Origin of the sequence: Erysipelothrix aquatica (genome assembly GCF_009828775.2) — a bacterium.
Taxonomy (GTDB): Bacteria; Bacillota_I; Bacilli_A; order Erysipelotrichales; family Erysipelotrichaceae; genus Erysipelothrix; species Erysipelothrix aquatica.
Map to the genome: position 1 here is coordinate 1 of NZ_WTSY02000011.1, position 57,671 is coordinate 57,671.

At 38.2% G+C, this 57,671-nt stretch carries 45 protein-coding genes, 1 tRNA gene, 2 other RNA genes and 2 pseudogenes (1 of these 50 running past the window's edge); 44 read left to right on the top strand and 6 right to left on the bottom strand.

Features of this window, described 5'->3' with window-relative positions; translation table 11 throughout:
• Positions 1-115 (top strand): annotated as a pseudogene (locus GVV20_RS04515) (IS30 family transposase); the annotation flags it as partial.
• Positions 116-180: 65 nt separating this feature from the next.
• Here GVV20_RS04515 and GVV20_RS04520 read toward each other — a convergent pair.
• Positions 181-1,533 carry a D-alanyl-D-alanine carboxypeptidase family protein gene (locus GVV20_RS04520; protein WP_159741703.1) on the bottom strand — a complete coding sequence of 451 codons (1,353 nt, stop codon included), beginning with the start codon at positions 1,531-1,533 and terminating at the stop codon, positions 181-183.
• A 134-nt stretch (positions 1,534-1,667) separates the two neighbouring features.
• Between GVV20_RS04520 and GVV20_RS04525 the strand changes: the two genes are divergently transcribed.
• The 12 genes and pseudogenes from GVV20_RS04525 to GVV20_RS04580 all read left to right on the top strand — a co-directional run bounded on the left by GVV20_RS04525 (position 1,668) and on the right by GVV20_RS04580 (position 20,276).
• The gene (locus tag GVV20_RS04525) at positions 1,668-2,054 is read left to right on the top strand and encodes a P-loop NTPase family protein (protein WP_159741702.1); all 387 of its coding nucleotides are present in this window, start codon (positions 1,668-1,670) and stop codon (positions 2,052-2,054) included.
• Between the two features lie 159 nt (positions 2,055-2,213).
• Positions 2,214-3,143, top strand: coding sequence for a 30S ribosomal protein S2 (gene rpsB / locus GVV20_RS04530; RefSeq protein ID WP_159648269.1), 930 nt, complete (start codon positions 2,214-2,216; stop codon positions 3,141-3,143).
• Positions 3,144-3,146: 3 nt separating this feature from the next.
• A complete protein-coding gene (gene tsf, locus GVV20_RS04535) occupies positions 3,147-4,034 on the top strand; it encodes a translation elongation factor Ts (RefSeq protein ID WP_159648270.1) in 888 nt (295 codons plus the stop codon).
• A gap of 46 nt (positions 4,035-4,080) precedes the next feature.
• A complete protein-coding gene (pyrH, locus tag GVV20_RS04540) occupies positions 4,081-4,791 on the top strand; it encodes a UMP kinase (protein WP_159812653.1) in 711 nt (236 codons plus the stop codon).
• A 2-nt stretch (positions 4,792-4,793) separates the two neighbouring features.
• Complete coding sequence (gene frr, locus GVV20_RS04545) at positions 4,794-5,339, top strand: ribosome recycling factor (RefSeq protein WP_159637823.1); 546 nt, start codon at positions 4,794-4,796, stop codon at positions 5,337-5,339.
• 2 nt (positions 5,340-5,341) lie between these two features.
• Positions 5,342-6,022, top strand: coding sequence for an undecaprenyl pyrophosphate synthase (gene uppS / locus GVV20_RS04550; protein ID WP_159740682.1), 681 nt, complete (start codon positions 5,342-5,344; stop codon positions 6,020-6,022).
• 1 nt (position 6,023) lies between these two features.
• Positions 6,024-6,791: a phosphatidate cytidylyltransferase gene (locus GVV20_RS04555; RefSeq protein ID WP_159648273.1), complete on the top strand. Its 768-nt coding sequence runs from the start codon at positions 6,024-6,026 to the stop codon at positions 6,789-6,791.
• A gap of 12 nt (positions 6,792-6,803) precedes the next feature.
• A complete protein-coding gene (locus GVV20_RS04560; protein WP_159740683.1) occupies positions 6,804-7,874 on the top strand; it encodes a M50 family metallopeptidase in 1,071 nt (356 codons plus the stop codon).
• A gap of 129 nt (positions 7,875-8,003) precedes the next feature.
• Positions 8,004-9,731: a BspA family leucine-rich repeat surface protein gene (locus GVV20_RS04565; RefSeq protein WP_159740684.1), complete on the top strand. Its 1,728-nt coding sequence runs from the start codon at positions 8,004-8,006 to the stop codon at positions 9,729-9,731.
• 103 nt (positions 9,732-9,834) lie between these two features.
• On the top strand, positions 9,835-10,284 hold the full coding sequence (locus GVV20_RS04570) for a hypothetical protein (protein ID WP_159637819.1): 450 nt from the start codon (positions 9,835-9,837) through the stop codon (positions 10,282-10,284).
• A gap of 152 nt (positions 10,285-10,436) precedes the next feature.
• A pseudogene (locus GVV20_RS04575) lies at positions 10,437-11,867 on the top strand (6-phospho-beta-glucosidase).
• Between the two features lie 504 nt (positions 11,868-12,371).
• Positions 12,372-20,276, top strand: a complete 7,905-nt coding sequence (locus GVV20_RS04580; RefSeq protein WP_159740685.1) for an LPXTG cell wall anchor domain-containing protein — start codon at positions 12,372-12,374, stop codon at positions 20,274-20,276.
• 84 nt (positions 20,277-20,360) lie between these two features.
• Here GVV20_RS04580 and trhA read toward each other — a convergent pair whose 3' ends face one another.
• The gene (gene trhA, locus GVV20_RS04585; protein ID WP_236261749.1) at positions 20,361-21,029 is read right to left on the bottom strand and encodes a PAQR family membrane homeostasis protein TrhA; all 669 of its coding nucleotides are present in this window, start codon (positions 21,027-21,029) and stop codon (positions 20,361-20,363) included.
• Positions 21,030-21,191: 162 nt separating this feature from the next.
• Between trhA and GVV20_RS04590 the strand changes: the two genes are divergently transcribed.
• The 8 genes from GVV20_RS04590 to alr all read left to right on the top strand — a co-directional run bounded on the left by GVV20_RS04590 (position 21,192) and on the right by alr (position 29,637).
• The gene (locus tag GVV20_RS04590) at positions 21,192-23,012 is read left to right on the top strand and encodes a dockerin type I domain-containing protein (protein WP_159740686.1); all 1,821 of its coding nucleotides are present in this window, start codon (positions 21,192-21,194) and stop codon (positions 23,010-23,012) included.
• Between the two features lie 11 nt (positions 23,013-23,023).
• Positions 23,024-24,493, top strand: a complete 1,470-nt coding sequence (locus tag GVV20_RS04595; protein ID WP_159740687.1) for a hypothetical protein — start codon at positions 23,024-23,026, stop codon at positions 24,491-24,493.
• 103 nt (positions 24,494-24,596) lie between these two features.
• On the top strand, positions 24,597-25,061 hold the full coding sequence (locus tag GVV20_RS04600; protein WP_159740688.1) for a transporter: 465 nt from the start codon (positions 24,597-24,599) through the stop codon (positions 25,059-25,061).
• 53 nt (positions 25,062-25,114) lie between these two features.
• The gene (locus tag GVV20_RS04605; protein ID WP_236261711.1) at positions 25,115-25,564 is read left to right on the top strand and encodes a DnaD domain-containing protein; all 450 of its coding nucleotides are present in this window, start codon (positions 25,115-25,117) and stop codon (positions 25,562-25,564) included.
• Positions 25,565-25,579: 15 nt separating this feature from the next.
• Entirely contained in the window at positions 25,580-26,188 is a 609-nt protein-coding gene (gene nth, locus GVV20_RS04610; protein WP_432276247.1) for an endonuclease III, read from the top strand.
• The gene (locus GVV20_RS04615) at positions 26,185-27,501 is read left to right on the top strand and encodes a UDP-N-acetylmuramoyl-tripeptide--D-alanyl-D-alanine ligase (protein WP_159740690.1); all 1,317 of its coding nucleotides are present in this window, start codon (positions 26,185-26,187) and stop codon (positions 27,499-27,501) included. Before nth ends, GVV20_RS04615 begins: the two co-directional genes overlap by 4 nt.
• Position 27,502: 1 nt before the next feature.
• Positions 27,503-28,516 (top strand): D-alanine--D-alanine ligase family protein, encoded by a 1,014-nt coding sequence (locus tag GVV20_RS04620; RefSeq protein ID WP_159740691.1) that lies wholly within the window; start codon positions 27,503-27,505, stop codon positions 28,514-28,516.
• Positions 28,513-29,637 (top strand): alanine racemase, encoded by a 1,125-nt coding sequence (gene alr / locus GVV20_RS04625; protein ID WP_159740692.1) that lies wholly within the window; start codon positions 28,513-28,515, stop codon positions 29,635-29,637. Before GVV20_RS04620 ends, alr begins: the two co-directional genes overlap by 4 nt.
• A 92-nt stretch (positions 29,638-29,729) precedes the next feature.
• On the opposite strand, the gene GVV20_RS04630 is transcribed toward alr, so the two are convergent.
• Both GVV20_RS04630 and recU read right to left on the bottom strand, forming a co-directional pair.
• The gene (locus tag GVV20_RS04630; RefSeq protein ID WP_159740693.1) at positions 29,730-32,804 is read right to left on the bottom strand and encodes a transglycosylase domain-containing protein; all 3,075 of its coding nucleotides are present in this window, start codon (positions 32,802-32,804) and stop codon (positions 29,730-29,732) included.
• Positions 32,797-33,384 (bottom strand): Holliday junction resolvase RecU, encoded by a 588-nt coding sequence (gene recU, locus GVV20_RS04635; protein WP_159740694.1) that lies wholly within the window; start codon positions 33,382-33,384, stop codon positions 32,797-32,799. Before recU ends, GVV20_RS04630 begins: the two co-directional genes overlap by 8 nt.
• 211 nt (positions 33,385-33,595) lie before the next feature.
• On the opposite strand from recU, the gene GVV20_RS04640 reads away from it, so the two are divergent.
• The 10 genes from GVV20_RS04640 to GVV20_RS04685 all read left to right on the top strand — a co-directional run bounded on the left by GVV20_RS04640 (position 33,596) and on the right by GVV20_RS04685 (position 44,788).
• Positions 33,596-33,916: a DivIVA domain-containing protein gene (locus tag GVV20_RS04640; protein WP_159740695.1), complete on the top strand. Its 321-nt coding sequence runs from the start codon at positions 33,596-33,598 to the stop codon at positions 33,914-33,916.
• A 17-nt stretch (positions 33,917-33,933) separates the two neighbouring features.
• Positions 33,934-34,271: RNase P RNA component class B (gene rnpB / locus GVV20_RS04645), an RNA gene on the top strand.
• A gap of 130 nt (positions 34,272-34,401) precedes the next feature.
• Positions 34,402-35,319 carry a helix-turn-helix domain-containing protein gene (locus GVV20_RS04650; protein WP_159740696.1) on the top strand — a complete coding sequence of 306 codons (918 nt, stop codon included), beginning with the start codon at positions 34,402-34,404 and terminating at the stop codon, positions 35,317-35,319.
• Positions 35,316-35,909 carry a CDP-diacylglycerol--glycerol-3-phosphate 3-phosphatidyltransferase gene (pgsA, locus tag GVV20_RS04655; protein ID WP_159639011.1) on the top strand — a complete coding sequence of 198 codons (594 nt, stop codon included), beginning with the start codon at positions 35,316-35,318 and terminating at the stop codon, positions 35,907-35,909. Before GVV20_RS04650 ends, pgsA begins: the two co-directional genes overlap by 4 nt.
• 43 nt (positions 35,910-35,952) lie before the next feature.
• Positions 35,953-36,972: a recombinase RecA gene (gene recA, locus GVV20_RS04660; protein WP_159812651.1), complete on the top strand. Its 1,020-nt coding sequence runs from the start codon at positions 35,953-35,955 to the stop codon at positions 36,970-36,972.
• 269 nt (positions 36,973-37,241) lie between these two features.
• On the top strand, positions 37,242-38,798 hold the full coding sequence (gene rny, locus GVV20_RS04665) for a ribonuclease Y (RefSeq protein ID WP_159639015.1): 1,557 nt from the start codon (positions 37,242-37,244) through the stop codon (positions 38,796-38,798).
• A complete protein-coding gene (locus GVV20_RS04670) occupies positions 38,798-39,562 on the top strand; it encodes a TIGR00282 family metallophosphoesterase (RefSeq protein WP_159741487.1) in 765 nt (254 codons plus the stop codon). Before rny ends, GVV20_RS04670 begins: the two co-directional genes overlap by 1 nt.
• 72 nt (positions 39,563-39,634) lie before the next feature.
• Positions 39,635-40,633 carry a S66 family peptidase gene (locus tag GVV20_RS04675; protein ID WP_159741486.1) on the top strand — a complete coding sequence of 333 codons (999 nt, stop codon included), beginning with the start codon at positions 39,635-39,637 and terminating at the stop codon, positions 40,631-40,633.
• 127 nt (positions 40,634-40,760) lie between these two features.
• Positions 40,761-42,419, top strand: a complete 1,659-nt coding sequence (locus GVV20_RS04680; protein WP_159741485.1) for a ribonuclease J — start codon at positions 40,761-40,763, stop codon at positions 42,417-42,419.
• Between the two features lie 14 nt (positions 42,420-42,433).
• On the top strand, positions 42,434-44,788 hold the full coding sequence (locus GVV20_RS04685; protein WP_159741484.1) for a DNA translocase FtsK: 2,355 nt from the start codon (positions 42,434-42,436) through the stop codon (positions 44,786-44,788).
• A 64-nt stretch (positions 44,789-44,852) separates the two neighbouring features.
• Here the strand turns inward: GVV20_RS04685 and GVV20_RS04690 are convergent, their stop codons facing one another.
• Positions 44,853-46,541, bottom strand: coding sequence for a proline--tRNA ligase (locus GVV20_RS04690; RefSeq protein WP_159741483.1), 1,689 nt, complete (start codon positions 46,539-46,541; stop codon positions 44,853-44,855).
• Positions 46,542-46,723: 182 nt separating this feature from the next.
• Between GVV20_RS04690 and ssrS the strand changes: the two genes are divergently transcribed.
• From ssrS to recD2, 8 genes are all read left to right on the top strand, one after another.
• Positions 46,724-46,885: non-coding RNA, 6S RNA (gene ssrS, locus GVV20_RS04695), on the top strand.
• 88 nt (positions 46,886-46,973) lie between these two features.
• Complete coding sequence (locus GVV20_RS04700; RefSeq protein ID WP_159646894.1) at positions 46,974-47,204, top strand: YneF family protein; 231 nt, start codon at positions 46,974-46,976, stop codon at positions 47,202-47,204.
• 31 nt (positions 47,205-47,235) lie between these two features.
• On the top strand, positions 47,236-47,949 hold the full coding sequence (locus GVV20_RS04705; protein ID WP_159741705.1) for a biosynthetic peptidoglycan transglycosylase: 714 nt from the start codon (positions 47,236-47,238) through the stop codon (positions 47,947-47,949).
• 1 nt (position 47,950) lies between these two features.
• The gene (gene trpS, locus GVV20_RS04710) at positions 47,951-48,940 is read left to right on the top strand and encodes a tryptophan--tRNA ligase (protein ID WP_159741704.1); all 990 of its coding nucleotides are present in this window, start codon (positions 47,951-47,953) and stop codon (positions 48,938-48,940) included.
• An 88-nt stretch (positions 48,941-49,028) separates the two neighbouring features.
• Positions 49,029-49,427 (top strand): transcriptional regulator Spx, encoded by a 399-nt coding sequence (gene spx / locus GVV20_RS04715; protein WP_159648300.1) that lies wholly within the window; start codon positions 49,029-49,031, stop codon positions 49,425-49,427.
• Between the two features lie 19 nt (positions 49,428-49,446).
• Complete coding sequence (gene mnmA / locus GVV20_RS04720; RefSeq protein WP_159812649.1) at positions 49,447-50,571, top strand: tRNA 2-thiouridine(34) synthase MnmA; 1,125 nt, start codon at positions 49,447-49,449, stop codon at positions 50,569-50,571.
• Positions 50,552-51,286: a CPBP family intramembrane glutamic endopeptidase gene (locus GVV20_RS04725; protein ID WP_159812647.1), complete on the top strand. Its 735-nt coding sequence runs from the start codon at positions 50,552-50,554 to the stop codon at positions 51,284-51,286. Before mnmA ends, GVV20_RS04725 begins: the two co-directional genes overlap by 20 nt.
• Before the next feature lie 8 nt (positions 51,287-51,294).
• A complete protein-coding gene (gene recD2 / locus GVV20_RS04730; RefSeq protein WP_159741132.1) occupies positions 51,295-53,421 on the top strand; it encodes an SF1B family DNA helicase RecD2 in 2,127 nt (708 codons plus the stop codon).
• A gap of 31 nt (positions 53,422-53,452) precedes the next feature.
• On the opposite strand, the gene mscL is transcribed toward recD2, so the two are convergent.
• Positions 53,453-53,860 (bottom strand): large-conductance mechanosensitive channel protein MscL, encoded by a 408-nt coding sequence (gene mscL / locus GVV20_RS04735; RefSeq protein WP_159741131.1) that lies wholly within the window; start codon positions 53,858-53,860, stop codon positions 53,453-53,455.
• A gap of 155 nt (positions 53,861-54,015) precedes the next feature.
• On the opposite strand from mscL, the gene pepD reads away from it, so the two are divergent.
• The 5 genes from pepD to GVV20_RS04760 form a co-directional block, all read left to right on the top strand.
• On the top strand, positions 54,016-55,440 hold the full coding sequence (gene pepD / locus GVV20_RS04740) for a beta-Ala-His dipeptidase (RefSeq protein ID WP_159741130.1): 1,425 nt from the start codon (positions 54,016-54,018) through the stop codon (positions 55,438-55,440).
• Between the two features lie 92 nt (positions 55,441-55,532).
• Positions 55,533-55,988, top strand: coding sequence for a PTS sugar transporter subunit IIA (locus GVV20_RS04745; RefSeq protein ID WP_159741129.1), 456 nt, complete (start codon positions 55,533-55,535; stop codon positions 55,986-55,988).
• A gap of 102 nt (positions 55,989-56,090) precedes the next feature.
• Positions 56,091-56,177: transfer RNA gene (locus GVV20_RS04750), tRNA-Leu, on the top strand.
• Positions 56,178-56,245: 68 nt separating this feature from the next.
• The gene (locus GVV20_RS04755; RefSeq protein WP_159741128.1) at positions 56,246-56,482 is read left to right on the top strand and encodes a helix-turn-helix domain-containing protein; all 237 of its coding nucleotides are present in this window, start codon (positions 56,246-56,248) and stop codon (positions 56,480-56,482) included.
• Positions 56,483-56,895: 413 nt separating this feature from the next.
• A protein-coding gene (locus tag GVV20_RS04760) for a hypothetical protein (RefSeq protein ID WP_159741127.1) crosses the window boundary here: on the top strand, positions 56,896-57,671 show its 5' portion. Its footprint extends 490 nt past the window's final position; only the first 776 of its 1,266 coding nucleotides appear in the window; it begins with the start codon at positions 56,896-56,898; its stop codon lies beyond the right edge, outside the window.

Genomic DNA, 57,671 nt, shown 5'->3' on the forward strand with positions numbered 1-57,671 from the left:
ATATCTTGATGACATTGCCTTTAAAATCAACTCAATGCCTCGCAAAATGTTTGACTTTAAAACTGCTTATGAGATAGAATTTTTAAAAATGAATAGTGGTGCGGTTGAGATTTGATAAAAGAAAAAACATGGGCTAGCCATGTTTTTTATTTTCTTTAGTTGGATCATAGCAATGCATGCTTAATGGTTTTGGTTTCGACGTTGCATTTCCATTTGTTGACGGCGGAGCATTCGGCGCTTGCACAGTCTCACTCGGTTGATTTCACGAATCGTGATAATGAGTGCACCGAGAATCAAGAAGACGATAAATACAACTTGACCTATGGATTTCATGAAATCCATAAAGACCTTGGTACCCTTTATATTGATGTCTAAAGGTGCTAACACTTGGGTTTCAAAAACGGTTTTGGTGTTATAGGATACTTTAATTTTTGCCATATCTGTATTTTGCGCAACAGGTGCGATAAAGTTTGGTTGAGTTGCTGTTACATTAATAGCAACATCCTGTGGAGAGATTCCGTTTGGTAAATAGGTCACAATGTCGTAGTCGAGCATTACCGGAAAGGGTGAACTCGCATGCAGTATAGGAATTTCTTGTAGGATGGTATTGCGAGTTACAAGTGTTGTTCGTTTAAAATCGTCAAAGACACGTGAGTAAACGTTGATGGCATCAATTACGTTCGTGAAGAGTAAGTCTTCATTAGGTGCATTGGTGCTAATAAAAATTAAGTGGGAGTCTCCGCGTTTTGCTACACTTGAAAGTGAGCGTTCAGCCATCTCAGTGTAACCAGACTTAGCGCCATACAAATCGGTAAATCCTTTTTCATGAGCTGCTTCTAAAGACCGATTCACAAGTTCTATGCCATTTGGTGCTGTAGGCGTTGGTGATGTTGTAAACGTAACTGTGCTGTATATCTTCGCAAATGTTTTGTTTTTCATTGCGTATTGGACTAGTAATGCTAGGTCGTAGGGTGTCGAGAGATGATCATCTTCATCGAGGCCACTGGTATTTAGAAAATTAGAATCTTTCATGCCGATTTTTGCTGCGGTTGCATTCATGTGTTGTGCAAGACCTTCAGGATCTTGCGTGAGGCGCATTGAAATTGCGCGTGTCGCATCAGCACCAGACGGTAATATAATTGCGTAGAGTATGTCTTCAATTGTAACGGTATCGCCGCCTTCGAATCCGGCAACAGATGCAATACTCGTTAAATCATCAACAACCTCTGCAGGAATTGTATAGGTTTCTTTGAGTGATAAATTTTGGGACTCAAGCATTTCGAGTGCCGTAATTAAAGTAAGTACTTTGGTAATGGAAGCAGGATGAATTTTTGAATACCCATTCTTTTGTGTTAGAACCTGGCCGCTTTCCATATCCATTAAAAGATAATTAGAGCTGTACATCATGATGTTTTGTACAGAGATAAGGTCTTCTTGTGTTTGATAGGCAGTTGTAGGTGATTGTGCATAAGCAGTCGTTGGTGTAGAAAAACATAAGACACCTACAAGTAGTAAAGTAAATATTCGTTTCATGGACAATTTCCTTTCTTAAATAATATACCATAAAAGCAGAAATGGTATTGTGTAAAAAAGGTGGAATTGCATCAAACTGCATCTGAATCCAAAGAATCATTGTATTATGATAGAATATAAAGGTGGAGGTTTTTATGAAACGACTAATTATTGGGGATGGCGAAGCCATCCAAAACGAAATGAAAAAACAAGGTTATGATGCGCCTTACATTGATCTCAGAGGAGGTCATCAAGAGGTGGAAAACTTAATGGATCTCTATGAGACGATGAAGCCAGAATTAATTACTAAAGTTCGAGAAACTATAATTGCGGAGAGTCCTGATGAAATAATTGTTGTTGGGAAACTTGATGGTTACCTATGGCTGGGAACAATTATTACACGTTTTTTTGGACAGTTTAATTCATGGAATAACCAACGCGAAAATGACTATGGCGTTACAACGATTATTATTGATCAGAAGCCTGTAAAACTGTATGCAGTATCGCAATTAGAAGACTATAAATCAATCGAAAAGGTGTAAAGGATAAAACCTTGAACTCCCTATATTAATATGTTAAAATAATAAACGGTGCAAAGACACCTATATTCACACATCATGGATTGACGGACTCCGTGCTCAAATATGAGTCGTCTCGTCTTGGAAGTGATGGAGGACTAACGGAAAGGTAGGAATTTAGTTATGTCAGTTGTGACAATGCGCAAATTATTAGAAAGTGGGGTTCATTACGGACATCAAACACGTCGTTGGAACCCAAAAATGAAGCCGTATATCTATGCAGCTAAAAACCGTATTTACATCATTGACTTGAACAAAACTCAAGACAAATTAGATGTAGCATACGCAGCAATGAAAGAAATTGCTGAAAAAAATGGAAAATTATTGATTGTTGGTACTAAAAAACAAGCACAAACAATCGTTGTAGAGGAAGCATTACGTAGTGGTTCATTCTTTATCAACCAACGTTGGTTAGGTGGAACATTAACAAACTTCCGTACAATCCAAAAAAGTATCCGTCGTCTTGTAGAAATCGAAGAGATGGAAGCAAGTGGATCAATCCAAGTTTATACTAAAAAAGAAATTGCTTTATTACTTAAAGAAAAAGACCGTTTAGAAAACTTCTTAGGCGGAATTAAAGAAATGAAGAAACTTCCAGATGCAGTATTCGTTGTTGACCCACTCGAAGATGCAAACGCAGTTGCTGAAGCACGTAAATTAGGAATCCCAGTATTCGGTATCGTTGATACAAACTGTGATCCAGATACAGTTGATTTCGCAATTCCTGGAAATGACGATGCAATTCGTTCAATCCGTACAATTGTTGGTGCTATGGCTGATGCTATGGTTGAACCAAAAGGTGGCGTATTACAAGTTGCATACCAAGACCAAGATCAAGAAGACATTACAATGGAAGATGTTATCGTTAACGTAGAACAACAAGCTGCAGAAAACGATCGTCGTCGTCGTCAACGTATGGACGAACGTCGTAAACGTGATGACCGTCGTCGTCAACAACGTTTTACACCACGTAATGACAACCGTGAAGGTGCTCCACAACAACAACGTGAAGCACGTACAGAAGAGAAAAAAACAGAAAAAAGTGAGGCGTAAACTATGATTACAGCAAGTTTAGTAAAAGAACTTCGTGAACGTACTGGTGCCGGAATGATGGATTGCAAGAAAGCTCTTGAAGCAACAGATGGAAACATCGAAGCTGCAATCGATTGGTTACGTGAAAAAGGTATGGCAAGCGCCGCTAAAAAATCAGGACGTATCGCTGCAGAAGGAACAAGTACAGTGTTATCATCAGGAAATACAGCAGTAATTCTTGAAGTTAACTCAGAAACAGACTTTGTTGCTAAGAACGAACAATTCGTAGAATTAGTTAAAGACTTGGCAGAAGTTTTCCTTGCAAACAAACCTGCGGATTTAGATGCTGCTTTAGCACTTGATCTTAAAGGACAAACTGTAAATGATGCAATCATTTCAGCTACAGCAACAATCGGAGAAAAAATTACACTTCGTCGCGTTGCAGTTGTAGAAAAAGAAGATAACCAAGTATTCGGTGAATACATCCATATGGGTGGTAAAATTTCAGCTGTTACTGTATTAAACGGTGACAATGCAGAATTAGCACGTGACATTGCAATGCAAGTTGCGTCAATGAGCCCACAATATGTTTCACAAAAAGAAATCCCAAGCGAAATCGTAGATCACGAAACAGCTATCCAAGTGGAAATCGTTAAAAATGATGCTGAATTAGCTTCAAAACCTGAACAAGTTGTTCAAGGAATTATTAAAGGACGCGTAAGCAAACAAATGCAAGATATCTCATTAGTAGACCAAATCTACTTCAAAGATGGAAAAGCTAAAGTTTCACAAATCCTTAAAGACGCTGGAACAGACGTTGTAACTTTTGTACGTTACGCAGTCGGTGAAGGTATCGAAAAACGTGAAGAAGATTTTGCAGCTGAAGTTGCAAAAGCATCACAAGTTAAATAAAAATAAGGACACTCTTTAGTGTCCTTTTTGAAAGGGCGTAAATCTCATGTACAAACGGGTATTATTAAAACTGAGTGGAGAGGCACTTGCATCCGATTCGGGTATTTTCAGTCGTGAAGTTCTCGAAGATGTAGCAGCTCAAATTAAAACAGTTGTTGAAGATGGTATCGAAGTTGCAATCGTCGTTGGCGGCGGTAACTTTGTACGCGGTCGTATGGCCGATGAGTTAGGGATTGATCGTACACAAGTAGACTCAATGGGGATGCTTGGTACGGTCATCAACGCACTTGCTATTCAAGGTGCACTTGAGGCGCAAGGAGTACCAACTCGTGTTCAAACAGCAATTGATATGATTAAAGTTGCAGAGCCATATATTCCACGTCGTGCAGTGCGTCATCTCGAAAAGGGACGCGTAGTAGTATTTGGGGCAGGTACAGGATCTGCATTCTTCTCTACTGATACAACAGCAGCATTACGAGCATCTGAAATTAAAGCAGATGTAATCCTAATGGCTAAAAACGGAGTTGATGGTGTTTACGATTCAGACCCACGTTTGAATCCGAATGCCAAGCGCTATGAGTCATTATCCTACAAAGACGTGTTACAGCAAGAACTTGCGGTAATGGATTCAACTGCAACATCAATGTGTATGAATAATGATATTGATCTTATAGTGTTTAATATGAATGAAAAAAATAATATAATTAAAGCTGCAAGAGGCGAAGCAACCGCAACACGTGTTGCTAGGGAGGTATAATCATGCAAGCAATTATCACAGATGGTCGCATGTTAATGCAAGATGCGATTGAGTCATACGAAGGTCGTTTAGGGACACTCCGTACAGGACGTGCAAACGTATCAATTCTTCACGGAATTATGGTTGATTACTATGGATCACCAACACCAATCGAACAAATCGCATCTTTATCAATCGTTGAAGGACGTCAAATCGTTGTGAAACCTTTTGACCCATCAAGTATGAAAGATATGGAGCGTGCAATTAATGAATCAACATTGAATTTACCAGTTCAAAACGATGGTTCTGTTCTACGTATTAACGTACCTCAATTAACAGAAGATGCGCGTCGTGAAGTTTCAAAATCAGTTGGAACCTTCGCAGAAGACGCAAAAGTTGTTGTTCGAAATGTACGTCGTGACTTGAACGATGAAGTGAAAAAAGCAGATGATCTTCCAGAAGATCAAGAACGTGCATTACTTGAAGATGTTCAAAAGCTTACCGACGAATTCATCAAGAAAATTGATGAAATTGCGAAAGCGAAATCAGCGGAGATTATGTCACTCTAATTATGGAGAGTCTAAGACATGTTGCCATCATCATGGATGGCAACGGCCGTTGGGCTCAAAAACAACGTAAGGAACGTACGGTTGGACACTACTTTGGTAGTGAAAATGTTCGTGAAATAGCCTTAAAAGCGTTGGATTTGGGCATTGAAGCCATAACACTTTATGCATTTTCTACAGAAAACTGGAAACGCCCACAAAAAGAAATTGACTACTTGATGAAGTTGCCGGCAGTCTTTTTTGAGCGCTTTCTTAAAGAACTTAACGAAAAGGGAATCCAAATTCGCACAATTGGCGATTTATCAATGATGCCTGAAAAGACTCGAAAAGTAATGGAAAACGCTGTCGAAAAAACAAAAGACAATAAGGCTTTAATCCTTAATTTTGCACTTAATTATGGATCACGTGATGAAATCGTTCGCGCAACACGAAAAATTATCCAAGACGGACGGACGGATATTACTGAAGAAGTCTTTGAGAGTTACCTTGATACAGCAGGAATGCCAGCTGTTGATTTATTAATTCGTACAGGTGGCGATGAACGCCTCTCGAACTATTTATTATGGCAATTGGCGTATGCTGAGTTGATTTTTGTTGATGATGAATGGCCACAATTTGGTCCTGACCAATTTGAATCATGTATTGAGGCATATCAAAAACGTCAAAGACGATTTGGAGGACTTTAGTATGAAAGAGCGTTTGATTACAGGAATTGCACTAATTGTTGTTTTCGGAACGGCAATTTTGATGGGTAATCAAGCTCTTTTTTTATTACTGCTTGCAGTAGTTACAATTGGAGCTTATGAAATCTATCGTCTAAAAAAAGACGAGATGAAACCCATAATCTTACCGTTATTGATTGTTTCGACAATTTTAGGTGGGTTATTAGGACCCGAATATCTCAGTGTGTTTATCATGGGATGGATCATGACCCTATTTGTGCTTACCGTAGTGTTTGACTGGTTTGATTTCAGTCATGTAAACTATATTTTTGTCATGGTAATGATGCTTGTGGCTGCAATCCAAGCTGTTAAAGTGGTGTTATCTTTTAACACGATTACTTTCTTATTCATCTTGTTAGCAACGTATGTCACAGATGCTGCAGCATATTTTGGTGGTCGTCATTTTGGGAAACATAAACTTATTGAACGTATTTCTCCAAAGAAAACAATTGAAGGGGCAGTGATCGGATATGTTGCTTCCGCGACAATTGCGTTAATCTTTGGCCATATCTTTGTAATTGAATATGTTCCCGCAATCGTAGTATATTTAAGTGCCGTTCTGATTCCTATCATGGGTCAATTTGGTGATTTAGCATTTAGTTTAATTAAGAGATATTTTAATGTGAAAGATTTCGGATATATTTTCCCAGGTCATGGTGGCATCTTAGACCGTGTGGATAGTGTAATCTTTGCACTCTTTACATTCAATATCCTCTTACAGATTTTTGTCTAGGAGGCTGTCAATATGAGTATCATAATGTCAATTATTTACTTCGCACTCGTTCTAAGTATCCTTGTGTTTGTGCATGAGTTAGGACATCTCATTGCCGCAAAAATGTTTGGTGTGTATTGCCAAGAATTTGCAATCGGAATGGGGCCAAAAGTGTTTTCAATTAAGAAACCACACTGGGAAACAACCTATAGTATTCGAGCATTGCCGCTTGGAGGATTTGTTTCGATGGCGGGTGAGCCAGGTGAAGGTGATATGGGTGTTCCAGTTGAGCGTTCGATGATCGGAATCGCCCGTTGGAAACGTCTGATTATTATGCTTGCTGGAATTTTTATGAATCTTGTGTTGGCGGTTGTTGTCTATGCTGGAATGTTTAGTATGAATGGTGTTGTTGAAGTACCTAAACCTATCGTAGCAGCAGTTGTTGAAGGCATGCCGGCTGATAAGGCGGGAATGCAGGCAAATGATGTTATGACTGAGATTACGTTTGCGGATGGAAGTGTTGTACATCCTAAAACATTTGCTGACTTACAAACAGGTATGGCAATGTACAAGGATAAGCCAATGACTATCAAATTAGACCGAAACGGCACAAGTGAAACTGTCACAGTGACACCAGAACCATCAAAAGAAAATAAAGATGTGTATGTAATAGGAATTCAAGCGCCTGCCGCAACGCTACGAAATGTGAATCTTTTTGAGGCTGTGCCGCTTGCATTTGCGGAAGTAGGCAGTGTTATTGCTCAAATGATTTTTATCCTAAACCGTGTTTTTAGAGGGATAGGGTTGGATAGCCTCGGTGGTCCAATTGCAATATTTGGTGCAACGTCTCAAGTAAATACCTATGGCGCCGTTTATTTCTTTAATCTAGTAGCACTATTATCTGTTAACCTGGCAGTTGTAAACTTGTTACCAATTCCAATTATGGACGGTGGTCGTGTTGTTATTACACTAATTGAAATGATAATTCGAAGACCGATTCCAGAAAAATTAGAAAATGCTTTGATGATTGCTGGTGTAGCACTCGTCCTTGTATTCTTCGTGTACATATCTTTTCAAGACGTGATGAGAATTATTCCAAATTAAAAAGGCGTTCGCCTTTTTTTTTTTTTGAAATATGCAATTAATTCGTAATTTATTTGAAAAACAAGTATAATCGTTTTATCTTTAGAAGTATGATTTGTCTAAAATATTAATATAAGGGGGGGATTTCAAATGCGTAAACATATACAAATTATTTCATTATTAATCGTACTTGGAGTTGTTGGAAGCAGTGTGACTTCAGGATTATTATCTGTTCAGTCGATGAACGAAACTTCGCAAGAAGATAGCGTACCCAGTACCCATCTCGAAATTGCAGATGTAGGACAGGAACTAAATCCGGACGGGTTGGATTTGGAATACACATTAAATGAGAGTGATCAGTTAGAAGAAAAAGATAGTGTCGATGCAAATGAAACCATAGAAGCGTCTGAAAAGTCAATCAATCAAGCAAACGTTGTTGAGTCTGTATGGGGTAGTAGTAAAGTTATCTATAATATCGACACTGCGACATTAGACGTGTATGATGGACTTTTGGAAAATAAAGCAGGTTATGAATTTCTTGATAATCAAAATCAAATAGTCAAAAGCCAGGTAAAAACGATAAACTTACATGGTGACGTTTTTACTCCGAAAAATGCGGATTTATTCTTTGCCTATCCGTGGTCGAGTTTAGAAGTGATTAATGGAAACCTTAATACCTCGCTTACAGAATCGATGATGGGCATGTTTGAACGACAAAGAACCCTTAAAACGATTGACGTAAGTCAGTGGGACACATCAAATGTGACTGATATGGCATTTCTTTTTTCTCAGTCCGGTGTTACTGCTTTAGATGTTTCAAAGTGGGATACACGTAATGTTGTAACCTTGAACCACGCGTTTAATGGTACAGGATTTTTGAAAGAACTTGATGTTAGTGAATGGGATACATCAAATGTATCCATAATGTCATTTGTATTTAGTTATACCGCTGTTGAATCGTTGGATGTTCATAAATGGAATACATCAAATGTCACAACAATGTCAAATATGTTTGCGATGACACAATCTCTAACTCATTTAGAAGGAAAACTGAATTGGGATACATCCAAAGTCACAAAGATGGATGGTATGTTTATCTTTAGCGGATTGTCGGAGTTAGATTTGAGTAACTTTGATACGTCAAATGTTACAGATATGGACGGAATGTTTGGCGGCATGGAAAATTTGGAAACCCTTGATATTGGTAGCTTTGATACGTCAAAGGTGACCAATGCCGAGAATATTTTTGGAATGGATGAAAAATTAAATCGCATTACGCTCGGTGCGAAAACGACGTTTCAGTCATTCTATACTGGATTACCGCTAATTTCTACAGAAAGTGGTGAGTATACAGGAGGTTGGATTCGAATTATACCTGAGAGTCCCTTTACAACTTATAGTTCAAGCGATATTTTTATGGAAAGTTTCAATGGGAATCTTGCTGGAACGTATGTTTGGGAAAGACCTATCAAAAATGGCCAATTAATCGTTGAGTTTGTTGATACAGAAGGTAATGTCTTGACAGAGCAATCAATTTCACATGGTCCGATAGGGAGTTCATATATTGCTAAAAGCAAGACGATTAATGGCTATACATTAATAGAAGTTATTGGATTGGAAACAGGCCAATTTTCAACTGAAGTTAAACATGTAAAATTTATCTATTCAAAGGATGAAGATCCTGAAGTTCCAGGTCCTGTTGATCCAACCAATCCGAAACCCGTCGATCCGAGTCCTAAAGAAGTTGAAACATTGCCCAATACGGGTCAGAATCCAGGGAATATGCTTTGGTTAGGTACTGCAATCTCATCCATGGGCGCCTTCTTACTGATTATGTTGAAAACAAAGACGCATGGTCGGAATGAAAGTAACTCGTGATTCTAATAGTGTCTTAGAATGCGACATAAGAATCGCAGAATGAAAAAAAGGCGTCAGCCTTTTTTTTCCTATCTATGATATAATGATACAAAAGGAGTAAGTTATGGCTTATACAGTAAATAAAATTGAATCAAAACCACAATGGTTTGCCGTCATGGATTTTACCATACCAGACTTTTCTCGCGATACAGATGTTCGTGCGATGTACTCAATGCGCTCAGAATTGGCGCGTCTGGGTATAGAACTTGCATCACCAGAATATAACTATATGATCGGGTATGACTCTGATGATCGTATTGAAGTTGTGGACGTAAAATTATTTGTAGCTATTGAAGCACCAACAGATAAAGAAACTACACTTACATTCATTGAAAAAAATGATACTCGTGAAGTAATTCGTATCGAGACCGATTCATTCGAGGATGTACATACTGGCCTTGCGGAATGGATGCATGATAATGATTATATCGGCGATGGCGACGTTCGTCGTGTGCTTGTTAAGGATGCAACACGTCTTGTCTTTGATAGTCCGGTTAAGAATTCTGACGAATAGTAAATTCACATTAATTAAAATTGTAATTTTGACATCAAACACTGTTTGATGTTTTTTTTATTTTTTGGAATCATAAAAATTTCAATGGGTCATCACAATGATGTATCATTCATTTGTTATATTGTTTGTAAACAACTACAGGAGGATGTCATATGGTATTTCCAAAAGGTTTTTTGTGGGGTGGTGCAACTGCTGCCAACCAATGTGAAGGGAGTTATAACAAAGGCGGACGTGGCCTTGCTAATGTTGATTTGATTCCTCACGGACCAGAGCGGTGGGATGTTGCGATGGGAACGCGGAAAATGCTGGAGTTCGAGGAAGGATATTACTATCCTGCAAAGCAAGGCATCAATATGTATGATCATTTTAAAGAAGATATTGCACTGTTTGCTGATATGGGGTTTAAAACTTATCGTCTATCTATTGCGTGGTCACGAATCTATCCAGAAGGTGATGAAATGACTCCTAACGAAGAAGGACTCAAATTCTATGAAGATGTGTTTAAAGAGTGTCATCGGTATGGTATTGAACCATTAGTTACAATTACACACTTCGATGTTCCCATTCATCTGACCAAGCGATACGGTTCATGGCGTAGTAGAGAGCTGATTACGTTCTATGAACGTCTTGTGCGTACCTTGTTTACAAGATATAAAGGCCTCGTAACATATTGGTTAACCTTCAATGAAGTCAATATGATTCTTCATGCCCCATTCATGGCTGCAGGACTTATCATTGAGTCGCATGAGAATGCAGATCAGATAAAGTATCAAGCAATTCATCATGAGCTCGTAGCGAGTGCACTTGCTACAAAAATTGCACATGAAATTGATCCAAATAACAAAGTGGGATGTATGTTAGCTGCGGGTGCGAATTATCCCAGTACACCTCATCCTGATGATGTTTTCGAAGCATTGTAGCGTGATCGTGAAGGTTATTTCTTCATTGATGTACAATCACGAGGCTATTATCCATCGTACGCGTTGAAAAAAATGGAACAGCTTGGCGTTTTCTTAGAGATGGAATCTGAGGATGCCAATTTGTTGCGTGAGCATACCGTTGATTTTATTTCATTTTCTTACTACTCGTCACGTGTTGCAGCTGCAACATCATCGAACCAAGAAACAGCAGATGCGAATGTCTTTGCATCATTGAGAAATCCATATCTTGAGGTATCGGAATGGGGTTGGCAAATAGATCCAAAAGGATTCCGAACAACGATGAACCAGTTGTACGATCGCTATCAAAAACCTTTATTTGTCGTGGAAAATGGTCTTGGTGCAATGGATACTGTAACGGAAACACAAGAAATCCACGATTCGTATCGTATTGATTACCTTCAAGCTCATATTCAAGCAATGCATGATGCGATAAAGCATGACGGAGTTGAACTATGGGGCTATACATCGTGGGGTTGTATTGATTTAGTGAGTGCGTCCACAGGTGAAATGTCAAAACGTTATGGTTACATTCATGTAGATTACGATGACACTGGAAAGGGAACGGGCAAACGAACTCCAAAGCAATCGTATTATTGGTATAAAGATGTTATTGCATCAAATGGTGCGATGTTTGACAAATAATGACGTTAACGCAGGAAAACTCCTGCGTTATTTTTATGTCTAAAATTTAAGTATAGTGCTATTTAAGAGTTTTACACATACTTTACAATGTAGTGTTGTGAAAAAAAGAAAAGAAATCACAGACGAAAGCAATAAAACATAATAGCATAATAAGTTAACAATACACTTATATAGCGGTGACAATTCAAACTTAAGGACTGTGAATGGAAATGTTAACGATAACGCCATTCTAAAGCCTTGAAATAACATGCATTTAATATATAAAAGCAATGGTAATTTAAACATTAGCAATCTTAAGATTGTTAGGATTATGTTTTGAAAAAGAAGTTCAAAAGAAAAATCTGAATTTTCGTAATGAAAGGTATAATTAATATATGTATGTACTATGTCTTTTATAAAGATACATCAGTGAAGTACTATGCACAAAAAACTATCTTCTACTCTATAGGGGGGTACCGAGGTAGTGTGTCACAGTTTACCTGTCGACATCAAAAAGGAGGAAATATGTTTAAGTCAAAGAAAAGACTTGGGCGCGTTTTTAGTGTCGTAGCATTAGCGTTTGTGCTCACACTGTCTAGCTTAACCGTTAGTGCAGCAACAGAGACGAAACCAAAGACAAATAACGAACTCGTTCAAGCAATTATCAATGACAAAGATACTAAAGTGTCATTGACAAATACTTCAGAAGGATATAAAGCTGAAGTAACCATGGATTTTCATATTAAAGATGCGGATTGGGTGACGATCCAAAACCTAACAGATTCTTTGGAAATGAAGTTTCCAGATTCAATGAAACTTGCGCCAAAGCAAGATATAAAGTTCGCAAATACAGATAAAAACTTTGAAAACAACGTTTATCAGTCTTTAGATGATACACGCATTAAGACTGAAAACAACACGATTGCGATAGACTTTAAAGATCTCACACAACGTCCAGAAGATTTCAGATTAGTATTTGAACTTGATGTTGCGGAAGATAGCAAACTGATTGAAGCGATTGATCTTAAAGACTTCCCAATCGTTGCGCCGTTGATTAAAGAAACGGTTGCATTTATTAAAAACGTTGAAGGGAACCAAACAAATACCCTTAACGCGATTTCAGATAATGAATCTGAAACAACTCCTACAGAAACCCCTGATGCGGGTAATCCGGAATCAACAAAGCCTGAGGGTGAAAATGGTGTTTCAGAGGAAAACAATGAAACTGTAAAAACGCAAGTGTCTGGAGATATCAACATTGAACTCGTTGGAAACCCACAGGCTCGCGTGAAACACGCAAACAGAGAAATAAATGATTCAAACCCTATTGTGATGAATAACTACTCTGAAACCGCAACTAACTATTCAATTGATCTATTTACGGACGAGAACCCTACACATTTAGGTGTTTCGTATGTCATTAAGTTGGATGATCAATCACTCGCTCTTATCACTGAAGAGAATAAAGCGAATGCGTTGGATTTCCAATACAAAAAAAATGGAGAACAAGTTCCATTCAAGTATGAGTATGCATTCCCAGAAGTTATTAAATTCTATGATCAAACTGGCGATAGTATTTTAGCGAGCACAAAGCTTTCAGATTATAGTACGTCGTCATTTAAACGTATAGCTCCGGGTACTAACGAAGGACCATTCAAATTAGATATCGAAGAAATCAAGATTGATTCTAATGTTGAAGGCGCAGCCGTTCAATATAAGTTCCAAGACTTTCTTTCAACACAAATTAGTAACTATATTAATGAAGAACTGCAAGCAGGGAAGTCATTAACTGATATCAAAGCAGCCTTGAAACAGGGAATTGTTGTGACAGAAGATCAATATAAAGTTGATGACTATCGTTACCAACAAAGTCCAAAAGCAAGCTTTGAAAAATTAAATATTTATCCGTTAGAGATTAAAAACATATTAAACTCGCAAAAGGATATTAAACAAAATCTACCAGTTACACCAATCGGTGGTATTGATAACAGTCTTGAAGCAAAATCATTTGAACAAGTTCCAAATGGTTTTGAATTAGTTTGGGAGGGCATTGCGAATACAAATCGTAAATCAACCCTAAATACTTTAGACTTGTCATTTGATGCACCAACAGTTGTTAAGACATCTGGTTTATCAAACTGGAATATTAAAACAGTTGTGAATGTATCTTATTTTGATGTGCTTAATGATGGGACACTCGTTCCTAATTCAACATTAACTCCAGAGCGTATTGAAAAAGTAAATGCTGCAACAGACAAGATTGAGCCAATTTCTATTGATACACACGGGCAAAATGTTGCTATTAAATACGATGTAACTCAAACTTACACAAATACGGATCTTAACCTTGAAATTGAAGGAAATCAAGTTGCTCGTTTGAGTGCAGCAATTAATAAGAATCAATTCAATAAATCCGTTGAAAACAAAAAAGAATTCCCACGTTCAATCGTTATTAACGGTGTAAAAGGTGCGGAAGGTGCACCGACAAGCTTGCACTGGGATGTTGTCTTCAACAACAATAAGTTGATTCGTCAACCCAATGATGGATTCAATTTCTATCTAGACGCAAGTAAAGTAAAAGCATACCGCTATAACGGTTCTGGTGATAGTTACAGCGAGATTAACGTCGCATACAACCAGATGAAGGTCAAAACAACAATATTTGTTGATGGAAAAGAAATTTCTAAAGATGGTCGATTCTCTGTTGAATGGAATGCAGATTTTACAGAAGCAAAAATTCGTTTGAAACCAGGACTTGCAGAACCTCTTAATAAAGAAGTTAAGTTCCAATTTAAATACGAAATTGATGTTGTCGAACCATATTCAGGTGAAAAAGCAATTCGTGATGAATTATTAACGTCGTCAAAATTGAAATTTGAAGGTAATGCAAACGTTAAATCATTCACCAACGGAGTTGAAATAGAACCTACAAAACCAACAGAAGAAGAACTAAGGGCACAACAAGCGCTTAACTACCTCGTGCTTTTAGATAAACGTCCTGTGATGATTGACTACCGTACCAAAGAAGTAATTTGGGGCGTTGCGATTAATACCGTAACAGCAAATCGCATTGGTTTGGAAGGCTTTACATATTCTGATACCTTTAAATCACCAGGTATGTTCTTTGAACCAATGGATGAAAATAATCCAATCTTAATGTTCCAAATTGATCCAACGAAGACCCCTCAAACATCTCATGGGGAGTATTCGAAATTTATCTCGGAAGTTAAGAAAATCATGGATAATGCCGATATTTATTCGGATGAAATTCCGAACGCAATTGTTGGCGCAGGTGGACTGTTAGAACAAAAACTTGATGCTGAAGCACCAGATTCTAAGACGTATGGCGATATTGTCAATTACGTGAATCCAAGTGATATTGCGTACTTAAAAGACGGTTCATCAACCCTTACAAATGAAAAATTTGCCCTCAGTCAACCGAAAGAATATCCTGGTTATGTCAACCAATTAAAAGGTAAAGTTGTAAATGGTGAACCCGGTGATCCATTTGTTTCAACACCGACAAAATCAGAACTTCTTAAAAATACAGACTTACGTATAGATTTTATTGAATCAAACAAGGCTATCGGACCAGCTGGTGGCGAAGATGAAAATGCTTACTATATTTTATATAAGACAAAATTATCAAGCGATACACCAATGGAGACCGTAAAAAATGCCGGTGCTTTAACCTTTGCAACGTGGGTCATTGGTGAAGGCAACACCATTACATGGACTGGCGGCGACATTGAAGCATCGAAAGAGCTTGGTGAAGTAGCTAAATACAACACGGTCCCGAAAAAAGAGGGAACCGTTAAAGTTATCAATGATCCAGCAACAGGACGTCAACGCCTTGCTGCAAATTGGAACATTACATTTAATTACGATGTTGATACGCGTCGCGTTGGTGAAGTGCCAATGGTTGTTGTTGATACTATCGATAAAACACGTGATTTAGGAGATTTCACTCTTGGGAACAAACACCTTGTTCCGCAAGAAATTGATGCGATAACACTCGCTAAATTTGAAGTTGATAAAGATGGAAATCTGAAGCCAACCAACGAAACTGTTGAGGTCACAAAAGCTTCAGGAGAACTCGTTGTTGAAAACACAAATGATACAATTACATATACGATTAAGAAACATCTTGATCCAAAATATGTCTACCGTTTTGAAATCAACACGCTCATTGAGAGTCATGAAGCAGTGATTCCAGATGCAACGGGCGAAGTATCCAATACTGTTGCGACAGGTGAATTTGAAAACAAAGTGACATATACACGTGGTCATAAACCAGATCAAGTCGATTTACCAGAACCCGGAGTTGCAATCGCTACTGCGGACTTAGGAAATCGGAACCGTGTCCAAAAAACAGGGTCCCTTGTTTCTGGAAGTTATCCAGGCTCACGTCAGCAAGTTCAATGGACACTTACGTTGAATGAAACGTATGAAAATATGTCTAATATTGTGATTAAGGATACACTCGAAAGTAAACATACTTTCAAATTCATTAAAGATCACAATGACTTGGAACAAAGTGGTACAGGAAATGCCGTCTTGGATCGATTCTCGATTCAAGAACTTGTTGGATCAAGTTGGCGAACCATTCCAAGTGATAAATATGTCCTCACAAATGCTGATGGAGATGCAAATAAACCATTAGATAACTGGACAACTGGAGAAAGTGGATTTATCCTTCGTTTCACCGAAGCAATGTCCAACCCAATTCGCATTCAATATGCAACATTTGGTCATGTTGTAGACAATAAAGAAATTCCATTGAAAAACCATGCGGATCTTTCTTACACCACTGATGCAGCACAACCAATTAATCACAAAGTAACTGCGGCCGTAACATTTAAAGTAAATGATGAAGCGGGTGGTTATGATGATGAACGCTTTGATATTGGATTAACAATGCGTTACAACAACAATCAACCGGCATTACCAACCGATTTGGATAAAGGTGAACGTATTACAGGGAATAATGTTGAGCAATCCATTATCGTGCTGTATCGTTACCAAAACAAATTTGTTGAAAACAACCACGTTTATCGTATCGGACAACCGGATGAAAATGGTTACCTTGAATTCAAGAATATTGAAAAAGGTAACTATATCGTTAAACAATTTAATGTAGCAGACGGCTATTCAGTTCCAAACTCATTAGGTTATGTTGAAGCCGGACGAAATACAAATAAAGATAAATCTGTTGAAATTAATGCAAGCCAACTTGCATCTGGAAATCTTGTAACACTTGATGTTAAAGATCCAAGTAAACGCATGTTTGATTTCTTTAGAGCAGATCCAGTTGTAACAAAAGTTGATTACGCAATTTACAACACAACACCAGTCTTTGAAGTAAAGACAGATGGCAAACTTGTAACAGCAACAGGTGCTGACGCAACGGAGAAACTCACCGATATTAATCTTGATATTACGAATGAAGCAAAACAAAAATCAGCATTTAGAAGTAATGATCAAGGAACTTTCAAAGTTGGAACAGTAAATCCTACTGATGAGCGTATCGACTTTGGAAAATTTGCAATTGCGCAACCAGCACAATCACTTGATGGTTACCTCCATAACACGGAGACGGTAAGCCATACCCTCGCAAGAAATCCTAATGGTACAGTTGATGCAACAACCATCAACGCTGCATTTAATAACTATAAAACAAGTGCAACAATGAAAGTTGTTCACCGTGGTACCGAAGACCTCATTGCGAACAGTGCGTATACGCTTGAACAATATGATGGAACTGCTTGGGTACCTTATGAAGCAACATCAACTGGAAAAGGTGATGCAAACGCATATACCCTTACAAATGGAAAACTAACGGTTCATAATCTTGATACAGGACGTTATCGTTTCAAACAAACTGCAGTTGGTGATGGATACCTCATTAATCCAGAGCCCCTAGAATTCTATGTCTATGGCCCAACACAAGCAACAGCAACTGATTCATATGAAGGAAAACCAGAAGTCATGCAACTTACATTCGACAACATTAAAGCGTCTGTAAACTTCTCAAATGTCATTGGTACAGAAACAATTTCTGGATCAACCTTTGAGATTAAAGATGCAAGTGATGTCGTTGTTGATACCTTCACAATTACGGATAAAGATGCTGGATACACACGCAATCTTGCTCCAGGAACGTATTCATTAGTTCAAACAGGAACAAGTGATAACCGTCCACTCAATGCTTCACCTATGACATTCGAAATCGAAAGTGACGAAGGCATCTTTGAAGGTGAAACCGAAGTAAGTACACGTACGATTGTGTTTGAAAACCATCTTGGAAGTTTCGAATTTGCGACACATACGCCATCGCTCGCAACCTTTGATATCGAGAGCTTTGCTTTAGATTACAATGAAACAGCAGTTGCCACACCAAGCCAAGTCAATCTTGGATATGGCAATTACGAAGTGAAAGATGTCCGCATTAACAATGCATGGATACACGTACCAACAGATTACACATTTGCTGTTCCACAAAGCTACACAGATCCAGCTACCTTGAAACAAACAGTTCATGTTTATGCTACACAAGCAAATATGGATTATGTGAACCGAGACGGGGATATCTTAACCGATACAACACCGCTAACTGGTGGTACATTCACACTAACTGAAGAAACTTCAAATACACTGGTTGCAAGTGTTGATGAAAGCAATCCAATCCGCAACATCGGACCTGGAACGTATGCTTTCGCACAAACAAATGCACCACAAGGATATGGACTCAACACCGCAATTCTTGCGAACATTGTAGTACCACAATCCTTAAGTCAAACTGATGTTGTGATTGATACAGTCAACCACACAATTGAGAACTATAATTTAGAACCAATTACTTATTACAACTACCGTGGAAAAGTTGTGTTAACGAAAACCTCAGCAGAAACACAAGCTCCGCTTGCGGGTGTCGTTTTCAATCTCTATCACGAAGGTGTAAAACTTGATGGTGAGTATGTAACGGATGCAAACGGTAAAATTACGATTGATCGTTTAGCACCAGGAAACTACTACTTTGAAGAGATTAAAGGGGATGGCAATCACATTGCGAACGCAAGTAAAACACCATTTACAATTGCAGCATCCAATGAGAATGCTTATGCACCACAAACCGTAGCAGTATCAAACTACTATGCAGATGTTGTGTTTAAGAATACAAACCCAAGCCATGATGTCATCTATATGGATGGGACATTCACACTATTCTCTAACGAAAATGGAACGTGGACACCTGTTAATGGCTTCATAGACTTTAAAGTTACACCACAAACAGACACCTTTAAAATCTTTGGTGTTAAAGCAGGTTCATACAAACTCGTACAAACAAAAGCACCGACACATACTGTCCGCAACACTTTTGAATACTTGTTTGAAATCCCAGACTATACGCCAGAAGAAATAGAAGGTCGCTTGACATTAGAACTTGATGATTACATTAACTATCAAGCAACATTAAAAGTTGATCTTATCGATCCAAATGGTGCGTTTACAAACAACGTTGATGCAACATTTAACGATGCGTCAGGCCGTAAAGATCCAATGCTTCAAGTAGGCTCAGTCCTAACACGCGCTGGATTGGGGTCAGGAAACTATACCATCACAACAAACAAAGCCGATCAAGCAATTGTTGTTGATGAAACATTAGATGTTGTAGTTCCGGAATCAGCATTGAATGACGAAGGCTTAGCACTCACTAAAACACTTCGCGTAACGTATGCTCGAAATACACTGAAACTCGTTGATGGCCGTACCTCAAATGCCTTAAACTCAGGTATCTTCATGATCAACGATGTTGCATACACAGTAGGTTCCGATGGATTAATTAAACTTGATGGACTTACACCAGGAACGTACGCTTATGTTCAAACTCAAGCAGCGAATGGTTATGTATTAAATACATTAAATCAAGGCAGCTTTGAGGTATTTGGTAAATTGAGTGATTTTGAACCACAATTTGTAAACCGTGATGGTTTCCCATATGTTGATCTTCAAACAACGACATTCAATAATTACCGTGTCAATGTTATTATTAACAAAGTTGATGATAAAGACCGTCCATTACAAGGCGTAGAATTTACATTAACACAGGACACAAAAAATACCGTAGTCACAACGAATGCTCGAGGTCAGGCGTTTATTAATGACCAAGCACCGGGAGCCTATGTTCTTAAAGAAACGAAAGCTCTACCAGGCTACGAAAGTATCACTGATTCCCATGAATTTATCATTGAGTCGACTCATGCTGGTGAACCAGAAGATATTATTTTCAATGTTACAAATAAAAAAATCATTGGTCCAACCCTACCTTCAACAGGTATGGCTGCAAGTATTCCTTGGTTTGCATTTGGCATCGTCGCAGTTGGTGGCATCTTCATTGTCGCTTCTCGCCGTCGTCGCAAAGATCAATAAAATGAAAAGACCACTACGAACATGTAGTGGTCTTTTTATTTGCATCAAAAAACGCATCCCGTAAGATGCGTCTAAGTCCTATGATTAAATCATGAAGAATACGATTGCGATGAAATGTGATATTGATGCTGCATTAATAAATAGATGCCAAATAAAGTGATAGTACTTTTTGTCTTTTTGAAGGTAGAAATAAGTTCCTACTGAGTAAAAGACACCACCAAGTACAATCAATCCAATAAACATTGGGCTTGTATTTTGTATCAGTTGAGGGATTAACAATACTGCTGCCCATCCCATTACAAGATAGATTGCAACTGATAACTTTGGCATCGAACGTTTCGCAACTGTTTTTTGCAAAATTCCAATCAAGACCATGAGCCATTGAATCACGACGACAGTAACACCAAGCCATCCATCGATAACAGTTAATGCAATTGGCGTATAGGTCCCAGCAATCGCTACAAAAATAAAGCTGTGGTCCAATATTCTAAATATATATTTATGTTTCGTATCGTTGGCCATTGAGTGGTAAAGTGTCGATCCCATAAACATCAAAAATAAAGAAATAATAAATATCGCATCGCCGATGACTAAGAGCCATCCACCTTGTTGAAATGCGCGTACTGATACATATGGATAAACTAAAAGTAGTAAACCAGCCATCACACCATGTGATACAGCATTCGCAACTTCTTCACCAAATGTGAGTCGTTTATAATCTTTCATCGAACGATCCATCGTTTTAGTTGTCATAATGTCATCTCCGTTCTATGAAAGTGTAACATAAAAACCAAATGTTTGTATATCAAAGTATATAAGAAAATTGTGAAGTATATATGAACACATTCGACGTTAAGAAACTTGTATAATTTATACACACTCTATATAATTAAAGTAAACGTTTAGGGGGTTAATATGAAAAATTCACATAAAAATAAGATCTTAAAAGGGCTGAAAATAGGTTTAGCACTTACAGTGATGGTATCAATGGGGTCATGGTCTTTACATGCACTTGGTGAATCAAGTGATGAAGACTTAGGTACCGTTGAAAAAGATAATGCCATTGCGCCCCCAGTACAAAGTCAAGATGCGCTGGAAAATTCATTGCTTGAAGTAATCGAATTGGAACCAATGGCTCTTGACGAACCTGTAGAAGCATGGGGTGGTGATACCGATGGGGTTGAAGCCGCAATCCAAGCTCGTGCAGCTGCGACGTATGCGAAATCAGGATTTATCCAATTTAATCTTGCGATTGATCAAAATATTTTCCTTTATGACACAGCAACCGATACCAGTGCATACCGTTATTTATCCGGACACGTTGCTTACTCGGGGGTAGTTCCGTTTTATGATGCAACCAGTGAACGCTACAAAATAACAATTAGTGGTATTGAAGGATGGGTTCCTAAATCTGCTTTCAAGGAATTCAAAGTATCAGAAGCAAAAGGCGCAAACTATTACTCTGTCCGTAATGGGAACTTATACAATAATATTAGTATGGGTGCGGCCACCAACAACTATGGAACAATCTTAAATGGCCCAGCACCATCATACCTCAAAGAAGACACACGCTATTTCTCAGCAGATGGTCATTATTTCTATAGTAACGTCAATGACCTTATTCTCGATTATCAAGGTGGAAATAATTATAACGCCGTTAATAAATCGACACCCTTCTACAACTATTACCAGTTTCTGTCATTCCGTTCAGAGTCTTCTGTAACGGCTAATCAACTCAATACATACCTAAGAGACCGTAAAGGGTTTACGAGTGCACCTACAGACTGGGATTCAATGACAAGTACTCAATCAAAATTATATGGATCAGAATCTTCATTTGTTGATTTGGGTCGCAAATACGGAACAAACCCACTGATGAACTTTGGTGTTTCAATTAATGAGACTGGCTGGGGCCGTAGTTGGCTTGCAGTAGATCGTAATAATGTATTTGGACATAATGCAACTGATAGTAGTCCTTGGTTAGCAAATAGCTACGATAGTGTAGCGACGGCTGTAGATATTCACTACACGATGTTCTTAAACTGGTTATATATGGATTTCGGTGAGTCAAGTTTCTACTATGGTGGTTATCTTGGTGATAAACAAACCGGTATCAACGTTAAATACTCAAGTGATCCTTTTTGGGGTCAAAAAGCAGCTGCATTCTCCTATGAAATTGATCGTAACTATGGAAACCAAGATTATGGGCGATACTCGATTGGAGAATCAACAGCACAGGTAGTTCCTATTCGAAAAGAACCGACCACAAGTTCTCAACAAGTTATGAAAACAGAAGTAGTTGGACAAAAAGTCATGATACTCGATACTGTTCAAGGCGAAAGTGTGAATGGAAATGCAACATGGTACAAAATTGCGGCAGATTCGTTACTGAATAGTGATCGCGACCGTTTGGCATGGATAACAGGTGGTGCAAACCGTACTGCGACTTATGACCGTAACAATAATTACCTCTACATTCACTCGAGCAATGTTCGTAAAGTATTTGACGGTAAAGGATCATCAGTTACACCAGAACCGGAATTTAAACGTGGTGATTTGAACGGTGACGGCGTAATAGATATTAGTGATATGATGGTCATTCGTCGACATATTTTAGGAATTAAAGTTTTGACAGGTGATGCATTTAAGAGAGCAGACCTAAATGGTGACGGTGTTTTGGATATTAGTGACATGATGATGATAAGACGCCACATTCTTGGCATTAAACCACTTTAGAGGAGATTTAAATGAAGAAAATATTTAAAATAACTTTGATAGCTATAGTTTTGGCTTTTGCTACAATTCCTGTATTCGCTGCAAGTGTCTTTGTTAGCATAAATAGAACTACGGTTTCTCCAGGTGACACTATAACGATCACAGTTGGTATTGATGACCCTGAAGGATTGGTACAAGCAGACTTTGGAACTACTGGCGGTATTTCATCGCCAAATGGGAATAGAATTGTATCTAGAGGTAATTCAGATAGTCTCAGTTTTGTAGCTAATTCAAGTGGTAGAATATCTGTAACAGGATTTGGTGAGGACCTTGATGGAACTAAATATCCCGTTAATAGAATATTTGATATTACTGTGGAAAATAGTACGAGCGAGGAAGGTGATGGAGACGAAAGCACTGAAAGTGGTAGTGGTGGCCATACAGGTGGTGTTGGGAACGGTTCATCGAATAGTGGAAGTTCATCGACTCCAGATAAAAATAAAAACCCAGAGCAGTTAGCAGAAGAAAAAGCTGCTGAAGAAGCTAAGGCAAAAGAAGATGCACAAAAAAATCCACTGATCAGCTCATTCAATATCATTTCAAATAACGAAAAGAAATTTGGTGAGACACTAAGTGATATTCCTACAGCGGTTGATACATGGGAATATGAGTATAAGTTACCGAAACGAATTGATAGTGTACTATTAGATGTTAAGAGTGTAAGTGAAACAACAACACTTACTTTCGATAAAGAACAAAAATTTGCTGAAGGTGAAAAAACAAAAGACATTGTGATTCGTGCGGTTGACGGCGAAATCACACAAGAGTATAAATTAAAACTAACACGTGATGACAGTGAACCTGTTAAAGTCAATGTTGGTGATAAGACTGCTACACTCTATGATGATGAAGCACTGGATAAATTGATGACAGAGTATGGGTTTACAAAAGAAGCAATCGATCAAAATGGAACGGCATCCTTTGCTTACCAAAAAGATGCGATGAAACTGCAACTCTTAACCGATGAAAAACAAAATGCGCAATGGTTAGCCTTGGATAAAACTAATGCTGCTAAAACTGTAGTGTATCCGGTACTTCAAGATGAAGGAAAAATGTATCTCTTGACAGCTCCAAACCCAGAAATGGCAAAGCAAACATACGGTGGGGTCGCGGTAACACCAAAGGATTTAGATTTCAAAAAATTTGAAGGTGTTGATAGCTCATTAAAATTCGACAAACAAGTATCGGTTTGGAATTTAGAAGGTGAATCAGGTATGATCGTGAATGGAATGCAAACCACGGACTCAGAACCACGACTTTACCATCTTGATAATACACAAAAACTAACACCTGCATTTGTTGCGTTTGATGTAACGTCATCAAAAACGACAAAAGTATGGGCAATTACCGCAACAGTTGTGGCAGTTGCACTTGCAGCAGGATTCGGTGCGTATCTATACGTCAATCGTGCACCTAAAAAACGTAAAGACGTAAACATTTAGAAATTAAAACTCGGGCGAAAATCTCGAGTTTTTTTATGCGAAAATTATCGGAAGATACGCTATCGGTTGTCAAATATGATAGAATAATACAAGAGGTGCGTGCATGAATAAAATTATCAAATCATTTCTTAAATCACTGCTTTTAGTAGCTCTTGCAATCCTATTATTTTGGATAGGATATGTGGGCTTTATTGGCGGTCCTGCGCGTGCATATGAACGCGAAGATCGACTCATGGTAGAAGCAATGATGGAATCAAAAGGATTTACAGAAGCAACAATTATTGATCGATTTTCATATGACGAAGTGTATTACATAACAGAAATAAATGATGACACTGGGAACTTTATATTTTGGTTTAACAAAGACCTAACAAAGACAGGACAACATGATGTTGTGACAACAGAGCCAGTCCATGCACTCGCAACCAATTTTGGAATGCGTCCCGAGGATGTATCCTTCGGAGTTTATCAAGATAAACTCGTGTATGTGCTCAAAAATAAGCACTTTGAAAAATTTGTAGATATTGATTCGCACAATGTTGTATATGATCGAGGGAGTGGTGTTTAAAAATGTGGTGGAATAAATCATACATCAATCGAAGAGATTGGATATTAGAAAATATGAGTACACTAAAAGTAACGCCGAATCAGGTGGTAGTGCTACTCTTAATTGATTTCTTAAACGAACAAAACATTGCCATATCGCTCGAAGTTCTTGCCGAACAATCAGGGATGAGTGTGCAAGCGGTAGATGAAGTAATGCATGACTTAATGCGTCAGAAAATGCTTGCAATCAAAGTCGAAAATGAGTCCATTCGTTTTATTATGGATGGATTGTTTCAAGATGGCGTTGCCTATGAATACGTCAATCAGTCTATCTTTGAAGTATTTGAGAGCGAATTTGGAAGGCTTTTATCACAACCAGAATTAGTGATGCTGAACAATTGGATGAAACAATATACTGAAGCAGATATTCTAGATGCCTTGCGTAATGCTATGGTATATAAGAAAGTCTCAATGAACTACATAAATACAATTTTGGCAAACAAACAAAAAGAAAAGCAAGGTTAGATCATGGATGTAAATATGATACTGGACATTCTTGAGGCGGAATTTCCCGAAGAGCACGGAGAACTGGATTATAAGAATCCATTTGAACTGTTGATTGCTGTAGCTTTATCGGCGCAAACAACCGATGCTGCCGTAAATAAAGTAACGCCGGGCCTGTTCGAAAGGTATCCAACCCCACAAGCACTCGCAAAAGCAAATCCAGAGGATGTGGAAGCATTAATATCCAAAATTGGGTTGTATCGAAATAAAACCAAATTTATTATTGCGTGTTCCCAAATGCTTGTGGAAGACTTTAATGGCGAAGTGCCACAAAATCGTAAAGCGTTAATGAAACTTCCGGGCGTTGGACGTAAAACGGCAAACGTTGTTTTATCGGAAGGGTTTGGATTGCCAGCCATTGCAGTTGATACACATATCGAAAGAGTTGCCAAACGATTGAAACTTGCGAAACCGGATGATTCGGTTCTAAAAGTCGAAGAAAAACTGATGCGTAAGATTCCACGTGAACGATGGGCACGAGCACATTTACTATTACTACTCTTCGGAAGGTATTACTCAACGGCACGCAATCAACAAGATGCATTTGAGATTCTTGAGGCGTTAAAGGAGAAACATAACTTATGAAACAATTAAATCTGAACACAATTGGTCAATGGTCAAGTGGCATCGTTGATGGAAACGGAGCGGTCGACGGGATTAACGTAGATACACGTTTTGTTAAAGAAGGAGACTTATTTGTCTGTTTACGAGGCGAACGCGTTGATGGCCATACATTTGCACAGACCGCAATTGATAATGGTGCAACTGCATTGCTTGTTGACCATAAATTAGAAACGCTCGATGTTCCGCAAATTATTGTTGAGGATACGCTTGTTGCACTTCAAAAAATTGCAAAGGGATATCGCAATACATTGAGTGCATACTTCATTGGAATTACAGGAAGTAATGGAAAAACATCGACAAAAGATATTCTTTTCAGTATCCTTGCACCACTCGGAAAAACAATAGCAACTTACAAGAACCAAAATACAGAGATAGGAACTTATCTCAATCTCTTCCGTATGGATGAAGACACACAATATGGTATTTTTGAAATGGGACTGGACTTTCCTAATGATGTAGCGGTGATGACAGAAATTGTGAGGCCACATGCCGCAATGGTTACAAGTTTAGCACCGACACATATTGTAAATTTTGAAGACATTCATCATATTGCCCGTGAAAAATTTGTGATCTTCAACCATGTTCAAAACAAAGATATGGCGTTCTATCAAGGAGATTTTCAAGAGTACCGCCAACTAGATCAGGGATTCCATACATTTGGTTACAATGCTGATAATGAATATATTGTAGATAACGTCAATGCTGATTCAACAGGAATTTCTTTTACAGTAAATCAAGAGGCGTATACTTGCAATCTGCTAGGTGGACATCAAGCAAGTAACTGTGCTGGTGTGATTGCTATGTTAAGCAAAATTGGAATTAGCAAAGAAGCAATCCAATATGGATTAAATAATGTCGCATTAACGTCACTACGAACTGAACTTGTGAACCATGCAGCATCATTGGTGCTTTTGGATGCGTACAAGTCAAATCCAATCAGTGCAATCTATGCGCTAGAACTCCTTAACAATTATGCGTATTCGGGTGATCGAATCGCTGTTTTAAGTGATATGGTAGAACTGGGTGACGATAGTATCAAGTATCATGAAGAAGTGCTTGAGTACATTAATACGCTTAATCTACAACACGTATTCTTATTGGGACCTGATTTCAAATCAGCACTAACCAATGTACCACTGAATACACCGTACACGACATTTGAAACATTTGAAACTCTTTATAATGCAGTTGCACCGCAATTCGATAAAGAACAAATGATTCTAATCAAAGGATCACGATTCTATGCGCTAGAACGCTTAATGAAAGAGGCATAATATGAAAAAACAAGTAGCAGTAATTTTTGGATCACCCAATGCAGAACATGATATTTCTGTTGCATCTGCAGCATCAGCAATCGAGCATTTCCCTCATGATTTGTATGATTTAATTCCAGTTTTTATTAGTAAAGAAGGTCGTTGGTTTACAGGTGATTACTCATTAGAAATGCTTCAGGCGAATAAACTTGAAGGGCATCATGAGTTACTCTTACAATTCAACCCAGAACGTCCAGGTTTCGTTTTTAAAGAGACAAATGCAGTATTACCAATTGATGCAGCATTCCTTATGCTTCATGGACGAATGGGTGAAGGTGGAGAAATTCAAGGATTGTTGAATATTGCAAGAATTCCATATGCAGGATGTGAGGTGTTGTCATCAGCATTATGCATGGATAAAGCTTATACCCATATGATTGCTGAATTGAATGATATTCCCATGGCAGATTACCGTTTACTTCTCAAAGGAGAGGCCTATGATATTACAGACATTGAGTATCCTGTTATCGTAAAACCAAGCCGTGAAGGATCGTCTTTTGGTGTGACATTAGCTAAAGATGAAGCTGCACTACATGCAGCATTGGAATTTGCATTTAGCTTTGATTCACGTGTGCTCATTGAAGAATACATTAAGGGTACAGAATGTGGTATGGGAATTTTAAAAACGAAAAAAGACTATATTGTGAGCGATGTAGATCAGGTTAATGTTGCTGGAGAGGTATTTGATTTTCAAGAAAAATATCATCCTCATGCAACTGAAACGTTACCAGTATCAACATTCCCAGAGTCGGTACGCAAACAAATTCAGGCGTATGGCGAAAGAGTGTTCGAATTATTAGATTGTAAAACATTTGCGCGTATTGATTTCTTTGTGACAGATGATCATAAGATTTTCTTCAATGAAATTAATACAATACCTGGATTTACGGCGAATTCACGTTATCCGAAAATGATGGACCGTCAAGGTGTGAACTATACATCGTTAATTGCTAAAATGGTGGAAGACGTTTTATGATTGAAAGCGTAACAGTTTATGTCGATGAAGCGGCAGTTGTGCACAATACCAAGCTTTTACGTAAAACATTGAATCCGAATACAAAGATAATTTCTGTAATTAAAGCTAACGGATACGGCCTTGGAATGGTGCAGTTAGCGTTGTTAAGTGAAAAGATGAATATTGATATCCTTGCGGTTTTAGACGTCGCACAAGCGATTGAATTGCGTGAGGGTGGCGTAACGGCACCAATTCTCTTAATGGGTGCGACATTGGTTTCGAATTTTGAACTACTAATCAAGTATGATCTCATACAAGTACTCATTGACTATGATTATGCCCAGAAGTTAAGTGACTTTGGTTTGGAGCATGATGAAGTTGTAAAAACACATCTCAAAGTGAATACAGGATTGAATCGACTCGGGATGCGTGATTACGAAGAAATTGAAGCAACTTACAATTTACCTGGAATAGAAGTCCAAGGAATCTACAGTCATTTCGTAGAAGCGCAAGCATACGAAGTTGATGCAGTTGAGTTTTCAAAAGCACAGATTCGTGAATTCAAAAGTGTTCTTCAACGACTTGTAGAGCAGGGAATTAATCCCGGATTAACTCATATGCAAAATAGCCCATCAGTACTTCACTTTGGAGATTTAGGGTTTGATGCAGTTCGATGCGGAATGGTAATGTTTGGATTATTCCATCCATCTCAAAAAGCCTATGCGGATCAAGAAGGATATAAAGATGTCGTCCGTCTTGAAAGTCGCATAGCAATGATTCGTAATATTCGTAAAGGTGAGTTTGTTGGTTACGGCCGCTCATTTTACGCTGATCGTGATATCCGCCTTGCAACAATTTCTGCTGGATACTGTGATGGCGTTATGAAACAATTATCGTTAAATGGTGGTGGCGTGTACATCAATGGGACATGGTGCCCAATCTTAGGTGATATTGCGATGTCACAATTTATGGTTGATGTTACACATGTTGCTTGTGAACCAGAAGATGTAGTCATGATTTTTGGTGGACCACAGCAAACAATCTACGACTATATAGCGATTACGGGACAATCAATTAATGAACTGGTGAGTCATCTTCGCTATAACATTCCGCGAGTTTATGAAAATAAAATATTTGAATAAAGAGTATGATTCATACTCTTTATTTTTTTTTTTTTTTTTTCGATGGGTCAATAAAAAAAGCACCAACGTACTATGTTGGTGCTTTCTGTTTGTTATTCGAGAACAAGTGTTACTGGGTTTTTTCCAACGACGGATGTTCGAATAGATTGTGTAGTTGTACCGTTGACGGTATAACCAATGATTCGTTTCTTGTCTTGACCGGATGCATTCACAATGTTCAAATATTGAGAATTTGGATCATTGAGTAATGTCTCTACGGTAATGCCAGACTCAAATTGATTATCGCTAACATCAACCTTTAAGGTCAATGCCGCAAGTTCTTTCGAAGTATACTGTTTACCTGCAACATTAGGTGAGACACTAATTACTTCACCATATGTCATATCGTTACGAACGACAAAGTTTGGTTGCAGTGTAACACCTTTTGGTTCAGCCCAACCGCGCATGATGCCATAAGACTGGCCAACAAAGTTGGGGAAGGCTTCGCTAGGAATTTGAGAAGCATCTACCGGCTTACAAATTTGATTTGACTTCCGTGATGTTGCTTTTTCAAATGTGTAGTATGAGCAAACTTCAAGTTGTTTTGTTCCTGGTGGAACAGAAGCAGCAACGGTGAAGGTATTTGATTCACTCATTTGCTCTGCAATAGGATTTCCGTCTGCACGGATTTCTGTTTTGTATCGGACTGCACCATAAATCCAGGATTCATCGAAGACACGTTTTCCAGTAACACTTCCTCCGTGAGGGTGAGGCATTACTAAGCTTGCATCTGCTTCTTTAAGTTTTGAAGCATCAGGGTAAGCTGTCATATCAATATTGAATGTAAATTGTTGCCCAATAGATGTTGCGGTAAATGTAGCATCTGAAAGTGGGCTTAGATCCTGAGGTTTTGCTTCAGCAAGTTTTGCAAAGTCTTTGAGGATGTACCCAGTTGAAATTAGGTCTTTATTCATATCAGGTAATGGTGATTGATATGGGAAAGGTCCTTTAATATGCGTAATCTGAGTTACATCAGAAGGCATTGAGACATCTGTTGGAACCCCGAAGGAATCTTCAAGTAAGGACAGAATGTAACTATTTAGTTTACCAGGTACGTTACGCTCTTGCTCTGAAGATGAGAAATAAGGCTGACTAATTTTTGCGCGATCAGCAGATGGGAAACCAACCCATGTTGAGATTGAAAAATCTCCGGTAGCGGTCATCATGAGGCGTGACTCTTGCGCCGCTTTAGGGTAACCAAGTTCTTCTGCCATGATAGGGTCGTATTGGTTTGTTCCTGTTTTACCGTAAACTGGATAGTTTCTACGTGTTACGTTTGTATAGTCTGTGCTTCCACTGTCGATAACATATTTCATGTTTCGGGTTGCCATGTATGCAGCTCCAGGTTGGATAACCTGAGTTGGAGTGTACTCTGGCACGTAAGGTGCACTACCATCTTCAAATTCGATACGAACGACAGTATGTGGTTTGATATATTTTCCATCATTGTAAAGCATTGCATTTGCAGCGGCCATTTCAGCAGGTGTTGCATAGAGAGGGTCATTACCCATCGCAACTCCCCAACCAAAGCCGTTATTTGTTTCATCAATCGTTAATCCGATATTTGTGAAATATTGACGGTATGCGTCGTAACCGATTTTTTCGGCGACGGTCATAAATGTTTTTACGGCCGGAACGTTTCGTGAATCGGAGATAGCACGGTCTAGTGTGATTTCACCTTCGTAGCGGTTGTCGTAGTTTGTAACAACAAATCCGCCACCGGTATCGTATGGATCATCGGTAATGATGTGATCTGTTGACCAACCTAAGTAGTTGTATGCTGGAGCATAACTGACAACGGGTTTCAAAGTAGAAGCAGGGCGAACACGAGCGTATTTAGTATTCGTTGCGCGGTTTGTGATTCGTTGACCGTTATAATCATAACCACCAACAGTTCCGACAATTTCTCCAGTTTTATTATTGACGACTGCGGATCCAACTTGGATACCAGAATCTTCATTGAATGTTAACTCATCAATTTCGCGAGCTTGAACGCGGTCAAGTCCAGCTTGGACATCAAGATCAAGTGCTGTATAGACCTTCATTGGCACTTTTCCAGGATCTTTTCCTGTTAATTCAATGACCTCTTCGACTACAGCGTCAGCGTAGGATTGATAAGGGTGTGCATTACCTTGTTGAGCTTTACGTTCGACCAGTAAGTCTTCGACACGGACAGCAGATGCGATAGCATGTTCCTCTTCACTAATATAACCATGTTGAAGCATTAAATCGAGAACTTGTTGTGTTCGTTCATTTGCTTTTTGAATGTTCATATATGGAGAATAAGCATAAGGAGCATTGATAACACCAGCCATCATTGCGGCTTCAACCGTGTTTAACTCACTTGCTGATTTTCCGAAATAGGCTTTGGAACTGTTTTCGATACCAACGGTATTATTTCCAACGCCAAAATCAATTTGGTTGAGATACAGTTCTAAGATAAGTTTTTTACTTAGGACACCACCACCATCAATTTTTTGTGAAAGATAGATTTCCTGAATTTTACGGCTGATTCCAGAGCTTCCGACATCAGGACCTTTGACCTCTTCACCATCGGAACCGTCAGACATAAATTCAGTTTGTTTAATTAACTGCATCGTAAAGGTTGATCCACCTTCTGAGAAGTCCAAACGTCCACTTGTAATAGTTTTCTTTAAGTTGTTAAGCGCTGCACGTGTGAAACGTGGAACATCAAACCCGTTGTGTGTAAAGAAACGGGAATCTTCAATTGCAATAAAGGCATCGATGACAGAATTGGAGAGGTCATCGTAACCGATGTTGTCTCGCAATTTATATCCTGTTTCGAAGAAGGATTGGTCATTGGATGCATAGAATGTTGAGCTCGAGGTTGGAATAAAATCCTCGTGAGCAAGTGGTGTTGTTTTACTAATCTGAATACCGGCATAAATACCGACAGTCGCAACACCAAGAACACCAAGTGATGTCAAAACGATTAATACCCAAGCGGTAATACGTTGTGCTTTAAGTTTACCTGCTACGGGTTCTTTTCTTTTTTTCTTTTTCATTGGACCTTTTGATTGTTTCTTTTTTGAATTATCAGCTGAAGGCGCTGTGTTTCCATCTGAAACACGTCGGAATTCAACTGTTTTCTCATTGTTATCACTCATAAGATACTCCTTTTTGGTAGACCTCTGCGATTACAGGAATGTAATTGCAAGGTATTTGGTAGGACGCGGCCACACTATGACCGTGTTGTTTTATCCATTTATATGGAATAGAACGTTGTGTTGTATCCTTTATAAATGGCAGTAAGTCTTTGGCAAAGATTAGGTAAGTTTCGTCATACTCGCTAAAACGTATAATTAAGAAGGCAATTGCACCTTGGCGATGAACTGCAGTCAAATGGTCAATTTGATGCTGATGCAACGCTGCAAGTGGAAAGACAGTTTTGTTCCGTGTTTCTTTCGCCTCGAAATCTAAAGCATAGCTGTTCCAAACCCCTTGGTAATCGGTGGTAGATGCTTGCCTGAAATAGGCTTCGGTTATTTTAGCTTTATTTCGCGAAGGGTAGTCAACATTCACAATCTGGATCGGAGTCGGTTTTTTATGGACTACCGCGATCTCTCGGATGAGATACTGTTCATTGGTTCTGTTGAGGTCTTCTTCTAAACTCATTCCACGCCGGCTTGTGACACCAGAAGTGGTAGTTCTTTGGTAGACTTTTTTGCTACCAGGATAATTTATCATAGAATCACCATAGTTATTATACTATAATGCCATATTTTTACATACTTTTGAAATGTGGGAAGTTACGTAAGGGCGAAGTACGCGTGCAAAATATGAAAGATTTGTGTATTTTCATGAAATTGCGGTAAAGAAATCTACGGTATACGAAATGCACGCAATCGTGCTTGAAGTCAAAGACCCTTTTTGAGATAATACTTATGAGGTGAATGCGATGACACAGAAACTAACACAAGATATGATTTTAAACAAAGAATTCCATGTCGATTTCAAAGGATACAGTGCGCTTGAAGTTGATCAATTTTTAGATGATGTTTTAAATGATTATGCAATGTTTGAAACACTTCTTAAAGAACAACACGAGCGTTTAGTGAAATATGAAGAATCATTAGCGCAGCAACGTAAGATGTTACTTGAGTATGAAGGCAAATCGCGCGCACAAGGCGACATAACTCCAAACCAATACAGTCACGTTGATGTTCTAAAAAGAATTTCAAAATTAGAGGCTGCAGTCTTCGAAAACCAAGATAAATAGTGTATAATACTCACGTACATGAAAGATAATCGCTGCATTCGTAAGAATGTAGAGGAAAGTCCATGCTCGCACAGTCTGCGATGACTGTAGTGTTTGTGTCTGATGAAACCATAAGTCAGAGCATAGAGGCATCTATGACGGCAGATCAATATCCTAAGGCCTTGGCTATGGATGGCGTCTTGAAAGTGCCACAGTGACGGAGTCTATTGTGAAAACAGTAGAGTGGAACGCGGTAAACCCCACAAGCGAGAAACCCAAAATTGGTAGGGGAACTCTAACATACAAATTGAAGTATCACGGAGACGTCTTCGGACGTAGATAAATGATTATCGTAACAGAACATGGCTTAATGATTGTATATGCATTAAAGGAGCGTAAGCTCCTTTTTTTTATCCATATGAACGCATTGTAAAAGTTGGTTTAGATTGTTATAATCGGTATGTATGAAAACAAATAAGTAAAAATATAAGGAAGGTGGGTTAAAGTTGGAAAGAATCGGATCCATTTTAAAAGAAAAACGAATTGAAAAAGGATTGTCACTTGAAGATATGAGTAAAACGACAAAACTTTCGACAATTCAATTGGAAGCGATTGAAGAGGGAAACATTCAGTTTTTTAAAGAAGACCTCTCATACCTCAGCTATTTTGTTCGTTATTATGCAAATGCCTTAGGGGTTAGCTATGATGAACTGCGTGGTGAATTGGATGATACCATTCATGCGTATACAGATTCCATAACGGTATCACAAATACAAAAACAAGATGAAATTACAACAAATATAAGAAATAAAGTGAATCCGAATGCAAACGTCAAAGTGCACCGGGCTAAAAAATCACGCCGTTTTGATTTTGGTACAGTCGGTCTCGTCGTGCTTGGAGTTGCAATTGTTACCTTATTTGGTTATTTAGCAATTACATATGTTGTACCGATGTTCGGAAGTGCCGATCCCATCGAGAAACCTGTAATTACTGTTCCTAAAGTCGAAGAGGAAGAGAAACCAGCAGAAGGCAGTGGAAATACTGGAACTGAAACGACTCCAGAAACCAAGCCAAATACAACGGTTACTGTCAATCGTACATCCCCAACAGAATATACAATTGCGGGTTGGGAGCAAGGGAAAGATGTCACCCTTGATTTCACATTCAACGCGACTTCTTGGATGCAGTTTGAAGAAGATGGCAAGATTATGACAAGCCCAGCAAGTGGTACATACCCACAAGGTCAGACGGCTAAAGTTACCGTTAAACCAAGTAAGAACAAAAAAATTGAAGTCCAATACGGAGCATTCAAAGGAAATACAATCAAGGTTAATGGCGTAGATTTGGAAATTGATCCAAGCATCGCGCCTGCAGATGTCGTGTTGTTAACCTTTACGTTTATTGAAGGAGCAACGCAATCATGAATTTAGCAAATAAATTGACTGTTTTTAGAATTATTTTAATACCGATTATTTTACTGATCGAACTTTTCCCATATAGCCAATTCGGAATTAGTATTCCATACTATACAATTGATCACGTTTCAATTTCACTTAAAAGTATCATTGTCCTCATTGTCTTTATTGTAGCGTCACTTACAGATTTTGTAGATGGTTATTTGGCGCGAAGCCGTAACATGGTGACAACATTTGGAAAATTCTTAGATCCAATTGCAGACAAGTTATTGGTGAATACATTGTTCATTCTATTTGCATACCAAGGAGTTGTTCCTGTTGTTGCAGTTATTGTAATGATTTGGCGCGATACTATAGTGGATGCAGTTCGGATGTTATTATCTCAAAAAGGTATGGTAATGGCGGCTGGGTATCTTGGTAAAGTAAAAACTGTAGCTCAGATGCTTGCTATTATTTTTGTTTTACTAAATAACTTACCGTTTGAATTGTTTGGAGTACCGTTTTCATCCATACTTGTATGGTTTGCAACAATCATGTCACTACTCAGTGGTGCATCATACGTAATTCAAGCACGTTCATATTTAACAGAATCAATGTAGGATTTCAAAGTAAACTCGTGTATTTAAACTAGAGGAGATCACCATGGAAAATGATAAAAGAGATAAGATTTTAGACGAAACACTGAAACAAATTGAAAAACAATTTGGTAAAGGATCCATCATGAAACTCGGCGAACGTAGTGCCGTTGATATTGATGCAATCAGTTCGGGTTCATTAGCATTAGATGCTGCACTCGGAATTGGTGGTTATCCGAAAGGCCGTATTATTGAAATTTATGGTCCTGAATCAAGTGGTAAGACAACGTTGGCACTTCATGCAATTGCTGAAGTTCAAAAGACCGGTGGAAAAGCCGCATTTATTGATGCTGAGAATGCCATCGATCCTGTTTATGCACAAAATTTAGGCGTAAATATTGACGAGTTAATTCTATCTCAACCGGATTCGGGTGAGCAGGGGTTAGAAATCGTGGATGTATTAGTACGTAGTGGTGCCGTTGATCTTATTGTTGTGGATAGTGTTGCTGCTCTAGTTCCTCAAGCTGAGCTTGATGGTGAAATGTCAGATGCACATGTTGGTTTACAAGCTCGGATGATGTCAAAAGCGATGCGTAAGCTTGCGGGTGGTATGAACCGCGGAAACTGTACAGCGATTTTCATTAACCAATTACGTGAAAAAGTGGGTGTTATGTTTGGAAGTCCCGAAACAACACCAGGTGGTCGGGCGCTTAAGTTCTACTCATCGGTTCGCTTAGATATTCGTCGTTCTGAACAAATTAAGCAAGGTACAGATATTGTTGGGAATAAAGCTAACATTAAAGTTGTAAAAAACAAGGTTGCACCGCCATTTAAGGCTGTACAAGTTGAAATCATTTATGGTAAAGGTATTAGTTATACTGGAGAAGTTATTGATTTAGGTGTTGAACACAACATTATCAACAAAAGCGGCTCATGGTATTCTTATAATGACCAAAAAATTGGACAAGGTCGTGAAGCAGTCCGTACATACCTTGATGATAATCCAGAAATTAAAAAAGAGGTTGGAGCCTTGGTGCGCGATAAAGTATTACCGCCAAAAGAACAATCAATTGAAAAAGAGTCATAGACTCTTTTTTTTGTTTGTTTCATTGCAAGCAAGATTACTGATAGCGTACCCTTGGAAACATTATTTTTGGCTCTACGAGTGAATTACTATAAAACTTATAAAGTAGAAAATGATACGGTTTTCATTGTGGTGAAGATGGAAACTGTGAAAGACGAGCCAATTCAGTATGGGTGGTTTGATTTCTAGTTGTGAAACGCTCCAAAATAAAGTATTATATATATGTTAGTTATCTAACAATTTAATTATTTTAAAGAAGGTAGGGGCAAATAATGGACAATGTAACATTATTCTCCATCATTACCGGTTTGATTGTATTTGTTGTTATGGGGATTGCGATGGTCGTCATCAACAAATTAGGAATTAGTCGCTCTAAAAAAGAAGCGAATTCAATTATCAATGACGCAAAAGAAAGAGCAGAAACATTAACTCGTCAAGCACATTTAGAAGCGAAGACGAATGCCTATGAAGTTAAATTAAATGCTGAACGAGAAGCGCAAAAATTACGACAAGAATTACAAGAATTTGAAAGTCGTCTCGAACGTCGTGACGAAAATTTAAATATGCGCGACAAGAATATTGTCACTCGTGATAATGAGCTACTTGATATGAAACGCGATTTAGAATCTAAATCTGCCAAATTGGACAAGATGGAAGAAGCATTAAATGAACGTACGGAAGTACAACTTAGAGAGCTTGAGCGCGTCGCATCGATGCCTGCTTCAGAAGCTAAAACAGAATTATTTGAAATTGTAGAAAAACAAATGGAACATGAAGTATTGTCATATATCCGTGATCAAGAAGAGGAAGCTCGTTCACGAGCTGATGACATCGCACGTAATATTATATCTCTTGCTATTTCACGCTATGCACAAGAAGAAACAACCCAACGTACTTCTACAACAATTACATTACCAAACGAAGAAATGAAAGGCCGTATTATAGGTCGTGAAGGTCGAAATATTCGTGCCTTTGAAAACGCTACAGGTGTTGATTTACTGATTGATGATACACCAGAAGTTATTACACTATCATGTTTTGATCCAATTCGCCGTGAAGTTGCGCGAATGGCTCTTGAAACACTTCTCAGTGATGGTCGTATTCAACCAGGCCGCATTGAAGAAGCGGTTGATAAAGCACGTAAAGAACTGAATACAATTATTTCAAAAACAGGTCAAGATACACTCTTTGAACTTGGTATTAGTAAAATGGATAAAGAAATTGTGAATGTCTTAGGACGTCTCAAATACCGTTATTCATACGGTCAAAATGCACTTGCACATAGTATTGAGGTTGCTAATTTAGCCGGCATGATGGCGGCGGAGTTAGGACTTAACCAAAAACTTGCGAAGCGTGCTGGTTTACTCCATGACATCGGGAAAGGTCTCGATTTTGAAATGGAAGGATCCCACGTTGAGCTTGGTGTAAGACTTGCGAAGAAATATAACGAACACCCAATCGTTGTGAATGCAATTGCATCTCACCACGGTGATGTCGATGCAACGAGCGCAATCTCTGTTCTTGTAGCAGCCGCTGACACATTAAGTGCAGCACGACCAGGAGCACGATTCGAATCATTTGAAAGTTATATTCAACGACTCGAAGATCTTGAAGCAATTGCTTCAACGCATGAAGGTGTTCAACGTTCATTCGCAATTCAAGCAGGTCGTGAACTTCGTGTACTAGTAGTACCAGAAGAAGTTGATGATCTTGGAACTGTTAAGATGGCACGCGAAATTCGTGAGTCAATCGAAGAAAATCTAACATACCCTGGACAAATTAAAGTAACGGTTATTCGCGAACTCCGTGCCTTGGAGCTTGCAAAATAATGCGTATCTTGTTTGTCGGAGATATTGTAGGAGCAAGTGGTCGACAAATTGTTGTTGACCACTTACCTATGTTAAAACAGCAATACAGTATTGATTTCACAATCGCGAATGGTGAAAACAGTGCACATGGTAAGGGGATTACAAAGAAAATTTATAATCAACTCATCAATGCAGGTATTGAGTGTATTACAATGGGAAATCATACGTTTGCGAAACGTGAAATTTTTGATGATTATGAGTCCTGTCCAGAACTGCTAGTTCCTGCGAATATAGATCCAGTTGATTTTGGAAACTACTACAAAGTATATACAGTAAAAGAAAAACGGATTTGTGTTATTAATCTCTATGGAGAAGCATTCATGAATCGTGTTGGTGGAAGTCCGTATCCTTTTATGGACGATGTTCTTGAAAACGTTAAAGCTGATTATTATTTTGTCGATTTTCATGCAGAGTCAACAAGTGAAAAAATGCTTTTTGCAAATGTATATAGTGAAGATATCAACGCTTGTGTTGGGACTCACACGCATGTTCAAACAGCCGATGAACGTTTGATTGGTCGTGTAGCTTATATAACAGACGTCGGTATGTGTGGTGCTCGTGATAGCATTATTGGTCGTGATGTTGAAGAACTCTACCACAATGTTATTCTGGGTGAAAAAACCCGTTATACTGTTGCAAGCGGCGATTCATTCTTGAATGCGGTTGTCATTGATATCGATGATATAACCATGGAATCAAAATCAATTCAACGCATTGCCATTTAAGCATCTTCGGATGCTTTTTATATTGGTGTTCGATGATAAATTACGTATAATAAGAAAAACGGAGGTATACTAATGCAATATAATCAACGATTTACACTAAATCCTGGCGACACCATTGGATTTTTCTCGCCATCTTCGCCAATCACAGCAACCGTTCCAACACGTTATGAAACTGCAAAACAGTATCTGCGTTCTAAGGGGTTTAAAATCAAAGAAGGTAAATTGACAGGAAAACAGGATTTCTACCGCTCTGGCACGATACAAGAGCGTGCTGCTGAATTTAATGCGCTTTTAAGAGATCCAGAAGTTCGCTGTATCATGTCGACGATTGGCGGTTTTAATTCTAACGCCATGCTTCCGTATATTGATTACGATGCCTTTCGTGCTGATCCGAAGATAATTATTGGGTATTCCGATGTAACGGCCGTTTTGTTTGCAATGTATACGCAAACGGGAATCCCTACATTTTACGGTCCGGCAGTCGTTCCTTCTTTTGGCGAGGTAGAGCCATTTAAGGGATTAACATATCATTATTTTGAACAAGTCTTGATGAATAGTGAGTTACCCATTGCGTTGGTTAAACCCGAAGTGTGGACCGAAGAGCGAAAGCCCTGGCATCTTCCTTATAATCAAAAAATAGAAAACAATAATTCATGGACGATTATTAATTCAGGGAATGCCCGTGGACGTCTTATAGCTGGGAATTTAAACACCATGCAAGGGATTTTCGGAACTCAATATATGCCAGAGATTAAACAGGGGGATATATTGTTGATTGAGGATTCCATGAAAGATGCCATGACCGTTGAACGTTCATTTGCGCTATTAAAAAACGCCGGTGTATTTGAGCGTATTGGTGGTTTAATGTACGGAAAGCATGAACTGTTTGATGATCAAGGAACTGGACGGAAGCCAATTGATATCCTTTGTGAAGTCATCGGAAACCTTCCCAATATTCCGGTGATTGATGGTGTTGACTGTAGTCATACACATCCCATGTTTACACTCCCTATTGGTGCTGTTGTAGAAATTGATACTGAAAAAGAAACTCTTGAAATCATATCTTATTAAGATAAAAAAAGTAAAATACCCGTTCGTGTCGGGTATTTTTTAATGAACTTAAGCCGTTAGTAGTGTATAATAGAAATAACGAATTCACACTTAATACATAAGAATGTTTAAAAAGGAGATTTTTTTTATGGACAAAATTAAATTCCTCGCACTAGGAGGACTTGACGAAGAAGGAAAAAACCTAAATATCGTTGAGATAAATGACGACATGTATATTGTCGACGCAGGATTGAAATATCCAAAAAGTGATCAATTAGGAGTTGAAGAAGTAATTCCTGATTTATCCTATATTAAAAAGAACAAGAACCGTGTTCGTGCTATTTTCATTACGCACGGTCATGACGATGTGGTAGGTGCATTACCATACTTACTAAAAGAAGTAAAAGCACCAGTATATACAACCCCTTTGGTTGCGAATATCATCGAAGACGATTTACGTGCGCGTAAAGTTAAAAACGTTAAAATTTTCAGAATTAAACGCGATAGCAAATTTAAAGTTGGAAGCCGTCAAATGATTTCATTTGGTGTTACCCATTCAATTCCAGATTCATTTGGATTAGCCATTGCTTCTGATCAAGGGTATATCGTGTTTGCAAGTGAATTCATTATTGACTTCAATATTCAAAATAAAGGATTTACGACTGAACTTGCAAATATATCAGATATTGGGAAAAAAGGTGTTTTCTTACTTGCTGCCGAATCAGGATATGCAAAACATGAAGGATTTACATCCCCACATCATCGTACTAGCCGACGTTTAGAACGTGTATTTGAAAATACCGATAACCGTATCATTGTAACGTTGTATGAACAAAATATTTTCCGTTTCATTGAAACAATTGAAATGGCTCAAAAATTTGGCCGTAAAGTGTTTATTTACGGTGATGCTCAAAGACGATTGATTACACATATTGAAAAACTAAATTACTATAAAATGCCAGAAAATATTGAAATTGATACTAAAGAATTCGACAATACTGACGAAAATGTTGTGATTATCGTGTCAGATGTCGGTCCAAATGTATTCCGTAAAATGGCGAAAATTGCGATGGGAGAAGATTTAAAAATTGAAATCCGTGATACAGATAGTGTCATCGTCGCATCACCAGAAATTCCTGGAACTGAACAAGAAGCAGGATTGATGATTAATGAACTCTATAAAGATGGCGTTCAAGTTACAACAATGAGTTACAAAGAAGTACTTGCAATGCATGCATCTGTTGAAGATATCAAAATGATGATTTCATTATTGAAACCGAAATATTTCGTACCTGTAAAAGGTGAGTATCAACATTTAGTTGCGAACGCAAGTATTGCGGTAGAAATGGGCATCAGCGCTGGAAATATTGTGATTCTTGATAATGGTCAAGTCGCTACTTTTGAAGAAGGTCGTTTAAAATCAACCAAAGAAGTAATCAAACTTGAAGATGTGCTTATTGATGGTAAAGACCATTTAGATACATCGGGCCTTGTTCTTCGCGATCGTCAAATTCTTGCGACCGATGGAACAATCATTGTAGGTGTAGTCATCAACAATAAAACAAAAGAAGTTCTTGGAGGTCCAGACATTCAATCACGCGGTGTTATCTACCTTAAAGATGCTGACAATGTTATGAGCGAAGTTGGAACTATTCTTGAAAATACCATTGCGAAATTTAAAGAAGAACGACGTTACACCAATGTCGATGCCCGTAACGAAGCACGTGATTTAATCGCAAAATATATCTTTAAACAAACTGGAAAACGACCAATGATTCTTCCAGTCATTATTGAAATTAACGTTTAAAAAGGGGGACCATTGTGGCGGCTAAGAAAAAAAGAAAAACAAAAGCAAGTATAGCGAGACAAAATGAATTGATTCGCTTTCTCGTATCGATCGCGACAATCGGATTCTCGGTTATCGGATATTTCCGATATGGAATAGTTGGTGAAATCATCGATAACACCATGCGCGTCGTCGTAGGGCAATATACGTTCCCATACTACATTCTCATTACTGGAATTGCATTCGTTGCGATGGTGAAACCAAAACAGTTTTCCCGATCCATAAGCTTCTGGTTAGGGATTAGTTTATTAATGGTATCTTTGATATTAACCGTATCATTATCCTTCAATCAAGATTTGGTTGGATGGCCAATAATTGTGGATTACTTTACGAGTGTTCCCAAGATTTTTATGAATTATAATCAACCTGCATATGGTGGGATTATTGGTGCAATCTTATATGGCGGTTTATCATTTCTCGTTGCCCGAGAAGGTGTCATTGTAATTATCTTTGTCTTTTCAATTTCAGCGTTAGCGTTACTCTTTTCACCGCAACAAATTGTGGATACGGCAAGCAAAGGGACAGAAAAAACAAGTTCATTCTTTGGGCGTCGTAAAGAAAAACGCGAAGCAAAGCAACTTGAAAAAGAAGCTAAAAGCGCGGCAACCGTTGAAGATATGATTGCGAAGAATTATGATGAACCAGATGTTCGAGCTGGATTCATGTCGTTAGATGATGCTTCAAGCCAACAGCCAAGTCAACATACCGGAAGTTCATTGTTTGTAACGTTGGATGATGACATGCAGCATGAACCGATCGGTAACGAAGATTCTGTAAAGGTATTAGATGCATCTACTTCAGAGACACGTGAAATTGTCGATTCTGTAACATTACCGTCTTCTGATGCAACTACATTACGTGAAAATGTTAAAAATGATAGTGATCAGAGACCCTTAAACTATGACAATTATCGAGTGCCGCCGGTCACGTTGCTTGAAACGGCAAAAGCGAATAATCGCTCTAACGCAAATGCAACGAGTGCAAAAAATAAAGCTGACCGCTTAATCAATGTACTGAAACAGTTTGGTATAGAAGCGACGCTTATCGATATTCATATCGGACCCGCAGTTACAAAATTTGAACTCAAACCAGATAGCAATGTGAAAATATCTAAGATTTCATCAATCCAAGATAATTTGATGATGGAACTTGCTGTCAAAACCTTACGCATTGAAGCGCCAATTCCCGGAAAGAGTGCAGTTGGAATTGAAATTCCAAATGTTGAAATGATTCCAGTTAAAATGAAGGAAGTTATTAACCAATCACCTAATTTTGCGGATAAAGACAACATCAACGTTGCTCTAGGGAAAGATTTAATGGGGAAACCGATTACTGTTGCCCTGAATAAAATGCCACACCTTTTGGTTGCTGGAGCAACGGGTAGCGGTAAGTCTGTATGTATGAACTCTATCATTACGTCAATAATTCTCAATAAAAAACCAGATGAGCTTAAGCTGCTGTTAGTGGATCCTAAAAAAGTGGAGTTTACACCCTACATGGATATTCCACATTTAATTGGACCCGTTATTTCAGACCCAATGCAAGCATCGATGGCTTTAAAGGTTATCGTTGATGAAATGGAAGAACGTTATGATACATTCTCTAAAGTGGGTGTCCGTAATATTGGATCTTACAACGAGAAGGTAAAATTACACCCAGAAGAAAATCGACCATTCATGCCTTGGATTGTTGTTATTATCGATGAGTTGGCAGATTTAATGGCAGTTGCTGGAAAAGATGTTGAAACCAGTATTCAACGAATTACACAACTTGCACGTGCTGCTGGAATCCATCTCATCGTTGCAACGCAAAGACCATCAGTGGATGTTGTAACTGGAGTTATTAAAGCAAATATTCCGTCACGCATTGCATTTGCGGTTTCAAGTTCGATCGATTCGAGAACTATTCTTGATACAGTAGGTGCCGAGAAACTATTAGGTTATGGGGATATGTTATACATTCCTATGGGAGAGCCTAACCCTGTACGAGTTCAAGGTGTTTATGTAAGTGATGATGAAGTACGTCGGATCGCGGAGAAAGCAAGCATGCAAGCAAAACCACAGTATGACGATGCATTTATTCGTCTTGATGGTGTTGAAGGAAATAATGGTTTTATTCAATCAAATGAAGACCCATTGTATGAAGAAGCTTACGAATTTGTTGTTAAAGAACAACGTGCTTCAACGTCTTTGCTACAACGTCGCTTTAAAGTTGGTTATAACCGTGCAGCAAACCTTATTGATGCTCTTGAACAAAATGGTATCATTGGACCTGCAAATGGAAGTAAGCCACGCGATGTTTACAAACAAGGGTCTATAGAAACAGAATAACTCACGAAATTAGTGAGTTATTTTTTTATATATGCAAAAAAAACTGACCGTAGTCAGTTTGATTTTATTTTAAAAATGATTGAATTGTAGTGAGGACTTCGTCACGATCAAGTTTAATTGCTTCGTCTTTATTACGCTCTTTAAATTCAACTTGATTGTTCTCAACATCACGACCAATAGTAATTCGTAATGGGATACCAATCAATTCCATGTCATTAAATTTGACACCAGGACGTTGGTTACGATCATCAAGAAGAACCTCAATTCCTGCTTGTGTTAACTCGTTGTAAAGATCAGTGGCATAAGCCATATGTTCATCACTCTTGCTGTTGATGACAACAATTGAGACATGATATGGTGCTAAATTGATTGGCCAAATGATTCCGTTGTCGTCATGACTTTGTTCAACGATAGCAGCCAAAGTACGACCCAGTCCGATTCCGTAAGAACCCATATATACATCTTGAAGTTTGTTGTTTTGGTCAAGATATTCTAGGTTCATTGCTTTTGAGTATTTAGTTCCTAATTTAAAGGTGTTTCCTACTTCAATTCCTTTTGAGAATGTGAGGACACCAGTGCCATCAGGGTTTGGATCGCCTTCTTTAACGTTGGAAACATCTACAATATGTGTCGCTTCGAAATCTGAGTGGTTAGCATTGATGAAGTGGAAGTCGTTTTCGTTAGCTCCAACAGTAAAGTTACGTAAGCCTTCAATTTCTTTGTCAACAACAATATCAATATCGAGACCGATTGGACCTGCAAATCCAACATTAGCATTTGTAATGCGTTGGACATTTTCAAAGTCAGCAAGTTCAACTTCGGTTGCGCCATAGATTTTGGAGAGTTTTGTTTCGTTTACATCACGATCACCTAAAACGCAAACAGCCACGAACTTATCGTCAAGACGGTAAATAAGAGTTTTAACGAACGTTTTGACATCTTGGTTTAAAAAGGTTGATACTTCTTCGATTGTTTTTGCATTGGGTGTGTGTACTTTTTCAAGAGATTTAAAATCTTCGGTACTTACGATACGTGATACGTTCTCAGCAACTTCTAAGTTGCTTGCAAAACCTGTATCTTCGCCAAGTACTAGGATATCTTCACCAATATCAGTAACTGCTTGGAACTCTTCTGAGAGAAGACCTCCCATAATTCCAGTATCCGCACGCACAATACGATAATCTAAGCCAACACGATCAAAAATACGTTTGTAAGCTTCAAACATTGCATCGTAGGAGTCGTTTGCATCTTCCAATGTTGCATCGAATGTGTATGCATCTTTCATCACAAATTCACGAACACGAATGAGTCCAAAACGAGGACGGGCTTCATCACGGAATTTAGTTTGGAATTGGTATAAACTAAATGGCATATCTTTATATGATTTAATTTTCATCTGTGCTGCTTGAGCAAAGAGTTCTTCATGAGTCGGTCCTAAAACGAACGGCTTTTGGTAGCGATCTTTCAATGTAAACATACTTGAACCAATGATGTCCCGACGGCCAGATGCAATATAGACATCTTCAGGGATGAGAGTGGGCATAGTCATTTCCATAGAATCAATGCCATTCATTTCTTCACGAATGATAGTTTCAATTTTATCTTTTACACGAAGTCCTAACGGCATATACATATACACACCTGAAGAGCTTTTTTTGATAAAGCCGGCACGTACAAGTAGGTTACCACTTGTTGAATCTTCGTCTTTTACATCCTCGCGTAGGGTGTAAAAGAAACTTTTACTTAATTTCATAGTTCACCTCGAATTGTTTCTTTTATAGTATAGCATGAAACGTATTTCTATCCTATATTAAAAGTGCTATTTAAGTGCGTTTAGACCAGTAATAATGTATTCTGCACACAACGATTAGTAGTAGGATATCGGATGGATAGCGGTTACAAATCTTGTGGTTTGGTCAAATTGTGATATAATATAAATGCCTAGAAGGAACTAATATTTTTCCGACACTTTGATATAAGGGAGTTCGGATGTACTTGCGGCAGCGTGAAAACTAGCTACGTGTTAGAATCCCAAACCAAGAGACAGAACACCCACCTGTAAGAAACAGGGGACAATATCAACCTTCTGGGTTTTTTTATGTTTAAGAGGGAGTCTGGGGTTGTTTTTACCCACTAAACAGTATAGAATATAGATATAAATTAGTTTAATAAGGATGGTGAAACCATGTTAAGTATTCTTGAAGCGAACACAACTCTCATCAGTATTGGATGGGTGTTACTAGGAGCAGTTATTGGAGGAATCGCAACTTTCTTCATAACAAAACATATGTTTGAAAAACAAATTAAAGAAAATCCACCAATCAACGAAAAAATGATTCGTGCAATGTATATGCAGATGGGGCGTAAGCCTTCAGAAGCGCAGATTCGTCAAATTATGAAATCGATGGGTCAATAAAAAACACAGGCGACTGTGTTTTTTCATTAAAATGAAAAAGAAAATACTTAAAGGTTTATTGGTGGTTGCCTTAGCTGTTTCGGCGGTTACAGGATGGATTGTATACCAAGGTTACGAAGAATATACGCGAGCGATTGCGGAGCGTCCTGTTGCGCAAATGTTTGCGGATGAAATGGCAGAGGATGATTTTGTGTATGCCGATCAATTACCTGAAATGTTGAAGGCGAGTGTTATCGCAACTGAGGATGCACGCTTTATGACACGCTGGACAACGTTAGATTACATCGCACTCTCACGAGCAACGATACGAAATATCCAGAATCTTGGTTATGTTGAAGGTGGCAGTACAATTCCACAACAAATTGCAAAGAATTTTTATTTTGGCGATGAAATGACGCTTCGCCGCAAAGTTGCCGAATATTTTGTCGCGCGTGATATGCTAAAAGCTTTTAGTAAAGAAGAAATTCTAGCAATTTATATTAATATGAATTACTATGGCGATGGTTATGATGGTCTGGAAGCAGCGACACATGGCTATTTTGGTGTCGATCCAATTGATTTAACGGATGCTCAAGCAACAATCCTTGCAGGTATTCCGCAAGCGCCGTCGCATTATCAACTTAGTACAAATTATGATGGTGCGAAAGCACGACAGCGTCACGTACTGAATCGACTTGTTAAAACGAACGTCATTACTGAAGCACGTGCTCAAGAAATTTACGATACCGATATTTACGGAGGATAACATGAAAAAAAGAATGATTAGTGGAATTAAACCCACTGGACAATTAACGTTAGGAAACTATATTGGCGCTTTGAGACCTTTTGTCCAATCTCAGGAAGAGTACGATGTCAATGTGTTTATTGCAAACTTGCATTGTATTACAATGCCGATTGATCCCCAAGAACTTGAGACAAATCTCAAGGATGCTTTGTTATTCTATTTAGCAAGCGGATTAGATCCCGAGAAATGTACCATTTTTTTACAAAGTGATGTGAAAGAAATTGCACAATTAGGTTTTATTATGTCTTGTGTAACACCAATGGGTGAATTAAATCGAATGACTCAATATAAAGACAAAAAGGATACAGGAATGTCACTCAGTGGTGGATTCTATACATATCCGACACTAATGACCGCGGATATTGTGATTCACCAAGCAGATTTAGTACCAGTAGGTGAGGATCAAAAGCAACATGTAGAGCTTGCACGTAATACTGCTGAACGATTCAACAATCGCTTTGGCGATACTTTTGTAATTCCAGAACCTGTCATTGCAAAAGTTGGAAGCAAAATTATGTCACTTCAAGACCCAACGAAAAAGATGAGCAAGTCAGACACCGAGGGCGAAAAAGGCGTTATTTATCTTCGTGATAATCTTAAATCAGCACGTAAAAAAATTATGTCTGCAGTAACCGATTCACTTGGTGTTGTGAAGTATGATGTTGAGAATCAACCTGGAGTGTCAAACTTACTTACCATTTATGCAGCTTTAGAAAATATTTCAATTCCTGAAGCAGAAGCGCAATTTAAAGACTCGCAATATGGCGGATTCAAAAAAGCAGTGGCAGATCGGGTTGTCGCAGAGTTGGAAATGCTCCAGACAGGTTATGAGAAATTTAACCAAGGAGAATACCTTGCTGAAGTACTCGAAAAAGGCGCAGAGGCAATGCGTCCAACAGCGAAAAAGACGCTTGAAGACGTCCAACGTAAAATGGGTTTGGATTGGTTGTAACATAATATCACACACCAATCTAACGCAAAAAACACTATGAAATAAAGGCTTTACACGTTATAATGATAAGTAAAAGAGGAGGTCTCTTATGATTGTACTATACTCATCTCCCGGATGTGCGTCGTGCCGCAAAGTGCGACAATGGCTAAAAGAACGTAATCTCAAGTTTATTGAGAAAAACATTTTCACATCTATGTTGAGTGAAAAAGAAATTAAACATCTTTTGATGCGTAGTGAAAATGGAACTGAGGATATTATTTCCAAACGCTCAAAAGTTATGCAAGAATCACAAATCGATCTTGATGCATTATCAATTAATGAATTAATCGTTTTCATACAAAGACATCCTTCAATTCTTAAAAGACCAATCGTTATGAATGAAAAAACTTTCTTGGTAGGGTATGATGAAGAGGAAATCGATGCATTTTTACCGTCTGAAATGAGACAGGCGCATCGTATTTCTATGGAAACAGCATCTGAATTATAAGCAATAGAAAGTTGGTATTATGAAAGTATTAGTAGGTTTATCAGGGGGCGTCGATAGCGCAGTCGCTGCTCACTTATTGAAGTCGCAAGGACACGATGTTACTTGCGCTTTTATGCGTAATTGGGATTCGTTTGCCAATAATGATATTATGGGAAACCCAACAATTATGGACGATATGTGTACACAGGAAGTTGATTATGCTGATGCGAAACGTGTTGCTGATCATTTAGGTCTACCCTTGCTTCGCGTCGATTACGTCAAAGAATACTGGGACAATGTCTTTTCCTTCTTTCTAGCAGAAACAGAACGAGGACATACCCCTAATCCAGATATTCTTTGTAACCGATATGTAAAATTTGACTCATTCTATGATTTCATGGATAAAAATGGCTTTGATATGCTTGCTACTGGTCACTATGCAGTAACAAAAGAAGGCAAAATGTTTAGAGCTGAAGATCAAAATAAAGATCAAACATACTTCTTGAGTCGTGTAAAACCAGAGGTTTTACCACGTGTTATGTTTCCGTTAGGTGAGCTTAATAAAGAAGAAGTTCGTAAAATTGCGCTAGAATTAGATTTACCAGTAGCTACCAAAAAAGATTCAACCGGAATCTGTTTTATTGGTGAACGTGAATACCGTGATTTTTTAAAAAATTATCTTAAAGATTCGGAAGGATCAATTGTTGAAGTTGATTCAGGCAAGCAAATTGGCCGCCACCAGGGCGTCATGTTCTATACAATTGGGCAACGTCATGGACTGAATATCAATACATCAGTTGGACCATTTTTCGTTGTTGGAAAAGACCTATCAACGAATACAATCTATGTTGGTAAAGGATCAGACCATCCGATGCTCTTCGCCTCAAAAGCAGAGATTGCTGAAATGAATTGGTTCACAGACAAACCCAAAGAAACAATGGATGCAACGGCAAAATTCCGTTACCGTCAAAAAGACTTGAAAGTTCGTATTTCATGGCTTGACGACACTCGCATTGAAGTAACGATGTTAGAAGATGTTAAATCTGTAACATTGGGACAAGAAGCAGTATTTTATCTTGGTGATGAGGTACTTGGTGGTGGACGCATTGATCGAGTATTTGACATAAATGGTAAAGAAGTTAAGTATGACTCACGTCTCGCTTAATCAATCAAATAAAAATGCCATATTTACGCTTAAGGAGACCTTGGGTGTATTGGCACATTACTTTGTGGGTATGCAATTTGCATATCCACTTTTAGGAATGTGGGTGTCCTTGGACATACTTAAAACTAAGACACTTGATTCAAGAATTACAATCATATTGTTACTGATCGGTTTCTTTGGGATGCTATATCTCATCCGTCGACCACTTAGACTTTTAATTAAGGATTTTAAGCTGCGATGGCGTTATGTAAGCCAGCAAATTGTGATGGGGACTATTATTCTTATCATCGTAAATCTCTTAATGAATTGGATAATACAGTTCTTTTGGGGGAGTGGCGCAGTGGCAATGAATCAAAAATTCGTATCTGTAAAACTTGCGCATGCCCCAATAAGTGCATTTATTTCAATTGTATGTGTAACCCCATTGGTAGAAGAAATTGTATTTCGCGGTGTATTATTTCAAAAGTTAGGGAGTGAAAGTTCCCACCGTATTGGAATCGTCATATCTTCATTGCTATTCGGGTTGTTCCATGCTATGCCCAGTGAAAGTGTTAATGTCTTTTGGCTATTCCCGATACACGTGATCCAATATACGGTTATGGGATTTCTACTCGCTAGATATACTGCAAAAACAGATACAATTTTTACTTCAATTGGTATACATTTTTTGAATAACTTGATAGGCTATATAGGAATAATACTAATGATAGGATGAGGGAAAGTATGGAGCAAACGGTTAAAGGCGTCGTAGATTCAGCGATATTTGTAAATGAGCAATCTGGATTCGGAATCTTCAGAATTGTTCTTTTTAATACAAACCAAAAACCATTAACAATCAAAGGTCCAATTAGTGCCTTGGAACTAGAATCATTCTATGAATTTACGGGTGCTTATCGTGAAGATTCGCGCTTTGGCATGCAATTTGCGGTTAGTGCATATCAGAAGATGATGCCTCAAGATCGTGATTTTATCATTCGTTACTTGAGTGGTCCGAATTTTCCAGGGGTTGGTCAAAAGTCAGCTGAAGCACTTGTAGATAAGTACGGTGCAACGATTTTGGATGATATCAGAAATAGTTCTGATTTTACTATTGAATGCAAAGGTATAACACAAGGTAAAGCTGAGATGATTATGGAAAAAGTTAGGTATCAAGATCCAATTGAAGATGCCGTAGCCTTTTTGATTGCAAATGGACTCGGAAATAAGCAAATTATTAAAATTACTAAAGCATACGGAGAGGAGTCTGTTCCTCTAATTAAGAGTAATCCGTATCGACTGGTCTATGATATTGATGGAATAGGATTTAAAACTGCCGATAAAGTAGCGATGTCATTAGGATATGATATGGATGATCCGAATAGAATCGAAGCACTGATGCTTGATCGCTATAAAACCATCGCATTCGGTCAAGGTGATAGTTTCATTTCGCGTTCACAACTTATAGAAAGCATTCGACCATCGGAGTTAGAACGGGCTGAGATTGCGATTGACGCACTCATAGAGCATGGAGAACTCATTGAAGATGAAGCACGTCTTTATCACTATACGCAATACGAAAGCGAGACTTATGTTTCGGATTTTTTGAAAGAATTCAGCTATCCTGCGGATGAATTTCTGCTTGATGATATTGATGAGAAAATCGATGCGGTTGCGCAAGATTTGCGAATAGATTTTGATGACGTTCAGTTAAATGCTATTAAAGAATTTATGGCATCCAATATGATGATTTTGACAGGGGGTCCGGGAACTGGTAAAAGTACACTATTATCCGGGATCGTGACGTTACTTCAAAAAAACATGCCATGGTTACAGATCACGTTGTGTGCCCCAACAGGACGTGCAGCGAAACGTATGGAAGCTCTAACGAATGTACAAGCATCAACAGTTCATTCGGCACTTCGATGGGATTTAGAATCCAATCAGTTTGGTATGCATGAGGATAATCCACTCGAGGCTGACATCTTAATTGTTGATGAATTCTCGATGGTTGATATTTGGTTGTTTTCAAATCTTCTAAAAGCAAGTGGTCGTGTTAAAAAGTTTCTATTTGTCGGTGATCAAAATCAGCTACCATCTGTAGGGAGCGGATTTGTATTGGGTGACTTGATTGCATCCAAAGCCATTCCAACGATTGAGTTGGAACGAAACTATCGTCAAGAATCGGGTTCTGAAGTTATTGATCTTGCGGTAAATATGAATCAAGGTATTTTTGAAGTGGAATCGTATCATCGTGATGTTAAATTCTTTGATGCACGTTATGGAAGTGTGAAGGACATTGTCCTCAAACTTGTGGATCAGGCATTATCTAAGGGTTATAGTTTGCAGGATATTCAAGTTCTGGCACCTATGTATGACGGCATTGCGGGGATTGATAACCTAAATCATTTCCTTCAAAAAATGTGTAACCCAGAGAGCATCTCGAAACCACAACACATGGTGGGAACGCGAATTTTTAGAGAAGGGGATAAAATTCTTCAACTCAAAAATCAACCGGATGATTTTGTTTTTAATGGCGATATCGGAACGTTAGTCGAAGTAGATGCCAAATATATGGTTGTTGATTTTGATGGCAATTTTGTCGAATATGAACCTTCTAATTTTATCAACATTACACATGCATATGCGATGAGTGTTCATAAAGCACAGGGTAGTGAATATCCGATTGTAATTCTTGTTGCAGTATCAGATTTTTATCGAATGTTGTCACGTCGCTTGTATTATACCGGTGCAACCCGTTCATCGAAATCATTGATTTTGGTCGGTGAATATGATGCTTTTAGAAGAGCCGTTGACAATCATCATGAATCCAAAAGACAAACATATCTTAAAGAGCGAATGGAAGCTAAATAAAAGAGTTACACGAACTGTGTAACTCTCTTCTTTATTTTTTTGCTTTTAATTCATCGAGAATGCCTTGGAGAAGAATGACTTCTTCGCTTGGCGTTGCAGGTGTTTCTTCAGTAACCTCTGCTTCTTGTTTTTTCGAAAACTTATTAATTGCTTTGATAGCGACGAAGATACTCATTGCAATGATTAAGAAATCAATCGTTGTTTGAATGAATGAACCGTAGTTTAATGTCAACGGATTCGTTGGATCCGGTCTTAAAAGTATGTTCAATGACGCAAATGATCCACCACCTGTGACAACTCCAACTAAAGGCATAATAATATCATTGACTAAAGAGGTAACAATTTTCCCGAATGCACCCCCAATAACAACCCCAATTGCCATGTCGAGAACATTTCCCTTCATTGCAAATTCTTTAAATTCTTCTAGAAATTTTTTCATGTAATCCTCCTCCTTATAATTACTTGAAATTTCAAATACTAACTTAATACTATCAAATATAGGACCGATACTCAAAGGATATGAAATAAAAATTAAATACGGTTCACAGGTTGATTCTATGGTATGATAATCACATTAGAAAGAAGGATCTTATAATGAATGAATCAACAATTATGAACTATTTTAAAGCGATAAGCGCTATTCCTCGTGCTTCTTTCAACGAAAAAGGCATGCATGACTATCTCGTAAATTTTGCTAATGAGCGCGGACTTAAAGTTATTACTGACGCAATGTGGAATGTAATTATTTTTAAACCGGCATCAATTGGTTATGAAAACGCACCATCCGTAATGCTGCAAGGTCATACAGACATGGTTGCAGAAAAAGATAGCAGTAGTGCTCACAATTTCGAAACAGATGGTTTAGAACTTTATGAAGAGGACGGCTTTCTCAAAGCAAAAGGGACAACATTAGGAGCAGATAATGGTGTTGCGGTTGCATACATGTTAGCACTTCTTGATGATAAGAATGCGAAACACCCAGCATTGGAATGTGTCTTCACGGTTCAAGAAGAAACAGGATTAACAGGGGCTGAGAAAATTGATGTGTCGATGCTTGAATCACGTTTAGTGATTGGTCTTGACTCATCGGGTGAATCAGAAATTTATGTATCATCTTGTGGTGGTGCACGTGCAGTTTTAAATCGTGATGTCACATTTGAAGAAAAGGTGATGAATACAGTAACTGTAGCAATTACGGGTCTTTTCGGTGGTCACTCTGGTGGCGAGATAGACAAAGAGCGTGGAAATGCTAACAAAATTGCAGGTATACTGATGTATCGTGCAGCTCAATTGATGGATGTTCGTGTTGTAGCTTTTGCCGGTGGCGATAAAATGAATGCCATCACACGTGAGGCAACGTTTACACTTGCTGTTGAAGATATCGCAGCGTTCAAAGCATTTTATGAAACATCAACACAAGAGTTCAAGTTGCAATATGCAGCTAGTGATGCAGGATTAACGTTTACCCTAACTGAAGGTAAAACGGATATAGTTCTAGATGCAGATGCATCTCATGCAGTGATCACATCATTGTTCATGCTCCCATATGGAGTTATTCAAATGAGTAAAGATATTGAAGGACTTGTTATTACATCAAGCAATATCGGTAAAGTATCCCTAACTGATAGTACTTATGAAGTTCAAATGTCAGTCCGTGCTACCCAAGCATTTGTAAAGGATACGGTACTTGCACAAGTTGACTGGATTGGTCAACAATGTGGCATGACGTCTGAGTTTTCTGCGAAATATCCTGGATGGATGTATGATCCACAATCAAAATTCCGCGAGTATACTGAAGAAGCTTATCGAAACTTGCGCGGCGAAGTAATGAAACATGAAGCTACTCATGGTGGTATGGAACTGGGAATTTGGAGCGATAAACTACCAGGATCAGATATTGTTAGCTTTGGTCCAATTATGTATGACATTCATACACCTTTGGAAAGACTTGATATTGGCTCATTTGAGCGTACTTATGAATTTTTAGTGGTCTTGTTAGAAGGACTCAACAATTACTAAGCACAAAGCCATCAGAGTTGTCTGGTGGCTTTTCTATATCAATACACCGAGTTCTAAGAATGTGGTATTATAGATTATATGGAGGAAGAATCATGCCCAGTAAATTAAAGTTTAATTCCTTTGGAAGTGGTACAGTTTTGAAATTGGAAGATGTTCCAGATGAGGTATTCGCGAATCAAATTATGGGTGAGGGATATGCAATTGATCTTAATTTAGGTGAAATCTATGCTCCTGTTGATGGTGAGGTAAATATGTTATTTCCTACAGGTCATGCCATAGGTTTTATTTGTGATGATGGTTCAGAGTTTATCATTCACTTGGGAATTGACACCGTTTCATTAAATGGCAAGGGATTTGAAACAATGGTTGAAATTGGCGAATATGTTAAACAGGGACAGCTAATTTCGAAGATGGATTTGAATTTCATTAATGAAAAGGGGTATAGCACAATTAGCCCCATAGTTTTTACGACGGGACAGAAAATTAAACTGGTTGCCGAGGGAAAGCATGTTAACTATGGTGAATTCGGCCTGTTCAAATTTGTCTAATTGCATTTTTCACTACTAAAGTTAAATTGTGCTAATTTTATTAACTTTAATTGGAAATTCTATTGATTTATCGGCCCATTTGGATTATTATAGTTAAGCAATGCCCGAGTGGTGAAATCGGTAGACGCACTGGACTCAAAATCCAGCGAGGTAAAACTCATGACGGTTCGAGTCCGTCCTCGGGCACCATCATATGTGTAACAAGACCTAGTATTTATTCTACTAGGTCTTTTTTTGTTATTCTGGAGGTGATAAAAATGACATTAAAGCCACTCATTAGTGTAATTGGTGAATATGTAGTTGATGAGTTAGATAAAAATAAACTTACTCAAAGACAGTTCGCCAAAATTTCTGGAGTATCCCAGGCAACGCTAGTGAAAATTATTAGGGGCGACAGCAAAGACGGGATCAGCACGAAGAGTATTGACCTGTTACTGAAGAACACAAACACTTCAATGAGTGAATTGTTAAATAAATATGGTGAGTATAAATAAAAAAGAGCCCGAAGGCTCCTGAACTGGCAAGTTCAATTTTACATCTTACAAAGGACGGCAATCCTAAGTAAGACTAACAACCAGCATCTTGCTGTTATAAACAGAAGATACAAATTGTAGTTTTAAACACGCGCTTTTTAAGCACCTGCTTTCGCTTATAGTATACGACATTATTTGTCGCAAATCAAATTAAACATACAAAAAAAACAAGTTAGTTTACTTACTTGTGGTTATATTATAGAAAGCATTTTATCTAAGTCAATAAATACTTTAAGAAGGTTCTTATCTTTTAAAGACTTTAAGGAATTCAAGGAATTTTATTTATTAATATGCTAACGCATATTGTGTCGCGAACAAAGTCTGAGTCAAGACCTTTTGTTAGAAAGTTTTAACTAATTTACTGGAGGAAATCAATGAGTTACACAAATCATAAATTTGAATCGAATGACTGGTTTCATTTTGGTTTTGATGTTTGGTATCAAGTAGAGAATGTACGAAATTTGAAATCTGAAATAAAGAAAATGCATGCTTCTAATAAGCGTTATCTCATGAAAAGTAAGCATGATGGAATGGTGATTGATGATTTAATTGAGTCGTACCTAAAGACTTCAGATGTCACTAACAAGAATTGTAAAAAGTATAAGCAGAACAAAACAAATAAGAAACATCAAAAGCGTTTTGGTTCATACTTTTTAATTCACCTGGGCAAGTCCTATGGATTAAATATGCAGGTGAAAATTGTACATGAATTCATCAAGCAAGTTTGTTACGGTGAAGAGAACTTACCATATTTTGCAACTACTTCAAAAAATGGTTCAGATATCTATATTCACCTATGGATATGTGATCGTGAATATGTCAAAGATGAAGCACGTGTATACGAAAGTGATTACTGGCAAAAAGATGGTAAGCGTTGTAAAGCTAATACACTTGGTGGTGTTCTATTACATAAACAAGGTGACATTCAGTATGACAAAGAGGGAAACCCCAAAATGTTAAACGGATGGCGTCAAACAAAGACAAGGATATTTGCAGAGAATTGGAAGACTTCAGCTAAACGTTGGAGAGATGCATTTGTCGCAGTATTCTATTGTGTCTTAAGACGTACAGAACCAATGCTTAAGTTCAAACTTAAACCAATGAGTTATGACGTTGAATTAGCAATTGTAGAAAGTGATATTAATGCAAT

Excerpts from the sequence above, each read along its gene's own strand:
- GVV20_RS04520 (WP_159741703.1), bottom strand. The coding sequence starts at position 1,533 with ATGAAACGAATATTTACTTTACTACTTGTAGGTGTCTTATGTTTTTCT.
- GVV20_RS04525 (WP_159741702.1), top strand. The coding sequence starts at position 1,668 with ATGAAACGACTAATTATTGGGGATGGCGAAGCCATCCAAAACGAAATG.
- rpsB (WP_159648269.1), top strand. The coding sequence starts at position 2,214 with ATGTCAGTTGTGACAATGCGCAAATTATTAGAAAGTGGGGTTCATTAC.
- tsf (WP_159648270.1), top strand. The coding sequence starts at position 3,147 with ATGATTACAGCAAGTTTAGTAAAAGAACTTCGTGAACGTACTGGTGCC.
- pyrH (WP_159812653.1), top strand. The coding sequence starts at position 4,081 with ATGTACAAACGGGTATTATTAAAACTGAGTGGAGAGGCACTTGCATCC.
- frr (WP_159637823.1), top strand. The coding sequence starts at position 4,794 with ATGCAAGCAATTATCACAGATGGTCGCATGTTAATGCAAGATGCGATT.
- uppS (WP_159740682.1), top strand. The coding sequence starts at position 5,342 with ATGGAGAGTCTAAGACATGTTGCCATCATCATGGATGGCAACGGCCGT.
- GVV20_RS04555 (WP_159648273.1), top strand. The coding sequence starts at position 6,024 with ATGAAAGAGCGTTTGATTACAGGAATTGCACTAATTGTTGTTTTCGGA.
- GVV20_RS04560 (WP_159740683.1), top strand. The coding sequence starts at position 6,804 with ATGAGTATCATAATGTCAATTATTTACTTCGCACTCGTTCTAAGTATC.
- GVV20_RS04565 (WP_159740684.1), top strand. The coding sequence starts at position 8,004 with ATGCGTAAACATATACAAATTATTTCATTATTAATCGTACTTGGAGTT.
- GVV20_RS04570 (WP_159637819.1), top strand. The coding sequence starts at position 9,835 with ATGGCTTATACAGTAAATAAAATTGAATCAAAACCACAATGGTTTGCC.
- GVV20_RS04580 (WP_159740685.1), top strand. The coding sequence starts at position 12,372 with ATGTTTAAGTCAAAGAAAAGACTTGGGCGCGTTTTTAGTGTCGTAGCA.
- trhA (WP_236261749.1), bottom strand. The coding sequence starts at position 21,029 with ATGACAACTAAAACGATGGATCGTTCGATGAAAGATTATAAACGACTC.
- GVV20_RS04590 (WP_159740686.1), top strand. The coding sequence starts at position 21,192 with ATGAAAAATTCACATAAAAATAAGATCTTAAAAGGGCTGAAAATAGGT.
- GVV20_RS04595 (WP_159740687.1), top strand. The coding sequence starts at position 23,024 with ATGAAGAAAATATTTAAAATAACTTTGATAGCTATAGTTTTGGCTTTT.
- GVV20_RS04600 (WP_159740688.1), top strand. The coding sequence starts at position 24,597 with ATGAATAAAATTATCAAATCATTTCTTAAATCACTGCTTTTAGTAGCT.
- GVV20_RS04605 (WP_236261711.1), top strand. The coding sequence starts at position 25,115 with ATGAGTACACTAAAAGTAACGCCGAATCAGGTGGTAGTGCTACTCTTA.
- nth (WP_432276247.1), top strand. The coding sequence starts at position 25,580 with ATGATACTGGACATTCTTGAGGCGGAATTTCCCGAAGAGCACGGAGAA.
- GVV20_RS04615 (WP_159740690.1), top strand. The coding sequence starts at position 26,185 with ATGAAACAATTAAATCTGAACACAATTGGTCAATGGTCAAGTGGCATC.
- GVV20_RS04620 (WP_159740691.1), top strand. The coding sequence starts at position 27,503 with ATGAAAAAACAAGTAGCAGTAATTTTTGGATCACCCAATGCAGAACAT.
- alr (WP_159740692.1), top strand. The coding sequence starts at position 28,513 with ATGATTGAAAGCGTAACAGTTTATGTCGATGAAGCGGCAGTTGTGCAC.
- GVV20_RS04630 (WP_159740693.1), bottom strand. The coding sequence starts at position 32,804 with ATGAGTGATAACAATGAGAAAACAGTTGAATTCCGACGTGTTTCAGAT.
- recU (WP_159740694.1), bottom strand. The coding sequence starts at position 33,384 with ATGATAAATTATCCTGGTAGCAAAAAAGTCTACCAAAGAACTACCACT.
- GVV20_RS04640 (WP_159740695.1), top strand. The coding sequence starts at position 33,596 with ATGACACAGAAACTAACACAAGATATGATTTTAAACAAAGAATTCCAT.
- pgsA (WP_159639011.1), top strand. The coding sequence starts at position 35,316 with ATGAATTTAGCAAATAAATTGACTGTTTTTAGAATTATTTTAATACCG.
- recA (WP_159812651.1), top strand. The coding sequence starts at position 35,953 with ATGGAAAATGATAAAAGAGATAAGATTTTAGACGAAACACTGAAACAA.
- rny (WP_159639015.1), top strand. The coding sequence starts at position 37,242 with ATGGACAATGTAACATTATTCTCCATCATTACCGGTTTGATTGTATTT.
- GVV20_RS04670 (WP_159741487.1), top strand. The coding sequence starts at position 38,798 with ATGCGTATCTTGTTTGTCGGAGATATTGTAGGAGCAAGTGGTCGACAA.
- GVV20_RS04675 (WP_159741486.1), top strand. The coding sequence starts at position 39,635 with ATGCAATATAATCAACGATTTACACTAAATCCTGGCGACACCATTGGA.
- GVV20_RS04680 (WP_159741485.1), top strand. The coding sequence starts at position 40,761 with ATGGACAAAATTAAATTCCTCGCACTAGGAGGACTTGACGAAGAAGGA.
- GVV20_RS04690 (WP_159741483.1), bottom strand. The coding sequence starts at position 46,541 with ATGAAATTAAGTAAAAGTTTCTTTTACACCCTACGCGAGGATGTAAAA.
- GVV20_RS04700 (WP_159646894.1), top strand. The coding sequence starts at position 46,974 with ATGTTAAGTATTCTTGAAGCGAACACAACTCTCATCAGTATTGGATGG.
- GVV20_RS04705 (WP_159741705.1), top strand. The coding sequence starts at position 47,236 with ATGAAAAAGAAAATACTTAAAGGTTTATTGGTGGTTGCCTTAGCTGTT.
- trpS (WP_159741704.1), top strand. The coding sequence starts at position 47,951 with ATGAAAAAAAGAATGATTAGTGGAATTAAACCCACTGGACAATTAACG.
- spx (WP_159648300.1), top strand. The coding sequence starts at position 49,029 with ATGATTGTACTATACTCATCTCCCGGATGTGCGTCGTGCCGCAAAGTG.
- mnmA (WP_159812649.1), top strand. The coding sequence starts at position 49,447 with ATGAAAGTATTAGTAGGTTTATCAGGGGGCGTCGATAGCGCAGTCGCT.
- GVV20_RS04725 (WP_159812647.1), top strand. The coding sequence starts at position 50,552 with ATGACTCACGTCTCGCTTAATCAATCAAATAAAAATGCCATATTTACG.
- recD2 (WP_159741132.1), top strand. The coding sequence starts at position 51,295 with ATGGAGCAAACGGTTAAAGGCGTCGTAGATTCAGCGATATTTGTAAAT.
- mscL (WP_159741131.1), bottom strand. The coding sequence starts at position 53,860 with ATGAAAAAATTTCTAGAAGAATTTAAAGAATTTGCAATGAAGGGAAAT.
- pepD (WP_159741130.1), top strand. The coding sequence starts at position 54,016 with ATGAATGAATCAACAATTATGAACTATTTTAAAGCGATAAGCGCTATT.
- GVV20_RS04745 (WP_159741129.1), top strand. The coding sequence starts at position 55,533 with ATGCCCAGTAAATTAAAGTTTAATTCCTTTGGAAGTGGTACAGTTTTG.
- GVV20_RS04755 (WP_159741128.1), top strand. The coding sequence starts at position 56,246 with ATGACATTAAAGCCACTCATTAGTGTAATTGGTGAATATGTAGTTGAT.